The organism is Thermostichus sp. OS-CIW-26 (assembly GCF_054058395.1).
This window is the reverse complement of sequence record NZ_JBSSAG010000010.1, coordinates 1-55704: the sequence shown is the minus strand read 5'-3', so window position 1 is coordinate 55704 and position 55704 is coordinate 1. Positions and strand designations below refer to the sequence as shown.

The window sequence follows — 55704 nt, the reverse complement described above, 5'->3', positions numbered from 1 at the left end:
CGAGCGTCGAGCAGGTTAAAGGTGTGGGAGCACTTGAGCACATAGTCGTAGGCGGGCAGGAGCAGAGACACGGCCAACCGATCCGGCAACACCTGTTTCTGCAGTTTCTGTTGGGTGGTCTCGATCAAACGCTTGGCCTCGGCTTCGTAGAGCCGGAACAATTCCAGTAGCATCTCCGGATCGGAATACTCGAAGTTGTAATAAGATTGCTCGACCTCATTTTGGAAATAGATTTGTCCATAGGTAATCCGTCCCAGAGAAGGATGCTCATTCCAGCAGAGATCGAAAACCGAATCCACCCCCTGCAGATACATGGCCAGGCGCTCTAGCCCATAGGTAATTTCTACAGAAACCGGGCGACAATCTTGTCCGCCCACCTGCTGAAAGTAGGTGAACTGGGTTACTTCCATGCCGTCCAGCCACACTTCCCAGCCCACGCCCCAAGCCCCCAAGGTGGGAGATTCCCAGTCATCTTCCACAAAGCGAACATCGTGTTCTGCCGGGTTCACGCCCAAAGCTTGCAGGCTATTTAGGTAGACATCTTGAATGTCATCGGGGGAGGGCTTGATCAACACTTGGTATTGAAAATAGTGCTGCAGGCGATTGGGGTTTTGACCGTAGCGTCCATCGGTGGGGCGGCGACAGGGTTCGACATAGGCCACTCGCCAGGGATCCGGCCCCAAGGCGCGCAAAAACGTGTGGGGGCTCATGGTGCCGGCGCCTTTTTCCAGGTCGTAGGGTTGTAGGATCAAGCAGCCCTGCTCCCCCCAAAACTGTTGCAGGCGAAAGATCAAGTCTTGAAAGGTGTGGGCTGACATGGCAGGGGTTGGGCAGAGATGGATTAACCCCTATCCTACCAATCTCCCCCTCTCAGTCGAGCAGCTCTTCCCGATCAGCTGGATCCGAGTAGTCCCACTCGATGGGGGGCATTTGGTCGAAGGCTTGTTTGAGGGCGCTCTCCCACAGTTTGCGCATCTTGGCCAGGTAGGGATCCCCGGTGCGCAGGCGCAGACGGTGGGTGACCTTGAACTGATCCGCTTGCACCATCACCAAATCGATGGGGGGGCCGACGGAGATGTTGGATTTCATGGTGGAGTCGATGGAGAGGAGAGCGCATTTGGCCGCATCTGCTAGCGAGGTTTCGTAGGAGAGGGTGCGATCCAAGATTGGCTTGCCGTATTTGGTTTCCCCCACCTGCAAAAAAGGGGTTTCCGGGGTGGCCTGGATGCAGTTGCCCTGGCTGTAGATCAAAAAGAGGGCCGGCTCCTCGCCTCGGATCTGTCCCCCCAACAACAGGCTGCACTGGGCGTCGATACCGTCTTTTTCCAGCCAGGGTCGGTCTTGCTCCTGGATGTACCGAATTTTGGATCCCAGGTAGCGGGCCACGTCGTAGAGATGGGGGAAGGTGTGGAGATTGGAACTTTCCTGTTGGCGCAGATCCCGCTGCACTTCGGTCAAAACGCCCTGGGTGATGGACAGGTTGCCGGAGGTGCAGATCAAGATCACCCGCTCTTCGGGCACGGAAAAATCGAACAGCTTTTGGTAGGTGGAGACGTAGTCCACCCCGGCGTTGGTGCGGGAATCTGCCGCCATCACCAAGCCAAAGCGGGTGATGATGCCAAGGCAGTAGGTCATGAGGACGACGCGGCTCGGCTTTTTGATTGTAGAGGGTCAGGGGAAAGCAAATCCGATTTTGTGGCGGATTTCCTCCCGCAGGCGGGCGGTGATCGAGGCTTCGTCCAAATCGGCCAAAATCTGGGCTATGGCGGCTTTGGGGCCCTCTGGCCCCCAACTGGCTCCCTGGGCCAGGTAGCGGCGGGCGGACTCGCCGATGGCATAGCAGGAAAACCCGGCCAACACCGCCTGCGTCAGGGCCACGGAACCGTAGGCTCCCAGAGAGAATCCCCCCAGCAAGGTTTTCAGGGATCCCAGGCCCAACAGCGCCACCCACTCGCCGGCGCCCAGGCTGAGCATGCTGAGGATGATCTTCTGCAGCAGTTGTGTGGCTCCTGCAGTGCTCATGGGCCAGCCGTACAGGCGGGCCAGGCGCAGGATCAGGGTGACATCGATGGCCAGCCCTCCCAAGGTATCGAGCAGGGTGATGGGGTTGAGGGCAACCGCCAGCGCTTTGGTGCGGGCGGCTGAGGCGATGAGGTCTTGGGCTTGCTGGGCACGGGTTTGCAGCTTGCGCTCAATTACCTGCTGGTTAACCCGATCGGCAAACAGGAGGGCATTCAAGGCCAGCAGCGAACGCCCCTCCCGATGCAGGACTTCCAGGATTTTCAGGCGCAGCTCATCCACCTGCGGGGATCCCACTTCCATCTGGGCAGCAAAGCTCCCATCCGGCCTTTGCACCAGGCGGGGTACGCGAGGGGAGGCCGCCACCATGACGATCTCGTTGGGAGAAAGGAGCTGCCGCACCCGTTCGTTGCGGATCTTGTCGTAAATGGCCTGGCGATCTGCCTCTGGGTACTGGTCGATCTTGTTGAACACCAGCAGCATAGGCTTGCCCGCCTCCCGCAGGGTGGCCAGAGCCTCAAACTCCACCCGCGTCAGATCCCCGCAGACGACAAACAGGATCAAATCCGCCCGCTGCGCCACTTCTCGGGCCAGCCGCGCCCGCTCTTCGCCGTCTACTTCATCCAGGCCGGGAGTGTCGATCAGCTCCAGACGGGATCCCTGCCAATGGGCGACCTGTACCGACTGCACCGAGGAAGGGGGGAGGCGGGATCCCTGCAGGGATGTGCCAGAGAAGGAGGACTGGGGGCGGGTTTCCCAGCTGATGTTCCAAGTTGCCGCTTGCTGGGTACGGGTGATGCCATGGGTGGGCCCCGTCTCAAAGACTGGCTCGCCCAGCAGGGCATTGAGCAGGGAAGACTTGCCTCGCCCCACCAGACCAAAGGCGGCGATGTGGATGACCTCGGTTTCCAGCTTGTCCAAGAGCGCTTGCAAGCTCTCCAACTCCCCTTCTAAGCCCGCGACCTCTTGGGGGCGCAGATCCAGTTGGGCCACCCACTGGCGCAGGCTGCGCTTGGCTTGTTGGTAGTTGAGGTCATCTTGTAGGGTGTTGCGGCGAGCCATAGCCGTAGCGCTCAATAGCGGTAGGAAGCAGCCCTTAAAAGACTGATACATTTACGCTGAACACTGCTGAACATCACTGTTCAACTATGCAGCGATAGCATTCTGTTTGTTTCCATTCGCGTTAGCGGGACGGAGTCCAAACAGAATGGCGGTATCCCGCAAAGCTTTGAGTAGAATACCCAAAGCGCAGTTTCCGTGTCGTCTTACTACCAATTTTCTGCTTTGCTTTGGCTACCATGTTGGCAGACTCGAAAGTAAACAGAAAGATCAACTGGTAGTAATCCGTACTGAACATATTATACATTATTTTCAGTATAGTTGAGCTTATTATTGACTAGAGTCATGCTCCACTTTGCTCTCGGGATCGGCAGGCTTCCCCACCGGACAGAGAGCTTCTCATCGGACAATACAAGGGACAATACAAGACGATCATAAGAGGAAGGGAAGAGTTAAGCTCAAAGCAAGGCGGCCTCAGCCGCCGGGATCCGCAACTCAAAAATCCGATATCCAAAACTTGGCAAGAGGAGGTTTTCCATGCCCAGGGCTATCTGGAATGGGGTAGTGGTGGCGGAGACAGACCGCTACGAAACCGTAGAAGGCAACATCTATTTTCCGCCGGAATCTCTGCGCCGGGAATACTTCCAGCCCAGCTCTACCCACACCACCTGCCCCTGGAAGGGGGAGGCCAGCTACTACACCCTCGTGGTCAACGGCCAGGAGAACAAAGATGCCGCCTGGTACTACCCGGATCCCAAACCCGCTGCGGCCAACATCCGGGGCTATGTGGCCTTCTGGAAGGGTGTCAAGGTGGAGCCCTAGCCGGAGCCGAGTTTGTCAACCGGGTATGATGGGAAGAGTGGGTTGGAGAGGCGATGCCATGCTGACCAATGGCTGGATCCCATTCAGCCCGGCCCGGTGGGCGAGAAAGCTGGGCCTGGCCGGATTGAGCTTGGTGCTGTTGGGCTGCAGCCCCGCAGGTTTTCGCACCCCGCGTCCCAGCCTGACCAACAGTGGCCTCAACAGCATCTTCCCCGATGGGGAGCCTGCTTTCAACGGAGATGGCCGCTACCTGGTGTTTTCCTCGGCCCGCAGCGGCAGCCAGGATATTTTTCTCTACGACACGGTGGAACGTCGCTTGGTGGATCTGCCCGGCCTCAACTCCAGCGACGTGGCGGCTACCTCGCCCGACATCAGCGCTGATGGCCGCTACATCGTCTACGTGTCCAATGCTCTGGGCAAGTCTGAGATCTTCCTCTACGACCGGGAAACTCGCAGGATAGAAAACATCAGCAGCCGGGTGCCAGGAGATGTGCGCAACCCCACCATCAGCGGCGATGGCCGGTTTATCGCCTTCGAGAGCAACGGCCAAGGGCAGTGGCACATCGAGATTTTCGACCGGGGGCCGGCGGCCAGCACGCGTCCAACCTCACCTTCTTCCCCCAATGCTGACGACAATCCCTGAGGGGATCCTCAAGCTAGGATAGACCCCCCTGCTTTGCAAGAGTTGTTGCATGTCGATTCCCCTCGCCCAGCGACTTCAGCCCCTCGGCGGCAATGTGTTTGACCAAATGGATCGAGCCAAGCGAGAGGCTCGTCGCTCTGGCCTGGATGTGATCGATCTGTCTCTGGGATCCTCCGATCTGCCCCCACCTTCAGACTCCTTGGCGGCCATCCAATCGGCTCTGTCGGATCCCTCTACCTATGGCTACACGCTGTTTCACGACACGGCGGACTTTCGGTCTGCCTGCGCCAAGTGGTACATGGGGAAGTTCGGCCTGGAGATCGATCCGGAAACAGAGGTGCTGCCGTTGATCGGATCCCAGCAGGGAACGGCCCTCTTGCCCCTGGCCCTGCTCAACCCCGGCGATGTTGCTTTGGTTGCGGATCCGGCCTATCCCTCTCACGTGGGCGGGATCCATCTGGCGGGCGGGATCCCCTACTACCTGCCCCTGCGGGCGGAAAACCGCTTCTTACCCCGCTGGGATCGGATCCCGGAGGCAATCTGCCGGCAGGCGCGGCTGCTGGTGCTGAACTACCCCCACAACCCCACCACTGCCACCGTCACCCCGGAGTTTTGGCAAGAAACCCTGCAGTTTTGTCAGCAGTACGACATCGTTCTGGCCCACGATTTTCCCTATGTGGACTGGCGCTTCGACGGCCAGGTGGCCCCTTCCGCGCTGCAGGCGGATCCCGATAAAACCCGCACCATCGAGTTTTTTTCTCTCTCCAAGTCCTATCACATGGGGGGATTCCGGGTAGCCTACGCCATTGGCAGCCGAGAGCTGATCCGAGCCCTGCGATGGGTGAAATCCACCATCGACTTCCATCAGTACCAGGGCATTCTGCGGGGGGCAGCAGCGGCTTTGGCAGTTCCCGATAGTTTTTTGGAGCGCTGGCGGCAGGTGTACCGAGAGCGACGGGATATAGCTGTGGCGGCTCTACACCGCATCGGTTGGCCTGTGCCTTTGCCGGAGGCCACCATGTATCTGTGGGCGCCTTTGCCGGAGTTTTATCGCGGCTCTTCTGCCCAGTTTTGTTTGGACTTGGTGAGAGCCACAGGGGTTGCCCTGTCTCCGGGTTCTGGCTTTGGCCCCAGTGGGGAAGGCTATGTCCGCTTTGCTTTGGTGGTCGAGGGATCCCGTCTGGAGGAGGCAGTGGGACGGATCGAGGCGTTTTTGTCCCGGTGCATTTCCTAAATCCCAAACATCAATCCCAAACATCGAGCATCCAGCTCTCGGTTGGTTGTGCTCGCCCACCCTCGGGCAATCTAAGTCAGGATAAGAGTGTTACCCAAGTTGAGTGGGCATGGAGAAGGAAACGCTCGACAGTTTTTTGTCCATCCGCGGGGTGATGGGGGTGGCGCTCTTGAGTCGGACAGGTCGCCCTTTTTTCTACCGCTCTTTTCAGGATTTGGATAGCCGACAGCAGCAAGCCCTTACCGAAGGGCTGTTTCAAGTTTTGCAGACCATGCCCCCAGGACTTGACTATTTTGACTTTCAGTTTGCCGAGCAGCGGGTTTTCGTTTACCCCCTTGGGCCGGAATGGGCGCTGCTGGTGGCGGTGAATGACGAGCTGGTGATGCCTGTTTACACCTTGGCCGTGAACCGCCTGCGAGCCGAGCTGCAGCAGGATACGCCAAAGGGCTTGGCCACCTTTCGCCTATTGACCAGCCAGGCGGAGGCAGGCCGGAACGCTACCCAGCCCAGTTCCGCTCCTACGGCGGGCCCGCGCATGGAGATGGATGTCTTCGTGCAATCTCTGAACCGTCTCTGCCAGATTACAACCGGCTATTTGGGCAAGGCAGTGATCGTCAACTATTGGAAAGCAGCACGGCAGGAAGTGGTGGAACGCCAGGGATCCCAAGCAGAATGGCTGAACCAGTTCGAGATCGAGCGCAGTGGCCAGATCCACTACCGGGGATCCCTCGAGGAACTGGACGAATCTCAGCAGAAGGTGCTGCGGGATTGGGTGCTGGCTTTTTTCCGTCGCTGTGAGGAGGTGATCCACGATTTTCGCAACTTGATCAAATCGTCAGAACTGCGCCTATGAAAAGGGGCCAGTCTTTTTCCTGAGTAGGGCTATCGGCGCTTGGCCGAGGACAGTCCAGGCTAAGCTATGACCATGCTCAACCCGGATCACGCCAGGTGCAGACGGGATCCCTGCTTGGAGATGTTTCCTCTTGTCGCCGAAACCGGTGCAGCCGAAGATCTGCATTTGCTACCGCGATGCCGCCGGATCCCTCGTTAGTATGGGGTTACGGCGCGCTATGCGAAGGAGTTGCCATGCTGAGAATCGTCACCCAGCTAGCCGAGGCTGAAGCCGAGCTTAGACGGATCTCGGAGCGCACTCAGGCTGACCAGAACCTGCACCGTGAAGCAACCGTGCGGGAGATCCTGCAAGCGGTACGCCGTCAGGGGGATCGTGCCCTGCTGGCCTATACGGCTGAGTTTGACCAGGTGGAGCTGAGCGTTGCCGAACTGAAGGTGTCTGGGGCCGAGCTGGAGGCGGCTTACCAGGCGGTGTCTCCGCAATTGCTTTCAGCCTTACGGCTGGCCAAGCAGCGCATTGAAGCTTTTCACCGGCAGCGGGTGCCCAGCAGTTGGGTAAGCTTTCCCGGCCCTGAGATCGTCTTGGGCAAGCAATACCGCCCTGTGGATCGCGCCGGCCTCTACATTCCGGGAGGGCGAGCCGCCTATCCCAGCACGGTGTTGATGAACGCCATCCCGGCCCAGGTGGCAGGGGTGCCCGAGATTGTGATGGTGACGCCACCGGGATCCGACGGCTCGGGGGGCAAGGGGATTAGCCCGGCCATTTTGGTGGCTGCCCAAGAAGCCGGGATCCAGACCATCTATCGCGTTGGGGGGGCTCAGGCAATAGGAGCTTTGGCCTACGGCACCGAGACCATCCCCAAGGTGGACGTGATCACCGGCCCCGGCAACATCTACGTAACGTTGGCCAAAAAGCTGGTGTACGGCACAGTGGGGATTGACTCCCTGGCAGGGCCTTCGGAGGTGTTGATCATCGCCGATGAGAGCGCCAACCCTCTTTATGTGGCTGCCGATTTGCTGGCCCAAGCCGAGCATGATCCCCTGGCGGCGGCCATCCTTCTGACCACCGATCTCAAGCTGGCCCAGCAGGTGCAGCAGGCGGTGGCCACCCAGATGGAGGCCCATCCCAACCGTCTGATGGTGGAAAAGTCGGTGGTGAACTACGGTCTGATTGCGGTGGTGCCGGATCTGTCAACGGCGGTGGCCTTGTCCAACCTGTTTGCGCCAGAGCATTTGGAACTGCAGGTGGCAGATCCCTGGGCTTTGCTGGATCCCATTCGCCATGCGGGGGCCATTTTCTTGGGCCACCATACTCCGGAGGCGGTAGGAGATTACCTGGCTGGCCCCAACCATACCTTGCCCACCGCCGGTGCGGCCCGCTATGCCTCGGCTTTGGGGGTGGAAACTTTCCTAAAGCATTCCAGTCTGATTCAATACAGCTCAGCGGCTTTGCGGGAGGTGGCCAGCGCCATTCAGGCTCTCACACAAGCGGAAGGGTTGCCCGCCCACGGCCAGTCGGTACAGGTGCGGTTGGCGGAGGAGCGCTAATCAAGCCCTGGTCGCAGTTAGCTAGACCGCCGGGAAGTCCCACCCTCTGTTAGTGACTAGTGGCTAGTCACTATCCACTCACCACTATCCAGGGTGAGGGTCGGGATAAAAGGCGAGGACACGATGCTTTGTCCTTACTGGTGCTATGACCGGCGTAGCAGGATTTTATACGCTCATCATGAGAACTTTTATAAACTCATCATGAGAACTGCCTATCAATATCGCTTACGCCCTACCTCTAGCCAAGTTGCTCTAATGGAGCAATAGCTAGAGTTGTTGCGGAAGCACTATAACTATCGCTTGGCAGAGCGCTTTGCGTGGTGGGAACACAATCGCTGTGATATCAATGCTTGTCCCTTAATCTGTCACTTGCCTGAGCTGAAAGACAAGCCCGATTTCTACTCCCAGAAACGGGACTTGGTGAAGACGAAAGCCCTGTTTCCGCAGTACAGAGCCATCCATTCGCAAGTCCTCCAGAACTGCATAGAGCGAGTGCACAAAGCATTCGACCGCTGGCTGAAGGGGGACGGTAACGGCAAGCGGGCAGGGAAACCCAGATTCAAGGGAGTTGGGCGGTATCGCTCCTTCAGTTTCCCCCCGATGCAACAGGACTGCATTTGCGGGCAGTTTATCCATCTGCCCAAAATCGGTGCTGTTCGGATAATTCAGCACCGTCCTTTGCCTGAGGGCTTTGTGATTAAGACCGCTGCCATCAGCCGCAAGGCAGACGGGTGGGGTGGTATGTGACCTTGAGCCTGCAAGATTCATCTGTCCCCGTATTTACCCCTGACCCGCCAACACTGGAGAACACGATGGGGATCGACGTGGGGCTGGACTCCTTTTTGGTGACCGATGCGGGGGAGTCTGTTCCAGTTCCCCAGTACTATCGCAAGGCAGAGCTCAGGCTCAAGAGGTTGCAGCGAGCCTTGTCTCGCGAGAAGAAGGGGTCAAACCGCCTATGGCTAGTGACTAGTGGATAGTGACCAGTGGATAGTGAATAGTGACTATCCACTAACCACTATCTCAGCGCAAAGATTTTCATGACGAAACAGCGAACTGGCTGGTAAGCAAGGGCAAGCATATTGGGTACGAAGCCCTGAATATCAAAGGTGTTGCTAGAACCCGACTAGCAAAATCTACCTATGATGCTGGGTGGGGACAATTTCTGCGAATGCTGGCAGTCAAGGCTGAAAGAGCTGGGCTGAGGGCGATTGCAGTGAATCCCAACGGCAGCAGTCAAAACTGCTCTCGGTGCGGTCAAAGAGTACCGAAAGCGATTCAAGACAGGTGGCATTCTTGTTCCCATTGTGGGCTAGAACTAGGACGCGACCACCATGCGGCCATCAACATCAAGCACAGGGCGGTGGGGCATCTCGTTCTTTTCGCGTCAGCGGGACGTAGTCCTCAAGCGCAGGAAACGTCCTTTTCGCATTAGCGGCGCGGAGCGCTTTGCGTCAGCATGAGTGCGGGAGTATGTCACACTCCAAAATAAGCCCTATTTCTCAACCTGGACAAGCAACGGGATCCCTCGCCTGCCCTAGCGCCGCCTGGGGATTTCCCCCTTCCACTGGCAGGGATCCTCACCAACATCATTGTTGAATTGAATAATGTTGAATGGTCTGGGCGGGTGCAGGTTCATATCCGCGCTCCTGACGGATGGTCTTCAAAGAAAGGAGATCCAATGCTGTTGGCGGTTCGGTTCCCCAGTCCTTTGGCGGGACGGAGTCCTCAAGCAGGCTGGTCTGGGATGGTGAGGGATCGTTTCTGGGGGTTCATCTTAAGATCCTTCAAGCCCCCGGCAGTTTGTCTGGGTTTCCTCTGGGTGGGTCTGCTGGTTTGGACGGGATCCCCGGTTGCCCACGGCCAAAGCGCTGTCCCCGCTGCGGAGCACTTTCTGACGGTGGTACGCTTGCCAGGGCAGAACTGGGCCAATATCGAGCGGCAACTGTAGCAGAGCGGCCTCAGCTACCAGGTGATCGACGGGATCGAGCCAGCAGGTTTGCGGGGGCGCAGCACAGTCTTTTTGCCAAACGTGAATCGCCTAACCGTTGCTCAAGCCGGGATTTGCCCACCGGGGGGTTTGCTTTATTCTCGGTGCGGCAGCTTACCCCAGAGCTGGAAGCCATCCTCAGGTCCTCCGCCATTGCCTCGACTCGCATTCCCTATCGGGATCCCTTTGGGGCTGTTCGGGATCGCTTCCAGGCGCTGCGGCAGGAGTGGATGTTTTTGCTCGAGCAGAAACGGTTGGGGTTGTGGGAGCACAGCCAATGGATGGAGCAAATAGAGCGGGTGCAGGGATCCCTGGCGGCCTTGGCAGCGGATCCCACCCCGGAAGCCCTGGAACAAGCCCGTCAGCAACTGGGCAACTTGAAAACCAATCTTGCCACTTGGATGCGGCTGGAATCTCTGCGCAACCCCTATCGAGTTCAAGTTTGGGGCAACCGTCTCGCGGCTTTGGAGATGATGCTGCGCTACGGAGAGCAAACCCTGATGAGGGCATGAAGCTCCCCTCTTGCGGGATGGGGATCCCATCTATCCCCAGAACTTCCCCAGAACCGAAAAAAACTGTTATGGGGTATCTTTCGGCATTTCCTCTGCGGGGTCAGGCCCTGCATCCGGCTCCTTGGGGAGAGCAGAGTCCTCAGGGCTGGGCAAGGACTCTGTCCTGCTGGCGCGAACCGCTTCCGGGGAGGTTTCTGGCTCCTCGTCATCGCTACGCGACGCTTCTGGGAACCCGTCAGCAGTGTGTGGCGCTGAAGCGGGCTGAGCAGCAACAGGTTCAGGAGCAGAAGGAGGAGGTGCAGCTGGGATCCCGGCTTCTTCTGCAGGAACAACCGCAGGTGGCTGAGCAGCTTCTTTTTCCTTTTGCTGTTCGTAGCGGCGACGTTTGTTGCCCTCATCCACCAGCACGTACACCAAGCTGAGGAGAGAGAGCCCTGCTGTTCCAACCAAAACCCAGAGTAAGTTGTTGTCTATGGTCATGGGGTGAGCCCCGTCAAACGCTGCTGGCGATGGAGGGATATTGCTCCTTAAGGCTTGATCTTACCGTTGAAGCCGCTCTGCCAAATCCTTCTGCCAAATCTTAAAGATTGGAAAGGTTGGGTTCACAGTTTTGTTGTTTTGTGTGTCATGCGCTATCTCAAGTTCTACAAGCCCTATGGCGTGCTCACCCAATTCACCGACCGAGAGGGACGGCCCACCCTCCAGTCTTTTATCCCGGTGCCCAGGGTTTATCCGGTGGGGCGACTGGATCGCGACAGCGAAGGGCTGCTCCTGCTGACCGATGATGGTCGCCTCAATGCCCGCTTGATCGATCCCAAGTTCGGCCATGAGCGCATCTACTGGGTTCAGGTGGAAGGGATCCCCACCCCCCAAGCCCTGCAACAGCTGCAACAGGGGCTGATCATCCAAGGGCGAAAAACGCGCCCGGCCCAGGTTAAGGTCTTGGCTGAGGAACCCACCCTGCCGCCACGGGATCCCCCCATCCGCTTTCGCCGCTCCATCCCCACCACCTGGCTGGAACTGACGCTGCAGGAGGGTCGCAATCGTCAGGTGCGCCGCATGACTGCTGCTGTTGGGATCCCAACTTTGCGGTTGGTTCGGGTTGGACTGGGGCCCCTCTCTCTGGCGGGGCTTGCTCCTGGCCAGTGGCAAGATCTCAGTGAGGTAGAACTGGCCCAACTGCGGCAATATTGTTTTTCTCAAACCATTAGAGTCATTTCAAGTTAGATTAAGACGCTTCCTATTCGCTCGGCAGTGAGGAGCTGGGAAGCAAGACAACGGAACAGTTTTATTCCCTCTTAAATGACTATAAACTAGGACACTGCATCCACACCTAAGACGTTGAACGCACAGGGCCGGAAGGCTTTTCTCCGTAGCTTAGGCGTTTCACCCTAACCTGAAATGACCATAACTTAACTCACATTGATCATTACTGAGCATTTGATCACTACATTGTTAATGATTGCCCTATGATTGCCCTTGTTCCCAATTGTTCTTGAGCCCACTCAGTCGGGCATGAGGGCGTGGGCGCGCTTGCCACCATTGGGGTAGAGAAGGGCCCGCTTGGGGCCGTGGATGGGATCCTCGACGATAATCGTCTGGTCGCGGCTGGCCCCCAGAGAAACAATGGCAATCGGCACCTGCATCAACTGTGCCAAAAACTTCAGGTAATCATGGGCTTCGGGGGGCAAGTCTTGGATGGAGCGGCAATCTTTGGTGGAACATTTCCAGCCCGGCAGGGTTTCGTAGATGGGTTTGCACTGGGCGAAAACCCGGGCATCGCTGGGAAAGTGACGAATTTCCCGCCCCTGGTACTCGTAGGCCACGCACACCTTGATCTCATCCAAGCCATCCAGCACATCCAGTTTGGTGATGGCCAGGCAGTCTAGGCCATTGATTCGCACCGCGTAGCGCCCAATTACCCCGTCAAACCAGCCGCAGCGCCGTTGTCGCCCTGTGGTGGTGCCAAATTCAGCACCGGTTGCCCCCAGGTACGCCCCGATCTCATCTTTGAGCTCGGTGGGGAAAGGGCCTTCGCCAACGCGGGTGGTGTAGGCTTTGGCCACCCCGATCACCCGGTCAATGCTGGTGGGGCCGATCCCAGCGCCAATACAAGCGCCACCGGCAATGGGATGGGAGGAGGTGACGTAGGGGTAGGTGCCGTAGTCGAGATCCAACAGGGTGCCTTGAGCCCCTTCAAACAGGATGTTCTCCCGATCTTCGATGGCTTGGGTCAGAAGCAGAGCAGCGTCGGTAACATAGGGGCGCAGCCGCTCGGCATAGGCCAGGTATTGCTCGATAATTGGCTCGGGATCCAAGGGCGGCAAGTTATAGATCTTTTCCAGCAAGACATTTTTGTAGGGAATGGCCCAACTGAGGCGTTCCCGCAGCTGGTCAGGGTACATCAAGTCCACGACGCGAATGCCCATGCGCTCGGCCTTGTCGGCATAGGTGGGACCAATGCCCCGGCCGGTGGTGCCCAGCCGGTAAATGCCACGCCGCTCCTCTTCTGCGATGTCGATGACCCGGTGGTAGGGCAGGGTGACGTGGGCCGTTTCGGCAATGAACAGGTTGTCGGTGGAAATGCCCAATTGATGCAGTTGGTCGATCTCGGCCAGCAGAACCTCGGGATCGATCACCGTGCCGCTGGCGATGATGCAGCGTTTGTCGGGGTAGAGAATGCCAGAGGGGATCAAGTGTAGCTTGAAGGTTTGGCCCCCCACCACCAGGGTATGCCCTGCATTCACCCCACCTTGATAGCGGACGACCACATGGGCCTTTTCACTGAGGAGGTCGGTGATCTTCCCTTTTCCTTCATCGCCCCACTGGGCACCGACAACCACGACGTTTGCCAAGAGCTTCTCCTACAGTCCGTAGATGGCACAAAAAATCCCCTTTGCGGGGGTTGCTGCACTAATCTACCGCATCGCTCCGGGCGATGTTGAGAGATCAGGACAAAAAGATTAACAATCGATTAACTTTTCTCCGGCAGGGGACAACGTGGAGATGGGCGGGATCCCCGAACCCTCTGGCAAGCCAACAGAGATTCCCCAGTTGCCCTCGCCTTCAGCTCCCCGGCTTGAACAGGCCAATGGCCGTGACCTGGTTGGATCCCACCTCAAAGGCAAAGGCCAGGCCCAGGGCATCGTAGTTGACGTAGTAGCGGTCGTCGCGCAGATATTCTCGGCTTCCCTTGGGATAGGGTACCACCTCGTTGTAGCCGTTCTCGCCGGGCCCACCGTAAACGGCGATCACTTCCGAATAGGTGGAGCCGATGCGGATCCCTTCGCCGGTCATGGCTTCCGGGTGGGTGGTGTAGATGCGGTTGGCGAAAAAGCTATCCACAATGCCCGGATGACGGTAGGTGAAGAGGATGTAGTCTTGTAGGTAAAAGATCTTCAGGTCGCTGTTGGGCTGAAACACATTGGCTCCAGAGGCCGCTGGGATCTGATCGACATTGCCCAGCAGGTGGGTATCCACGTTGCGGGTATCCATGCCCAGCTCAAAGCGACCGACTCGACCCTCTTGCACCAGCACGGTAGGCCGTGGGGGCAGGGTGGGTCGCCGTGGGGGCAAGGCCAGCGCTTGCAGGCCGGCATTCAGCCAAGCATTGTCATCTCCTTCCACGGTCTGCAAGGGCACCAGACCCCGCTCCAAAGAGCGACCATCCCCTGTTTTCCAGGTGGCCACGGCCAGTTCCACCGCCGCGCCGGAGGGGAGAGCAAAGAAGCGGGTTTGTCGTTCGCTGCCCTGGGTGGGCTGCCCCAAAATGAGGGTGCTGCCGCTGGCTCCCAACTGGGCAGCCAAGAGGGTGGCCCCCTGGCGGGTGTTACCATCCACCAGAACGGCCAACGGGATCCCGGCGGCAATGGGCAGATTTTCGCTGTTCCAGAGGGTGGGCTGCCCAAATCGGTCTTCGGTAATCAGCAGCGGCTGGACGGAGCGGGGCAGAAATAGGCGCGCCACATCGGCCACCACTTGGGGGTCGTAGCCCACAGCTCCGCGCAGGTCGAGGACAATGCCCTGGCTGTAGTCTTGGGTGTAGAGGGTTTGGCGGATCTGCTGAGCCGTGGCTGGGGTGAGATCCGGCACTGCCAAATAAACCTGGCGCGGGCCAATCCCGCGGGCTTGTACGGGAGGACGGGGACGGTTGAGCAAGTCCTTGAAAGCTTGCGGATCCCAGAAGCGATCGGCGGGATCCCCATACTCCCGCAGGATCTCTTGAATGAACTCGTACTCCACCTCAATGGGGGGGCGGGGATCCCCGTAGCTTCGGGCCAACAGGCGGGTGTAGAGGTCGTTGTAACTAACCGCAGCAGCTTGGTTGCCCGCCCCCCAAGACTCGTTGATGAACAATCCCACCAGATGGCGGAGATCCAGCCCGACCGGCTCACGGGGAGGCGAAGGGGCTGCCGGGATCCCTGGATCGGGAAACGAACCTTGGGGATCCGAGGGCATGATGGGCACAGGAGGCAAGGCCGATTGGCCCACAGCGCTGCCGGGCGAGATCCCGGCGATCAGGGTGAGGATCCCCCAAGCCCCAAGTACGCGCGCAAATCCCTTCATGGCAGCCTGCCCTCTTGCAGATGTTGCGAATAGGATAAACCCTAAACGCTCCCCTTTGCCACTGCCAGCAGTGGTAGATATCTATTTTTTGCGACTTGGAACACTAGGGGCTGCGCCCCCTTGCTTTTGAAGGAAATGCCCTCAGCCAGAAAATCCCCAGCGCATTCACTTGCCTTTTTTGTCCTTTTTGCTCGGCTTGGGCTTTTCTGCTGCCGGGATCTCTGTAGCGGTCTCTGCCGCTTTCTCCTCAACTGGGAGCGTTGCCTCTGCCGCAGAGGCTGAGAGGGTTTCAGCAGGGGATGCTTCTACAGCCTTTTCTGTAGCTGGCTCGGCTTCCGCAGCTGCAGCTTCTCCATCCGTTTCCGCCCCCGTAGCCGTCTCTGATGAGGATTCAATTGCCTCAGGGATCCCAGATACCTCTGCTTCTGGCTCATCGGCCTCAAACTCGGCCTCTGGCACTTCAACCTTCTCCTCCGAGCCTGCCAAAGAAGTGGGCGCCTGGGTTGGATTCCCCTCGCTATCGACCCAGTTGACCGTGGTCTGAGACTTCAGCCAAGCCATCACCTTGTCGGTCAGCAAGCCTTCATAGACGGCTTGGCGTACTCGTTCCCGATCCAGCTTTTGGCCTTGCTGGGCATAGGCCGCCATCACCTCTTCCACCTCCACGTCCAACTCCGTGGAACCTACGGCAATTTGCTCTTGCCGAACGATGGCGCTCAGGGCCAAGGTGCGCCGCAGCCGGTCGATGGCTTCGGGTCGGTGGCGCTCTTTCAACTGGTTAAGGGTTTCGGGAGGCAACTCGGACAAGAACTTACGGAGCTCCCCCGGCTTGATGCCTTCCTGCCGCAGGGCCTGGAGACTCTGGGCCAGCAGTTGTGTCGTTTCTTGTTCGATGAGGGTTTCCGGCAAATCCACCTCAGTAGTCTCCAAGATGGCGTTGAGGATGGCGGTTTCGAGGTTCTCCTCGGATTGTCTCAGGGCATCCTGTTCGAGGCGCTTTTGCAGGTGTTCCCGCAACTCGGCTACTGTTTGAAAGCTGCTGATCTCTTGCACAAAGGCATCATCCAATTCGGGCAGCTCTTTGGCCTTGATCTCCCTCAGGCAGACAGTGAAGGTAACCGTTTTCCCGGCCAACTCTTTTCTGAAGTAGTCGTCGGGGAAGGTGGCTGCGATCTCCTTGGTTTCGTCGAGCTGCATGCCCACGATGCCCGCCACAAAACCGGGGATGAAGTTGTCTTCCTTGAGTTCCAGCTGGAAGTCCTGGGTGGTCATCTCGTCGAGGGGATTGCCTTCTGCATCGCGGGCCTCAAAATCGATCACCACCACATCCCCCAACTGAGCAGGCCGATCTTCTACCGGCAGGAGGGTGGCCCGCTGATCCCGCCACCGGTCGATGAGCTGGTCAATTTGTTCAGGCTTGACGTCAACGCGGGTTGCCGTGACGGTCAGCCCTTTGTATTGGCCAACGCGAGCTTCGGGGTACACCTCAACGTATCCCGAGAAGCTGAAGTCTGCTTCGGGGTTGAACTGAGCCAAGAGCTGCCCCACCTCGTCATCCAGCTCGAACCGGCTAATGGGGGTGAGCTGAGCTTCCTTGAAAGCCTGTTGAATGGCCTCGCTGATCAGGTCATCCACAGCACTGGCCATGATGCGCTCGCGGCCCACCTGCCGCACAACGAGGTTGCGGGGGGCCTTGCCCTTGCGGAATCCCGGAATTTGGATATTCTGCTCCAGTTGACGCAAGGTTTTTTCGTAGGAGCGCTTCACCCGGTCGGCTTCTACCACGATTTTGAGACCGACCCGGCTGCCAGGGCGTTTTTCTTGGATAACCTGCATAGGAAGTATGAGCTAAGGAGAGGGGCAAGTAGAAGTTCAATTCTACCTCAACGGACTGTGGGTCAACCTGGAGATTCTAGGCAGGGGATCCCTCGGTGGCCACTTCTTTCACATCCTGGATGTCCTCTTGGGGTTCGGCACGCTTGCTGGGAGGCAGTTGCTTCACTTTGGCTTCCAGCTCCACCACCATTTCCTTGAGTTCGGTGATGGTGACCTCCTTCTCCTGCAGTTGCCGATTTTTTTCCCGGGCTTCGATGCTGAACTGTACGCGCATCCAGAGGCTATACAGCCAGGCGAGGGCGGCCCCAATCCCAGCAGCAGCCAGAAGTTCCATCACCAGAGGGCTTTCGATGCTGACGCCAGGGGCAAAAGTAACCGTGACCGGGGTGGCGTTTTGCATGGCAAAGAGGGCAATGGCCAGGAGGGCTGAAAACAAGATCAGGTAGTTGAACAGTCGCATCGTTTTTCTCCTCGAAGGGATCCACTACGGCTTGCCAGCACCAGGATACTCATAAACGGGGATCGGTTTCTTAGAAAAACCAGCCATAGCTGTGTAAGCCTTTGCCCAGAAAGTTGACCCCCAGGTAACATACCCAAACCACTCCAAAACCCAAGCTGGCCAAGAGGGCGGGGCGTCTGCCTTGCCAGCCTTTGGTGATGCGGGCATGCAAATAGGCAGCGAAGACCAACCAGGTAATTAAAGCCCAGGTTTCTTTCGGATCCCAGCTCCAGTAGGTACCCCAGGCTTCGTTGGCCCAAACGGCGCCGGCAATAATGCCGATGGTGAGCAGGGGGAACCCCAGCCCGATCAGCCGGTAGCTGGTGTTGTCCAAGATTTCTGCCAGGCTCAGCCGTTGCCAGGGGATCCCTTCTGGGGCCGGTTGGGGAGGGAGCTCAGCCGACGAGGGGGCAGGGCGGGGGGAGCGGAGGCCGGCATAGGCCAGTTCTGAAGCCGGGGAAGGCAGGGTGGCTTCCGCCCATTCGGGATGGGTTTGGGGTTGGGGAGGGCGAAATTGCAGGCCGAGGGAGTTGCCCTTGAGATGGACATCCTGACCGCGAGTGACGATGAGAAAGCTGATGGAGAGAAGGGATCCCACCAGCAGCGCCGCGTAGGCCAGCAACATCACAGTCACGTGCATCATCAGCCAGTTGGATTGCAAAGCCGGCACGAGGGGCTGGGCCACCTGCATATCTTCCGGCAGCACCAAGGCAGCAAAGGCTACGATCCCGGTTACAACTGGGGCAGTCATGACCCCCACCCAGCGGCTGCGGCTCCAGTGGAGGGCCAGCAGGTGCAAAGCGGTGATCCCCCAGGCCAGGAAAAACAAAGACTCGTACAGATTACTCAAGGGGAAGTAGCCTGCATCGATCCAGCGGGCCGTCAACAGGGCGGCCATCGTCAAGTTTGCCCCGATCATCCCCGCTAGGCCCAATTCGGCCAAAAGCTGCACCTGGGGAAAAGCTGCCCCACCCCAGTAGAACAGCATGGCCCCCAGAGAAATGGCAAACGCCACGTTGTTGAGCAGAGCTTGCCACTGGGCCAGATCCATGCCCGCAAGAGCTGTTATCGCCAACAGAGCCATACACGACCTCAAAAGTGTCTCCGACCCGGCTTGAGCCAGGCCAGTTGATCCCATTCTAGGGCGGGGGAAGGGATCTTCCCCAAAGGACACATGCTGGTAATGTGGGGATGGCTTGTCTGCGGCTCGGCAGGATACAAAGAGCATTGGGATGTAAGGCTCATGCAAGAACACGCGGGAAATGCCAGGTTGAGAAGGTGGGGGTTGTTGAGATGGTGGATCTGTCTGTTGGCCGCCCTCGTTTTGGCCTCTTGTGGGGGATCCCCGCCTAAACCCCCGCAGGAACAGCTTCCCCAGCTAGAGCGCGTGCCGGTTCCCCCGGAGATTGCCAAGCTGGATGCCCATTTGCAGTACTATCGCCCGCAAGTTCAGATCCTCAGCCCCAAGCCAGGTGAGGTGTTGTCAGAGCGGCAGGTAACCGTTCGCTTCGCGGTGCAAGGGTATCCGCTTTTCCAAGATCCGCAATTGGGTCTTGGCCCTCATCTGCACGTGGTGCTGGACAACCGTCCCTACATCGCCCATTACGATGCCGATGCTCCCCTCGTTTTCAAGGATTTGGAGCCGGGATCCCATACTCTGCGGGTGTTTGCCGGCAAACCCTGGCACGAGAGCTTCAAAAACTCTGAAGCCTATGCCCAGGTTAGCTTCCACGTGCTAGCTCCCACCCCCGAGTACGTGCCACAGCCGCAACTGCCCCTGCTCACCTACAACTGCCCCACAGGCAGCTACGGGGCCGAGCCAATCTTGGTGGATTTCTGGCTGGCCAATGCCCCAGTGCGGGAGAGCCTGTTGAGTGACTTGCCACGGGACTGGCGGATCCGCTACACCCTCAACGGCCAATCTGGCCTGCTGGATCGCTGGGAGTCTTTTTATCTGAAGGGCTTCAGGCCCGGTCGCAATGTGATGGTGCTGGAACTGGTGGACAGCAAAGGGGATCCCATCCGCAATGTGTTCAACAGCGCCGCCCGCGAGATCACCTACACCCCTGGCGGCCAAGATACCCTCTCCAAGCTGGTTCGGGGGGAGCTAAAAGCCGAAGAGGCCCTCGCCATTGTGCAGCCGCAGCCCACACCCACGCCGACTCCGGAACCCACGCCCACTCCTACTCCGACGCCAACACCAACTCCGACACCCACGCCCACTCCTACTCCGACGCCAACACCAACTCCGACACCCACGCCCACTCCTACTCCGACGCCAACGCCAACTCCGACACCCACGCCCACTCCTACTCCGACGCCAACACCCAGCCCGACGCCCACACCCACACCCACTCCGACGCCAACGCCAGAGGCGACGCCCACGCTTGCACCTCGTCGCCAGCCGCGCTTTCAACTGGGCCGCCCCCGTCCGACACCAGAGGGGATCCCGGCTGTTCCAACGCCACCGCCCGTGGTGGCCACTCCTGAACCTGAGCTTACGCCTGAGCCCAGCCCAGAGCCCTCTCCGCAAGCTGTGCCCACTTCAACTCCCCAGCCTGTGGCTACGCCTTTGCCGCGCGTGACCCCTATCCCTTTCCAGGAGCGGCGAGTGCGCCAGCAGGGGTTGCGGCTTTTCCCGCCGGGACTCCACAGTCCGGCCTTGCCAGGTGAGCAATAGCGGGACGGAGTCCTTGAGTTGATAGAAAGTTGATAGAATGCCCTTCGCGCAGCGGGCCGTAGGTCTCACTGTTCTCCCAATGCCCCTCTGCCTGGGCGCACGGTTGCCGCTTGTTGGATTCTCGCTCGCGATAGCGGTGCGGGGCCTTTATACCGGTCAAGTCCTTCAGGGCAAGAACCGCTTTCTGCTCTCTTGGTCGCGTAGCTAGGCTGGTGTGGCTGAGCCAAGTCAGGAGCATTGCTCCCTTAACCATCTCGCACCGATTGCGGCGGCGGGATGGGATCCTGGGTGGAGCTCTGGATCCCATTCTCTCCACTTTCCAACCTGAGCAAGGGCCGCAATCGGGATCCCTGCCAGGGATCCAGGACATCCCGAATTAGCACCTCCTGAATCCACACCTGCAGGATTGCCGCCAAAGGCACGGCCAGGAACAGGCCCAGCACCCCAAAGAAAAAGGCTGAAGTAACTTGAGCTACTAGGGTTAGGGCGGGCAGGAGCGACACCTGTCGGGACATAACGATGGGGGTGAAGACGCTGCTTTCCAACTGCTGGATCAGGATATACAGCCCCAGCACTGCCAAGGACTTCCAAGGGGCATCCGTGAGGGCTACCAGCATGGGGGCTACCACGCTTAAGGTGGGGCCGATATTGGGGATGAAGTTGAACAATCCCGCCAGCACCGCATTGGCCAAGATCAGGGGCACCCCCAAAATCCACAGCCCGATCCCACTCAGCAGCATCACCAAGGTGCTGGTAAACAGGATCCCCATCAGCCACCCTCGCAGCGCCAGCTCACAGCGCTTGAGGATGTAGCGAATGCGGGGACGGTAAAAGGCCGGGAAAACCGAGACAAAAGCGCGACTGTAGGCTTGGGGATCCGCCAACAACAAAATGGTGAGGATGATTACAAACAATAGGTTGAGCAGGGTGCCAAAAAAGGCAGTGAAGGACTCGGAGAAAAAGTCGCGCACCTGTCGCACCAACTCGGTGGCCTGGGGCACCAAGCTATTGGCCAATTCCCGCAGCGTCGGCAGCTCAATATCCGTCGGCAAAGAGAGGATCAAGCTCTCGAACAGTCGCTGCGCTTGCACGATCCCGGCGGGCACCCCATCGGTAAACAGCCGCCGCAACTGCTCTGCCAGGGGGGGCACCACGATTAGCCCCACCAAGATCGCGGCCACCAAAACCGTCAAACTGGTGATGACAATTGAGGGGCCACGCCGAAAGCCGTAGCGCTGTGGGATCTGGGCCAAGGTATCCAATGCTACTGCCAACACAATGGCCGCGAACACCAACAGCAGGATCTGCCGGATCTGCCAAAGCAGAACTAGCAGGCCCAACAGCGCCCCTAGCCCCAGCCACTGGGCGAAGGTCACCCGCCAGCTCACCTCCTCTCTCGCCCGGTTGTCGCCTATTCTAGATGGGATCCCGACAAGTCCCATCGCTATTCGAGAACCCTGGATGCGCGATCCTGTCCCTTCAGAAGTGACTTTGGCCGCCCGCAGCAGTGGGATGGAGTTTTTGCTCACGGATGAAGCTCCCCTGCTCTCGGTGGGGGGAGTGTCCCGTTATTTGAAATCGCTGCTGGCCGGGGATCCCTACTTGGTCAGGCTGTGGGTGAGCGGGGAAGTATCCAGTTGCCAGCGCAACCGCAATGGCCACCTGTTCTTGACCCTGACCGATCCGGAAACCGGTGACGTTCTCAAGGGGGTGGTCTGGCAGGGCCAAACTTCCAGGCTCAGCTTCTGGCCGGAAGTGGGGCAGCAGGTGCTCGCCCTTGGGCAAATCGGCATCTACAGTGGCGGCAGCCATTATCGCCTCGTCATCTGGCAATTGCTGCCTGCCGGGGAAGGGCTGTTGGCGTTGCGATTTCAACAGCTCAAGGCCCGCCTCAGTGCTGAGGGCTTGTTCGATAACCAACGACCTCTGCCTGTTCACCCCCAGTGCATTGCCGTCGTCAGTTCCCCCCACGCTGCCGGCTGGGGAGATATTCGGCGCACCCTCAACCAGCGCTACCCCGGGCTACGGGTGCTGTTCTCCCCAGCTCAAGTGCAAGGGGAGGCGGCCCCGGAATCAATTGTGCGGGCCATTCGCCGGGTGGAACAGGATGGGCGGGCGGAAGTGCTTCTTTTGGCGCGGGGCGGTGGAGCCAGCGAAGATTTGGCCTGTTTTAACGATGAGCGGGTGGTGCGAGCCATTGCCGAATGTCGGATCCCGGTGGTCACCGGGATTGGCCACCAGCGGGATGAAACCCTGGCTGACTACGCTGCCGACTACGCCGCCCATACCCCAACGGCAGCTGCCGAGCGGATCGTGCCGGATCTGGGGGAATTGCAGCGTCAGGGATCCCAGTTGCGCCAGAAGTTGATCGAACGCACTCGCCAAGCTTTGGAAAAAGCCCAGCAGCGTTTGCAGCAGGCCCAACACCACCTGGCTTACGTGCATCCAGAGCGGCTGTTGCAACAGGCTCAGGATCGCTTGACCCAACACCAACATCGCCTGCTCCAAGCCGTGCGCCATCGCCTCCGGCAACACCAACAGCACCAACAGGCCCTGCAAGATCGCCTCCAAGCGCTCGATCCCGAAGCCATTCTGAAACGGGGCTATGCCTTGGTGCGAGATGAAGAGGGATCCCTGATCCGCACCCATCGCCTGCCTCCCCAAACCCGCCTGATGATACAACTGGCCTCGGGAAGCCTATGGGTACGAGTAGAGGAGAGCCATGAGCCGCCGCAAACGTGAGGAGCCGTGGCGCTATGAAGCAGCCATTGCCGAGGTGGAAACTTTGATTGCCCAGATTGAATCGGGGGAACTGGATCTGGCGGAAGTGGTGGAGCGCTTTCAACAGGCCGCCCAAACCCTGAAAACCTGCGCGGACTTTTTAGAGCAAAAGCGGCAGCAGGTGGAGATCATCATCGAGGAATTGGGCCAAGAGGAAGAAGACCTGCCCGAATCATAGGGATCCCACCTGATCATTCCCCCTGCACTGCTGTCGCCATTCTGCTTCACTATGGATGGTCGTTGGATGGTTGTCTTTATCCTTGCGCCCCCATGCCCGCAAAGATCCTCGATGGCAAAGCCTTAGCCGCCCGCTTGCAAGCGGAGATGGCCGCCCAAGTGCAAGCTTGGATACCCCAGGTGGGGCGGCCACCGGGATTGGCAGTGCTGCGGGTTGGAGAGGATCCCGCCAGTGCGGCTTACGTGCGTGGCAAAGAGCGGGCCTGTGAGCGGTTGGGCATTGCTTCTTTTGGCCGACATTTTTCCGCCCAAGACTCCCCTGCCCATTTGCTCGACACCATCGACCAACTCAATCAGGACGAGCGGGTGGATGGCATCCTCGTCCAACTGCCCCTGCCCCCCGGCTGGGATCCCATCCCCCCCCTTCTGGCCATCAATCCCGACAAAGATGTGGATGGACTCCATCCCCTCAACCTGGGCCGGCTGTTGCGCGGCGAGCCCGGCCTACGCAGTTGTACCCCTTTGGGCGTGATGCGCCTGTTGCAGGCAGAAGGGATCCCGATTGCAGGCCGAAAGGCAGTGGTGGTCGGTCGCAGCATCTTGGTGGGCAAGCCCTTGAGCTTGATGTTGTTGGCCGCCGATGCGACGGTCACCCTAGCCCACTCCCGCACCCCCGACTTGGCAGAAGTGACCCGCGCCGCCGACATTGTGGTGATGGCCGTGGGCCGCCCCCGCCTATTGAGGGCAGACATGGTGAAACCCGGCGCGGTGGTCATCGACGTTGGCATCAACCGCATCGAGACCCCCACCGGAGCCGAGCAATTGGTGGGAGATGTGGACTATGAAGCGGTCAAAGAGCTGGCCGCTGCCATCACGCCCGTACCGGGAGGCGTAGGGCCGATGACGGTAACGATGCTGCTGGCCAACACCCTACAGAGCTATAAACTGCGCAGCCACTTGTGTAGTCATTATTAAACAGGAATGAAACATTTCTGTTGCATTGTTCCCTAACTTCCCTCTCTCTCTGGGAGAAGAGCTGGGGTTGGTCGCGGCAGCGGCACAGAGCGCTTGGGGAGTGTCTCAATCTAGCTTGAAATGACTATGGTTTGGAGACTGTTCTCAAAATGTTCTGTTGCTTGGATCCTCCCCCTTTGGCCCAGAAGAGTGAGGAATGGAGAAGTTGCCCCAGAGGAGTTTGAGGTGACCGCTGCAAATGTCCAAGCTGCGCGCGGAGCATGACTCTAGTCAATAATAAGCTCAACTATACTGAAAATAATGTATAATATGTTCAGTACGGATTACTACCAGTTGATCTTTCTGTTTACTTTCGAGTCTGCCAACATGGTAGCCAAAGCAAAGCAGAAAATTGGTAGTAAGACGACACGGAAACTGCGCTTTGGGTATTCTACTCAAAGCTTTGCGGGATACCGCCATTCTGTTCGGACTCCGTCCCGCTGACGCGAATGGAAACAAACAGAATGCTATCGCTGCATAGTTGAACAGTGATGTTCAGCAGTGTTCAGCGTAAATGTATCAGCACCCTAAGGCTGCAAGATCATCGACCAGGAGCCGCTCTCCCCATCCCAAAACGGGGCCAGAGACTCTCCCACCACATTGGGCCCCCAATAGCGGCGGGTTCCATCCAGGGCGAAAGCCACCACAATGTCTCCGGGGCCGATTTGCAGCGGTTCCTCTCCCAAGCTCAGCAGCAATCCCTCGCTCCCCCCCTCTCCAGGGGCAAAGTCCCAGTGGGCCGTTTCCGGATTGATCATCCGTTCGCCGCTGCGCATCAAGATCACCAGCCGAACCGGATGGGGCGTGCGATTGCCGACCCGAAAGGGTCCCGTACGGGCGGAGGTGGGGGCAGCCTGGGGGGATAAGACAGGCTCTGAGGGCAGAACAGGGATAACATTCCCCTCAACAGAATCTTCCAAGGCTTCCAGCATCGGTTTCTCCAGAGTTTGTGCTCTCAATCCCTGCACAAGAACCCCTACCCCAACCAAAGCGACAGACAACACTAGGGATCCCTTGCCCCTCAAAGCTCTGTTCAGCAATGGGCCGCCGGCGAAAAAAGAGGCAACAGCCTGAGCGAATGAGCAGATCAAGACGCACATCGAGACCACTGCAAGCCAAAGTGATACGTGTCGAGTTAGACAAAAGGCATCAACTGCTGCCCTACCCCTGATAGACCAGCCATACGCGTACAGAGTTCCATCAGAGGATAACGCCCCCACCGTGCAGAACACGATCGTTCAGCTACGTTAACACGTCCATTCCTCTATTCTTTGGACTTTCGGGGAACGTCAAGGAAAGAAGGGATCCCCCACTCCAGACCAAGCTAAGCAAGTTTGGATCGCCTTCAGGGATTCACGGCCTGACGCTGCCACCCTTTGGAAGTGCGCTCGTACACCGTCCGCAATTGGGGATAGATCTGATCTCCCTTAAGCTGCAAGTGATCCACCTCCGTTGGCTCCAGCAGTAATGCCACAAAAGTCTGCGGGGGCAGCGGATCTTTCTCTTTCGGCAACTCTTGAATAAAAGCCTCTGGCGGGGCGAGCGGCCCTTTGGGTTCCGGCCAAAACCAGAGGAGCCGTCCTTTTTCCGATATCTGTTGCCACAACTGCTGCCGCTGGCGCTGGGCCTGGGGATCCGGATGATCGGCGGCGATGGCCTCAAGGGTGCCAGCGATGCGGAATTGCTCGCGGGTTTTGCAGAAATACCAGCAGATCTGGGCTTGGGGGCAGTGGGCAATTTGTCGGATCTTCTCGCTGCGACTATCCACCGCCAATTGAATGCGATCGGTATCGCCCAAAAACCCCCGGAAAACGACCGTGCGGTTGCGCGGATGCCCCTGGGGATCCACCGTGGCCAATTGCAAATACCGCACACCGGGATCGCTACGGTTCCGGTGCAGTGCCGCCTGAATCAGCGCCCGCCAAGAGGGATCTGCAGTAGAATTGCCCTTCGGGTCTTTCATCCGTTTTTCGCAAGGTGCAAGCAAGCCAGGATTGGGGCTCTCTCTCCCTTAGCTAGGGGGTGGAGAAGCCTCAGATTGGGAGTCTGATACATTTACGCTGAACACTGCTGAGCATTACTGCTCAACGGTGAAGCGATAGCATTCTGTCCGTTTCCGAACAGAAAGGCGGTATCCCGCAAAGCTCTGAGCATAACACCCAGAGCGCCTTGCCAATCCCGTGGTAGCCTATGGTTGCACTTTGGGCATCTAAACACCTTTGCGCCACCCAACTTGGTGTGGATGTGCCCGCACTTGGTACAGGTTTTGCTGGTGTACGCTTCCGATACTTCCACGACGACCACGTTTTTCTTCTTGGCTTGAAACTTCAGGAACTGCTTGAACCGATAGTGCGCCCAGGTGAGCATCGCCCTTGCCGTCTTGCTACCAAACTTCCTCCCTGCCTTGGCAACCATCTTGGCTGACTCGAAAGTGGGGAGGAATATCAATCGGTAGTTATCCGTTAGGAACGCCGCTACCTTGCGATGGCACTCGTCCACCAAGTTCCTGATTCTCTCCCGCAGACGAAACGCCGCTTGCCGCATTCGCCTACGCTTGGGTCTCGGTGCTTTACTCAGCCTAGACTGCAGATCGTCTAGGTGGTAGCACAGCCGAACGATCCTGCCAAAGTCCCCCTTGGCAATATTTACAAAACCTGCCCCATCAAACCCTGTAAGGAAGCTTCTTACCCCAGGGTCAAGCGCAACAACCCCCTTTGCTAACGAACACTGCTCGTTCACGGGCTCAGGAAAGATAGCATACCATCTGTCTTTCGCCCGCATTAGCTCAGTTCCACGTGCCCATTCTCTGGGCATCTCCTCGGATGCACGGAACGCCAAACCTCGGGTGAGTTTCGGATACCACGTCCCATTGCGAAAGTTGCCGGCGTTGAATTGCAGCGTATGCGACCTGTCCCGCACACTGCGAAACCTCGCGTCTTTGCTTCGGCGAAACGCCAACCACGCCTCGACGACCGCGTTCTGCTTGATGTGGCAGGGGGCGTCCTTCACCCACCCAGGCAGGTCGGAGCGCAGGATGATGTCCCGCAGCTTTCTGGCCGTTCTTGGAGCACCATGCTGACGCTGATAGGCAATCGCTTGGTTGTAGCAGTACCGGCATGCCGCTTGCCAATGCTTCCAAGCCTTAGCCAGCGCTGGTTCCGGATAAATCCTTATCTTTCTCGATTGCAGCCCGATATTTCCTGAGTCCGTAGAGCCGACTGCTGAAGCAGTGCAGGATGGTGAGGATATCCTCAACCAGTTCCTGTTGGGGAGAAAGGTGATCGTCATCGAGAACCAAGATTTCGCATCCGTATTGACGGCAGTACCACTCAACGAACTCAAATCCAAACCGGCAGAGTCGATCCCGGTGAGCGACCACAATTGTTCCGACATCTCCCGCACGAACTCGTTCCAATAAGGCAAGGAACTTCGGTCTTTTGAAGTCGAGACCGCCGCCAATCTCTCCGACCACTTCGGCTCCAGGATAGAGGTTAACCAGTCTTGCAATCTGTCTCTCCAAGTCTGGCTTCTGCCCTCGGCTGCTGACTCGGGCGTACAAAACGACTCGTTTGACTTTCTTTGGCGTTCTGATGTAGCTGTCGAGGTCATACCTTCTCGCCCTACCGGATGGCGTACGTATTGCTTTGATCCAGCCCTTCTGTTCCCATCGCCTCAAAGTGTGGAGACACACCCCGAAATAATCCGCCGCTTCTCTCGGTTTTACATACCTAGCCATACCAAGCAGACATACTGAACATACTGTACATTATTTTCAGTATAGTCCAGCGTATCATTGACTAGAGTCATGCTCCACACCGCCGACGCGACCAGAGCTGGGATCCGGCTCAGTTGGGCTGATGGGATGAAAGTGATGCTCTACCCAGCCCTCCGGCGGCCCCTCAAACCGCTCCGGCACCGGCTGCTTCACCTGTAATCCCCGCAGCATCGCGTTGAGATAAGCACTATCCCAGGTAAAGAGGCGGCTTTCGCGGATTTTGTGCCACACCGAACGCGACATCAGCAACGTCCGCTCTACATCCTGGGCTCCCAGCTTCAGCAAGAACTCCTCCCGTTCCGGCTGGTAATCGGTGGAGGCCAAGGCCAGAGATTGCGGCGGATGAGCCTGAGTAAGCTGGGCCATCTTGGCCATGAGTTCGGGGTAAAGCCAAGTGTAGGCAGGGTGAACCGTAAGCTTGGCCACATGAGGTTGCTGCCCGGTGCGATCCAACTTCAAGTTGAAGTAGCCGATGGCGGTTTTGCGTTCGGGCTCGTAAACACACACTTCCACCCGCTCCGTCTGGCTAATGGCGCATTTGGCCTGCTCCAAAAGCCAATCCAGTGGGCTAGTGCGAAAATCGTTCACCTCGCGGTCGTACACCTGGCGCACAGTGGCCGGCATGGATCCCGTATCCAGTTGGTAGATGGCATAGGCATCCCGGTTGGTCACCGGCACCAGGTTGGGCAATTTGGGCTCGTGCTGGCTGAGAGCTGCCAGAATATCGGCTGGAATCGACCAGTAGGTGATCTGAGCCAAGGGTTGGAAGCCGTTGCGCCGGTAGAGCGCCATTGCCCCCTTGTTGTGGATGTTCACCTCCAGGATCCAGGTGCGAGCTTCCCGAAAGTGCTCCATGCAGTGCTTGAGCAGCCGGGATCCCACCCCCTGTCGCTGGGCAGAGGGCGCCACTGCGATATGATCGACCCGCCAGGTGCTGCGGGAATGGTTGAAGGGAGAAACCTGAATCACCCCCTGAATCTTGCCCTTCAGCTCCGCCACATGCACTGTAAACATGTGCTGGAAGCGATTGGGAAACAGGGTCAGGGTTTTCAGGGGCCCATACCACTGGCGCAACCGCCGCACTTGGCGACGAATATCCACCGAGCGGCTGCTGTACTCTTCATCAAAGGCTTGCGCCAAAATCTCTTCCACAGCCTCCAGATCCCCCAGTTGGGCGGGGCGAATGATCAGGTCAGGGGCACCAATGGGGGCTTCGGCATCCGGGTCGGGTCTTGCTGTGGTGTTGTCCATGCCAATCGCAGGCGGGAGAATATTCAAAGCATAGCTCAGGCTCTCTTGCTTTTTCTAACCGGGAGGATCGTTCTGCAACAAAGCTTGAAAGCCTACAGATCGGCTTTCCCGTTATCGAGAAAGGCTTGGCCGCCAAGAAGGGCGTGAACTCAGCCTCCCGGTAGCTGCCCAACAGTGACGAACGGGAGAGCTGGCCCCCTACCCTGCTGGGGTCAATGCCGGGTCGCTCACGCCCCAGTGTCCAGCAAGGTCAAGTTGCTGAAGGTGAAGCGCTTCTCCACAGGGCCGGTTTCCGTCTCCGTCTGGATACGCCGCTCCGAGAGGATGTAATACTTGCCCACTTTTGTGTACAGATCCTCGAATTGGCTGCGCCCGCCTTTTTGCTCGCCCGTTTGGGGATCGTGATAGACGGAATCGTAGCGGTGGGAAAGATAGCCTTCGCCGGTATCGTGGCTGCTGAAGGTGTGGATGGTAACCACCACTCCGTGGATATGCCGGTGCACCATAGTAACCTGGTTATCGCGCACGTGGTAGCGATCCCCTTCGGCTTTGCCCCCCACCAGGATCTCCACTGTGCCATCGGGCAGGGTTTGGCCGTAACGGAAGGTGTTGTTCCCATGGGTCTCGTCGAAGCTGCGGCGCACCCGGTGAATGGCAATCTCCCAAAGTTGGTTGTGAATGGCTTTTCGAGCTTCCTCATCTTCTACGCCCGTAACGGTGGCCTTTAGGTCTGCCCCCACTCGCACCTGCCCAACGAATGTGCGCTCCCCATCCCAATAGGTGACCTCGGCGCTGTAGCCCGGGAAAGCGGGATCCCAGGTGTAGCGGTTTTCATAGGCGGCCCGAAACAACTCTTGGGCAGAGACTTGAGTGGCGATCATCGGCTGTCTCCTTCCTGTTTTCCTTGCAAGCACTTCCCCTGAGCATCCATCATACCGCCCCCTGCTGTTGGGCTGCCCCCCAGTTGCCTTCGCTGAGAGCCTGCATCTGGTGAACTGGCCTAGCCGCTCCCCTGTCCGCTGCTGCAGGATAGAAGCACAGCCATGGGAACTTCTTCCTCACACCCAATTTGGCTTGCGAGTTTAGCCGCTGCTGTGATCCCCAGAGTATTCTCTGAGAAGGGTTCGCCTATTTTTTGTGGGTGAGGAGGGAGATTGAAAGGTTTTGACAATCGCGTCAGCGGGGCGGATCCCCTAGAGGCTGGCCTGACGCCGCCCCAGACCGGCATGGCAACCGCGCCAGAGATGATGGGGCCAGTGCTGAAAATCATTGGCAAGCAGACCCTGAGTGGTCACATCCCTATTGGCGGGGCAAAAAACTCTGCCTTGGCGCTGATGGCCGGGGCCATCTTGGCTCCTGAGGCCTGTCGAATTCACAACGTGCCGCGTCTGCTGGACATTGAACGCATGGGGCAGATCCTGGCCACGCTGGGAGTTAAGGTTTCCCATGTTGGCAATACCCTGGACCTGGATGCCAGCTCCCTCAAAACCTCTCAAGCCCCTTATGAATTGGTCAGCCAGTTGCGGGCCAGCTTTTTCATCATAGGGCCTCTGTTGGCGCGGCTGGGGGTGGCCAGAGTTCCCCTGCCCGGTGGCTGTGCGATCGGGTCTCGTCCCGTGGATCTGCATGTGCGGGGTCTGCAAGCCTTGGGGGCAACGGTCCAAATCGAGCATGGGGTGGTTCATGCCTATGCCCGTAAATTGTTGGGAACCCGAATTTACCTGGACTATCCCAGCGTCGGTGCCACCGAGACCTTGATGATGGCCGCTACGCTGGCGGATGGAGAAACGGTGATCGAGAACGCCGCCCAAGAGCCGGAGGTGGCGGATCTGGCCCGCTTTTGTCAAGCCATGGGGGCCCGCATTCGCGGTGTCGGCACCAATACGGTTGTGGTGGTAGGGGTGCCCCGCTTGCATGGAACAGAGTACACGGTCATTCCCGACCGCATCGAGGCCAGCACCTATCTCATTGCCGGGGCCATTACCCGCTCTCACCTCACGGTTGGCCCTGTCATTCCCGATCATCTGCGGGCGGTGATCGCCAAGTTGCAAGCGATGGGGCTGCGGGTGGAAGAGGAAGGCCCAAACCGGTTGCGCATTGCCCCAGCTCAACTGAGCTCAGGCTGGCTCTGTCAGGCAACCGATATTCAAACGCTGCCCTATCCCGGTTTCCCCACCGATGTGCAGGCGCCGATCATGGCCTTGGCCGCCTTGAGCGAGGGCAGTTGCACCATTGAGGAGACAGTGTTTGAAAACCGCATGCACCACATTCCCGAGCTGAATCGCATGGGAGCCGATATTCGCCTGAAGAACCGAGTGGCCCTGATCCGAGGGGTGCCGTCCCTTTCCGGCGCTCCGGTGGTGGCCGCCGACCTGCGGGCGGGTGCAGCCCTGGTGTTGGCCGGTCTGGCGGCTGAAGGCTGCTCCACGATCCACGGATTGCACTACATCGACCGGGGCTACGAAGCCATTGATGAAAAGCTGCGCAGTGTCGGGGCCAAGGTGTACCGCAGCGAAAGCCCGACAGCGCAATTGGGGAAATGAGCTGTTTCACTGCTGTCTGAAATTTGAAGAGGAAAGAACTGCTCCTCTCCCTGCTTATCGTCTGGCCCCAATGCTCGGTGACCGCTTGCCAGGTGAGCTTTCCAGCCGTTTCGCAAGTATCGAGTTGTCTGGTGACTCAACGCAGTCAGGTTGAGTATCGTAGTTCAGAGGTGGTGGGGAGGTAAAGCATGGGGATCCTGACAAGCAGCCAACGACGCTGGATAAGATGGGCTGCCGGTGTGCTGGCAGCAGGAGCAGCTCTGGGTGGGGCCGTCTGGGGCTTCTACACCTCATCCTGGGCAGAAACCGCGGAGGTGGCCTCTGCACCAGAAGACAGGGATCCGACGCAACTGCCCCAAACTTCCACAACGGCCTTTCTGCGGGCCTACGCAGCGCTGCAAGCCGGCCAAGCGCAATCTGCCTTGAAGGATTTGCAAGGGCTGGAAGAGAGCCTGCCGGTTTTGAGGGAAGAGATTTGGAAGCTCAGGGCCCAAGCCTATGAACAGTTGCAGGATAAGGAAACAGCCCAAGGGATCTGGTGGCCCCAGATTTTGCAGGAATATCCCCACAGTCCTGTGGCCGCCTACGCCCTCTGGGGGATGGGCCAGGTGGATCGGCTGCGGCAGCAATTTCCCACCCACCCGCTGACTGGACGTGCCCTCAAGCATTTGCTGGAGCTGGATCCCGACCGCTATGACCTGCTGCGGGATTTGGCCCAACATCACCCGCAAACCCCTGGGCTAACGCCGTTGCTGGATCGCTGGCGGCAGGCTCAAGAGGGATCCCTCACGGCTTCCGACTGGCAGATCCTCGCCGATGCCTACTGGGAGCAACGGGAGTACGGCAAAGCTGCCCGGGCCTATGGGCGTGCCCCCGCCACCTCTCAGAACCTCTACCGCTGGGGCCGCAGCCACCAGATCTCGCGGGAGTTTCCCCAGGCCAAAGCGGCTTACCAAGCGCTGCTGGCACAGTTTCCCGATGGGCCAGAGGCTTCTCTCACCCGCCGCCGTTTGGCGGAACTGAGCGACCTGCCGACGGCGATCGACTTGCTTCGACAGGTGGGAGCCGGCTCAGATAAAGAAGCTCCAGAGGCGTTGCTTAGCCTCAGCCAGCTTTACGATCGCAACGCCAGCCCCCAATCGGCCCAGGCTACTCGGCAAGCCCTTTGGGATCGCTTTCCAGCCAGCGAAGCTGCAGCCAATGCCGCCTGGACAGTGGCCTGGAGCCAAGCACAAGCAGGCAATCTCAGCCAAGCCATCGCCCTGGCCCAACAGATCGGATCTGCTCAGCGGGATACAGAAATGGGGGCACAACTGCTCTACTGGGCGGGCAAATGGCGGGAACAGCAGGGGGATGTGGCTGCAGCTCGGCAGACCTATCGGCAGGTACTGCGGCAGTTTCCCCACACCTACTACGGCTGGCGGTCGGCAGTGCAACTGGGCTGGCCGGTGGGGGATTTCTACAGCGGGCGCAAAAGGGTTGAGGTGGATTTTCAGCCGGTGCGCCAACCGTTGCCAGGGGTCTCTGCAGTTACGCAAACCCTGCATTTGATGGGAGCCAGCCAACTGGCCTGGGAACGCTGGCAGGGCGAAACTCCCGTGCAGCGGGATCCCCGCCAGATGAGCGTTGCCGAGCGCTTTGTCACGGGCATTTTGCGCAACAGCGCCGGAGATCACCTGCGGGGCATTAACCAGGTGGCTGCTTTGCGCTTCAGCGAAGAGCCGGATCCCCTGCTGGAGACGTTGAGGCAGCGCCAAGATTTCTGGCAGGCCATCTATCCGCTGCACTACTATGCCGGCCCAGACAATTCCTGGAGCGGGGATCCCTACGCCCAACCCGGCTTGGCCCACTGGTCACGGCAATTTAACCTCAATCCCTTGATGGTGGCGGCTTTGATCCGGCAGGAATCCCGCTTTGAGCCAGAGATCGTCTCGGCCTCGGGGGCTTTGGGCTTGATGCAGGTGATGCCCGCTACTGGCCGCTGGATTGCCCAGCAGATCGGCCTGGCCCAGTACAGCCTCACCAACCCCGCCGACAATCTCTACCTGGGATCCTGGTACTTCGACTACACCCACCGCACTTACCAAGACAACACCTTGCTGGCCCTGGCCAGCTACAACGGTGGCCCCGGCAACGTGGCCAGATGGCTGAACCGCTTTGGCTTCGGGGATCCGGACGTGTTTGTGGAGCAGATCCCCTTCCCCGAAACCCGGGGCTATGTGAAGTCCGTGTTTGGCAACTACTGGAACTACTGGCAGCTCTACACCCAGGAGGGGCGCACCTTGGTCAGCCAGCGCTTGCATAACCCCTCGTCTTCTTCGTGATCTCTGGTTTTGTCGCGGAAGTGCTGCCGTAGAGGGAGTGGGCTTTTTTCCCACAGTATTCTGGGAGAGTTACAGTTATTCCAAGATTTGGCAGTCAAGATTTGACAGTGCCGTTCGCGCTGACAGGACGGAGTTCTATGGTCTCTGGGTCTGAACAACAGGAGAGCGTTCGCGTTAGCGGTGCGGAGCACTATCGCGTTAGCGGTGCGGAGCACTATCAGGGGGCGGCAGAAAAGCAGACTGCCCGACAGGAATTGGCCGTGGATTTTATTCGCCATGGCATAGCCGAGGAACCCCGGCCAGAAGTCGAGGATGCCTTTCGGGCCCTTACAGACGAAGGTCGCAGGCGCTGCCGCAAGATTGCCCGCCAGCTCAAGAACATGGGCTGGAGGTGGGATCTCCTGCTCACCAGTCCCCTGGTGAGGGCTCGGCAGACGGCTGAGATCTTTTTGGACGAGAACCTGGCCGAAGCTGTGGAGGTGTTTGAACCGCTGGCTCCGGGCGGCAGTTTTGCTGACCTGGTGCGCTGGCAAGCAGAGCGGGAACCTCTGGCGTCTTTGGCTCTGGTCGGTCACCAGCCGGATCTGAGCCTGTGGGTGCAAACGGCCATTGGGCTGAACCCGGCCCATGCCGACGCGATCACCCTCAAAAAAGCGGGCCTGGCCCAAGTGCGCTTTGCGGAAGGCCGGATTGACTACCGCCAGGGATCCCTGACTTTGTTGCTCTCCCCCAAGGTGGTGCTGCGCTGAGAAGAAGCTGGCTCATCATGATAAACGCCCAACGAGTCGGCCAGAGGTTGTGCCCCCAGCTTCAGCGCCGAGAGGAGGTCAGCCGCTCGCCCAGCAATTGCACACAATAGGCCGCCAGCCCCAACCCCACCATGGCAAACATGAAGGCAATCAGGGAAACGGAACCGACCAGCAGGTAGCGCACCAGAATGCTGATTCCGCGGGCCAACGATCCAATCTCCACCTCAATTGGCGGCAACTTGGCCAACATCGAGAGCAGCAGTTGAAAGAACCCGTAGCCCAAACTGACGGCGATGGCGGCCCCCAAGAGGGCACTGAAAGGGTTGGGGGATCCCTGGGGCGAGGCGGAAGACATGGGGCAGCACCGGAAAACTCACCTTTATTCTAGGCTGCAGGTACAATGTGGAAGTTTCTTTTCTTTCCGGCAAGCCTAGGGGTTATGGAGAGCGGATCGGGAGTGGGATCCCACTACGAAGTTTTGGGCGTTTCCGTGGGGGCGACGGCGGAGGAGATCAAGTCCGCCTACCGTCGTTTGGTCAAGTACCACCATCCCGACAGCCTGCTGGCCAAAAAAGATCGGGCCACCGCTGAGCGCATCCGCCAGATCAACGCTGCCTACGCGGTGCTCAAAGATCCGCAATCTCGCCGCGACTACGACCGGCAATTGCACTCCAGCCGCACCTCACCCTGCCCTCAGCCGACGGGATCCCCCCGTGAAACCGTCAGCCACGAAGCCATCGCCCGCGCAGCCTGGATCCAACAGGTCTACACCCCCCTAAACCGAGTTTTGGGGCCCCTGCTGTCTTCCCTAGAGCCTCAGTTGCATGCTTTGGCGGCGGATCCCTTTGATCCCAACCTGTTGCAGTCTTTTGCTGACTATCTGGAAGAGTGTGCGCAGAAACTGGCCCAAGCCCAGCAGATCTTTGGCCGCCTCCCCAATCCCAGCAGCCTGGGGGGAGTGGCTTCTCGCCTCTACTACGCCCTCAACCACCTAGAGGACGCTCTAGAGGAGCTGCAGTATTTCCCCCTGAACTTCGACGACCGCCATCTGCACACCGGACAAGAGCTGTTTCGCCGGGCAGGGGGGCTGCGCCTGGAAGCTATGGAAGCTTACGCCAAGAGTTCACCCTAAGCCAGAGCGGGATCCCCCTCTGGGCAGAGCGGGGCGGGGATCATAGGGGATGGGGATGTACTGCACGGAAGGGCGGCCCATGGTGGCCTGTGGGTACAAGTCCATCAGGGCATAGATTTGGGGTGGCAACTCGGTAGAAATGGGCAGGCCCAACCTTTGGGCTTCTTCGGCAGTGATCGGGTAGTCGTGGGTAACTTGTCCACTGGTTAGGTACTGGATGAGGGGCTCGATGCGTTCGGGGGCAATTTTGCGCTTGGGCACATCGTCCTTCAGGAGATCCCGCACGAAGTTCTGTACCTGTTGCATCGCTTTGCGGGCCAGATCCGCCAGGATCAGGGTTTGGTCGTCGATTTCGGCAATGGGTTTATCCGCCACCACCTGCAGAATACTGGCGGCAGCATACCCCCCCAACTGCGGATCCACCGGCCCCAGGACTGCATTGGCATCCATGACGATTTCATCGGCGGCCAGGGCCAGCATCGTCCCCCCCGACATGGCGTAGTGAGGCACGAAGACCGTCACTTTGGCCGGATGGCGGATCAGGGCGCGGGCAATTTGCTCCGTAGCCAGCACCAGGCCACCGGGGGTATGCAAAATCAAATCAATCGGGGTATTGGGTGGGGTAAGGCGAATTGCCCTCAACACCTGTTCGGAGTCCTCGATGCTGATGTAGCGGGAGACCGGGATCCCCAAAAAACTGATCGACTCCTGGCGGTGAATGAGCAGAATCACCCGGCTGCCCCGCTTTTGCTCCAACTCCCGAATGGCCATCAAGCGCCGGAACTCTTGGGCACGACGGTTCAGCAGAGGTTGCAAAGAGCTGAAGATCAGGAAAATCCAGAACAGGCTGCCCCAGTCCACTTTCGCACCTCAAGTGGGATCCCTTTGACTCCAGCATAGGGGATCCAAAATCTTCGGCGATCCCTGAGCCTCATGAGTTGGGTTCAGACGCCGCGAAAAAGCGATCCAAAGCCTGCAGCAAATCCGGTACGGAAGCTTGGTCAATCCAGGATCGAATATAAGCCTGCTGCTCCGCCAAGTTTTCAATGCGGCCCAACTTTTGCATGGCCAAGTAGCGGGTTTCTGCCTCGGCGCGATTGGTTTGCAAGTCCAGCCGCTGCTCCGGGGTCAGCGGATACTCCGTTTGGGCCAGCAGGTAATCCGCCACCATCATGAACAGCAGAGGCCCCGCCAATTCCACCTGAGGCTCGGCTTCTGGCTCAGAATCAGCAACAGCGAGATCTTGGAGATCTTGAAGGAGATCCTGCCCCAGTTGCAGCAGCTCCTCTGCCGAAGCCGCCCGCAGCACCGTCTCGGCAGTGGCCCGGAGCGGCTCTGGGGAAACCCTGTGGTGAGTGGCCAATTCCGCCAGGGCCTGTTCCCATTGATCCCGTTGGGCTTGCACCACAGCCCGCTCTTCTGGAGAAAAGTCCAACCGCTCCAGCACCACCTGCAGAGCTACAGCCCCCACCAACAGGGGGGGGAAGCGCAGCACTGTAGAGGCGGATCCCGCCTGCTCCAAAAAGGCTTCCAAATCCGGGCCAGATCCCCTGTCCAGCAAGTCCTGCAAGTAGGCCAACACCTCTTGAGGCGAGGTCAACCTGAGGATCCCTCGCACCTGTGCCCGCAAGTCTGCCGGGATCCCAAGGAGCTGCACCTGGACTTCGGCCCGCGCCTGCGCTTCTGCAATCAACTCCGGCAAATCTGCCGTTGCCCGACCGGCCTGCAACAAAACCTGGCTAGAGTCCTGCAACAGGCTGGCCGCTTCCACAAACAGCAGCACCTGCGGGACTTGCAGCGTTGGCCAAACCATGCTAGCCAAGCTGTGGATCCGCAGGGGATCCCTCCGATTCTGGATTGGCTGGCGCAGCGGGGTGAGCTGAAGTGGGCTTGTGCCAGTGCAGACCGATCAGAGCATCGTACAAAAAGCCCCAAAACTCTCCCTTCTCCCAGATCCCCAGCGTTTGCTGGCAGTTGCGCGCGTCCAGCTCAGGTTTGGCTGCCCAGTAGGCTGCTTGGTATTTGTACCAGGGAACAGAAGGCCAGAGATGGTGGATCAGGTGATAGTTTTGCCCCAACAGCAGAATGTTGGTCAGCCATCCGGGATAGACGCGGGCATTGTACCACCGCTCTTGGGATTGAAAAGGGCGATGGGGCAGGTAGTCAAAAAACAAGCCCAGCAAGAACCCCATGATAAAGGCAGGGGGTAGCCAATAGTTCATGATGTAGTCGGTGTAGCCGAAGTAACCGGCCAGACCAAAGGTCAGGATAACCACCAGCCGACTCAAGCCCCACTCCAGCAGATCCCAGCGACCTTTCCGCCAGAGCTGCCGCTTAAAGAAAAACACCTCATGGTAGAAAAACCGCGGCGCGATCAGCCACAGCGGCCCTCCCGTTGAGACATAGTGATCTGGATCGTCTTCAGGATGGTTGACGTGGGCGTGGTGCTGCATGTGTACCCGCTTAAAGACGGGATAGACAAAACCCTGCAACAGGGCAGAGCCGTGTCCGAGTGCCTCGTTCAGAAAGCGGTTGCGGTGGGCCGAGCCATGGGAAGCATCGTGAATCACCGTGCCCAGAACATAGAGGGCCACAAAATTGAGCCAGAACACCATCCATTTGGGCCAGTGCCAAAAGGCGTACCCGCCAAAGCAAGAGGCCGAAAGCACCACCGCAGCCAAAAACATCAGCAAGGTGGGATTCCAAAATTCCGAGGGTGGCCCCAACAGCTCACGAGGCAATGCGAAAGGTTTTTGGGCCGATTCAGCAGTAGCAGCAACAGTCATCGGCAGCCATCCTTAGGTGCGCACAGTGCAGACAGAGAGGATGGGTCGAGGCAGCGCGTCCCAGTCATCACACCGAAAAGAGATCGAAGAGATAAGTTTGTTAACTTTCGTTAGTATACGGCAGAGACCTGCCCAGCTTCTCAGCCCAAGCCTTATTTTCCTCACAACCCCAGCCATGGGGGCACCTTCCTCTCCTGGCCAAGGATTCCTGAGGGATCCCGGCAACGGCAAACCGCCCCTGAAGCCGGAGAAAAGCCGTAGTGTGAGGTTCTGTTGCAGCCTCTGTTGCAATTCATGTGCAGATTGCGAGGGGATCCCAGCAGGAGGGGTAATCTAAGGGTCGGTTAACCTGAGCTGAGGATGGAAACCATGATGCCTGTTGTTGCGCTGTTGGCTCTGACCGCTCAAACCAGCCCCTGGTCCCCCCTGAACGCCGTGATCATTCTGCTCTGCACAGGGCTGGCTTACTTGAGCTTCAAATCCTCCTCTGGAGTGGCCTCAGAGACTGGGCCGGTACTGGGAATGACCTGGCCAGAAGTCATCGGGGTTGCCAGCTTTGGCCATTTGTTGGGAGTGGGGGTCGTTTTGGGCCTCTCTAACATTGGCGTTCTCTAGGTCGCCACTTCCTTTACATTTCTTGAACTTAGTCCGGATCCCTGCTGGATGATGTTAAGCTCTATTTTGATTCTGAAAGAAGCAGTTTCTTCAGCCGCATTTTCCCCTGAGGTTTGTTGCTATGTCAGCGATGGTGCTCCTGGCCAGTTTGCCGGAAGGCTATGAATTGTTTGACCCGCTGATCGACATTTTGCCGATCATCCCTGTTCTGTTTTTCCTGCTGGCTTTTGTCTGGCAAGCGGCAGTGGGCTTTAAGTAAAGCCATTGCTTTTACTGAGGTCGCAAAGGTCTCAAAGGCCTGGGTGGTCTGGAGAAAACTCAAGCAAACCTAAAGGGCTTCCCCCAGCTTATCTCCCAAGTTGGGGGCTCTTTGCTTTGCCCATTTATGGTCATTTCGATTCAAACTAGGACACTGCACCCACGCCTAAAACGTTAAATGCACCGTGCCAGAAGGCCTTTCAAGGACTCCGTCCCGCTAGCGCGAACAGTAGCTCAGGTGTCTTGCCCTGAACTGGAACGACTGTAAACGACTATAAAAACAACAAGCCGTCTCGCCACTGTCCACATGACTCCCAAAGGTGGGCCAGGGATCCGGCGCTAGGGCTCACGGTCGAGGACACCGGTAATCCAGAGAACCCCTGCCAAGCAGACGAAGTGGGCAAACGTCACGTTGATGTTGGCGGCCAGCAGCAGCACTCCTGTCACCTGGTTGGCCTGGGTGCGGGAAAACATGCGCGCCAACAGCTCGCCCACTTGGGCTTCCATACCAATCAAAGCAAGGAAGGCCCCAATGAGGCTGACATAGGTGACCAACTGCAACTGCTTGGGCAAATCCAATTGGCTTAGGGCATCAGCAGAAGCTGAGCGGCGCTCCGCGTGGAGCAAGTAGCGCCAGTTGAAAAATAGACCGGCTGCCAGGGTGAGCAATGTAAACAAGGTGAACCAGAAGGCGATGACAGCCCCCAGCGAGTCATCTCGATAGACGGTATTTTGGCCGATTAAAAAGCCAAACCACAGCAGCAGCGCCGTCGCCCCCAAGATTGCCTGGAACCAAAACCCAAAGCGACGAGTCATGCGCAAACGAGACTTCATCCGCTCGATAGCCGCCCGTACTGACGGCGACATGGGCTCGTTCATCTTTTTCCCCCGCTCGCCTGGATGAACACCAACGTTCGCTTCCAGCCTATCTTCATTCTCCGGCCCCAGTCACCAAATTTTCGGGCTGGAGGCCCGAACCATAGCCGCAGGCTTGGTGTCGGGAGGAAAGCCCTCCTCCATATAGGTTTGCTGGCCAAGTCTGGATAAACTACAATAAGCCCATGAGCCAGACTATCTCTGTACGTTGCAAGCTGATAGTCCCACAAGAGTTGCGTCAAGAGATTGACCGCACTTTGCAGGGCTTTGCGAATGCTTGCAACCAGATTCTCGACGCCGCCAAACAAAAGAACTGCTGGAACACCGCTAAGCTGCACCACTTGGTCTATCGGCCGGTAAGGGCAGCAACGGGGCTGAAAGCCAACCACGTCTGTCAGGCGCTCCATCGGGTGATTAGCAATGCCAAGGCGGTGAAGCAAGTCCACAAGTTCCGCCCCACCAGTCTGACTTTGGACGCTCGTACTTTTGAGTACCGAGAGTCCGACCAAGCCGTGGGCGTGACCCTGATGAGCGGACGGGTTTGGCTCAAGCTCAAGATTGGCGGTTATCAAATCGCTTTGCTGCGGGGGCAAACGCCCACCAGCGCTACTCTGTCCAAGACCAAGCAAGGGGACTACTACATCAACATTGCTGTTGAGCTGGATACTCCCCCGACTGGCAAGACTCCCAAGGTAATCGGAGTTGACTTGGGCAGGCGGGATATCGCCACCGCTAGCAACGGACGCTCTTGGGGTGGAGAACACATCCAGGCCGTCCGTGACCGGTTCAGCCGTGTACGCGCCAAGGTTCAATCCAAACGCACTCGCAGCTCTAGGAGGCTGCTGAGAAGGCTCTCTGGGAGAGAACGACGCTACCAGACATGGCTGAACCATAACATCAGCAAAACCTTGGTCAGGGATGCCCAGGCTATTGGTGCGGCACTAGCTTTTGAAGACTTGACAGGCATTCGAGAGCGCCTGAATCAGAAGCCTCGGAGCAAGACTGAGCGGCGCAGGACTAACAACTGGGCGTTCTACCAGCTCAGGATGTTTGTAGCCTACAAGGCTGCCATTGCTGGAGTGCCTGTGGTGCTGGTGCCGCCTGCCTACACCAGCCAGACCTGCCATAAATGCCTGCACATCCACCCTGAGCGGGGTAAGTCCTACCGCAATGGCAAGTCGTTCAAGTGTGGACACTGCGGGTGGGAAGGGGATGCTGACCATAACGCTGCTCAAGTAATCTCTCTCCTTGGGGCGACTGTAAACTCGCCTGAAATTCCGAAACTTAGCTGTCCTCTGGGGCCGCTAGGGATTGGGATAAAGCCCGCACCCTGCGCATAGCGCGGGTGTCGGGTAGTTTACTTTTATCGGACTGGCGGTTGGGGATCCTCGCTTTGCAGGCGGAGAATTTCGGCCTCAATGCGCTGTTGCAAAGCTTTGCCCTCTTCGGAGCGGATCAAGAGTGTAATGCGGTTGTAGTCGGGCACAGTCATACCGTGGCGAGTGATGATCTCGGTCGCGGTGCGGATGAATTCTCGCCGGATTTGATCTTTGCTGGCTGGGTCGTTTGTGGCTTGGGAGCGCTTTTGGGCCTCTTGCCGGTGGGGCTCCATCTCCAAGACGATACGGGCGTACATTGTTACCTGCTCATCGCTCAACACCACAGAGGTGGTGGGGGTTTGAGCCACGGCAAGAGAAACAGTCAGCACAGGGATCCAAGTGCAAACCCAGATCAAACCCACCAGCCCTTTTTGGACCACGCTTTGGATTGGAAATGCCGTCCACCGTCTCCGACTTGCTTTGCCTGACACTGCTGATGTCTCCCCACCCGCCAACTGTTGCTCAGGTTGCCTAGGGTTTTTGTGAGCTTTCGGCCCCACGCCGGTTCAACACTCTGATGAACCCCGCGGGCTTCGATCCTATCTGCTTCTCTCTGTGAAAGCCCAGGGCGTCGTCCACGCTGACAACTGAGCTTGCTTTTCCATTTGACCGAAAACTGGTCTTTAGGTTCCAGTTCCAGTCCCTTTCCAGCCTATCTGACACCCAGAAGGGAGTGGCCTCTGGGATAATGGGGATGAATCGCTGGTTATTGCCCCTATGAACTTGGAACGTCGCCCGGTTTTCCCGTTTACGGCCATCGTCGGCCAAGAGGAGATGAAATTGGCCTTGCTCCTCAACGTGATCGACCCGCGCATTGGCGGAGTGCTGATCATGGGGGATCGCGGCACGGGCAAATCCACCACCATCCGCGCTTTGGCCGACCTGCTGCCCCAGATCGAGGTGGTGAAAGGGGATCCCTTCAACAGCCACCCGCGGCAGCGGGACTTGATGAGCGATCAAGTGTGGGAGCGCCTGCAGGCGGGAGAAACGCTGGAAAGCACTTGGATCCAGGTGCCGATGGTGGATCTGCCCTTGGGGGCAACAGAAGACCGAGTGTGTGGCACTCTCGACATTGAGCGGGCCTTAGCTCAGGGGGTGAAGGCTTTTGAGCCGGGGCTGTTGGCCAAGGCCAATCGAGGCATCCTTTACGTGGATGAAGTCAATTTGCTGGATGACCACTTGGTGGATGTGTTGCTGGATGCGGCGGCCTCAGGCTGGAACACCGTGGAACGGGAGGGCATTTCCATTCGTCATCCGGCTCGGTTTGTGCTGGTGGGATCCGGCAACCCGGAAGAGGGGGAATTGCGGCCTCAACTGCTGGATCGCTTTGGCATGTTTGTCCAGATCGAAACGGTGCGAGATGCTGCCCTGCGGGTGCGGATCGTGGAGGAGCGCAGCCAGTTCGACGCCGATCCCCAGGCTTTTTTGGCCAAGTATGCCGATTCCCAGCAGCGCCTGCGGGAGCGCATCGAAAAAGCCCAATATCTTTTGCCCAACGTGGCAGTGGATCCCGACTTGCGCTTGAAGATCTCCGGAGTATGTGCGGCTTTGGAGGTGGATGGACTGCGCGGAGACATTGTAACCAACCGGGCTGCCAAAGCCCTGGCAGCTCTAGAGGGGCGCAGTGAGGTCACCGTCGCCGATATCCGTCGGGTGATCAGCCTGTGTTTGCGTCACCGCCTGCGCAAGGATCCCTTGGAAACCATCGACTCCGGCTACAAGGTGGAAAAAGCCTTCAGCGAAGTGTTCCAGGTGAGCCTAGAGAGCGCCGCCTAGCCCTCACCCCCCAGCCCCTCTCCCAGGGGGAGAGGGGAGTAGAGTGGCTGCTAGCTTGTCGGCAATGGCGGCAATCCAGGTTTGCTCCTGCCGGCTGAAGCTGCGTGGGGTATCGCTCCCCAAAATCAAGCACCCTTTCTGGCCGATGGGCTGGCACAGCACGGCTTGGGATCCGGGGGGCAACAGGCCATCGAACTCGGCGCGGGCCGGGAACAGCTTGAGATCCACCAAATACACGGGCCGCCCCGTCTGCAAGACCCGCTGTAAAACGCTCTTGGGCTGAATGGAGGGCATCTGGCCGGGGGTGGCTAGGATCCCCCGTTGTAGGAGGGTTCGCCCACCCACCCAGATCACCACGGTGCGGGCGGCGGTGGTGCTGAGCAGGGTATGGGAGGCCCAAGCCAGCTCCAGTTTCTCGCTTTCGGAAAGATCGGGATGCCAATCACAGCCGGGGATCCCCTGCAGGGGGGCCGTTTGGGGTGGAAGAGGCTGGATCTGCTGCCACAGCAGGCCGGTCAGGACCAAAACGGCGCTGAGGAGGATCCCCAAGGCATCTGAACGGGACTGGCTGGTGAGCAATTCCGGCGTAAAGGCCAGTCGATTGATGACCAAGAGGGCGCTGCCCAAAAGGCCGGTCACCAGAGGCAGCCGCCTCACCCAGCGATTGGGATCCCTGGGGGCTGGAGTGGGTTCAACCGTCAAGGCAGGCTAGGCATAACCTAGAGGAAGTAACGGGAGAGAAGGGAGAAGCTGATACATTTACGCTGAACACTGCTGAACATCACTGTTCAACTATGCAGCGATAGCATTCTGTTTGTTTCCAAACAGAATGGCGGTATCCCGCAAAGCTTTGAGTAGAATACCCAAAGCGCAGTTTCCGTGTCGTCTTACTACCAATTTTCTGCTTTGCTTTGGCTACCATGTTGGCAGACTCGAAAGTAAACAGAAAGATCAACTGGTAGTAATCCGTACTGAACATATTATACATTATTTTCAGTATAGTTGAGCTTATTATTGACTAGAGTCATGCTCTTTCCTCTCTGCTCCCTTGAAGATTAAATAAAGAACTGAAGTTCAGTATAAAGCCAACTCAGAGACGGCTCCAAATGCCAAGGCGCTCCTGCTGGGCTTTTTCTTGTAGGCCACCGTAGTAGCTGTCGTACTTGATGTTGTGGCTGTAGGGGACGATACGGGCCAGGCCATTGCGCACCAACATGGCGTTCATCTGATGGCCTTCTAACCAGACATAGGCCTCCACCAAGCCCGTAGCATCTACGTTGCGCAGCAGCTTATCCCCTTCCAGCTTGACGGTGCGGTAGAGGATGCGCTCCCGCATCAGTTCAATGGCTTGCTGGTAATAGGGGTTTTCTTCCGGGCTGAGACCCTCGATCCCGGCCAACCGGATTAGGCGCATCTTCTGTTCCCCTTCGATTTGCACCACTAGGGTGTCGCCGTTGACCACCCGCACCACAACCGCATCTGGGTAGCGATCGAAGCGGTGGTTGTCGAAGTAGAACGGGGTATCGGGAACGACCCGGGGCTCTCCAAACCCGTGGCTGGGAAGGACGGGTATGGCCAGAAGCAATCCCAATGCAGCAGAGCCGAGAGCAATACGCTGGAACATGACCTTAATTCCCCACTTTGGACGCAGCCCCCTCTTCTTTTCCCGCCGGGGAGTTTCCGGTGGCAACGCTCAAAGTGTAATGGTAGCGGCAACTCTCCAGAAAACAATCCCACCGCAGATTTGAATTGGCCAGCAGTAGATCCGCCGTTGGTTGGGTTGCCCAAGGCTCCCAGGCGACTGAGCCATTCCTGCTCGCTTTTCTTCAGTTCCCCGGCTCTCCCCGCAGTTGCTGGGCAAATTTGTCGGCGAACTTGTCGCTGTCGAAGCGAGCCTGCGCGTTTTGAATGGCTTGGTGAATGCGCCGCTCGGTCGCGTCCGTGGTGCGGAGCACTTTGCACCCATCTCGGGTGTGGGTATTTGGGGTATAGCCGGGCTGAGGGTAAAAGCTTGGAAGCCCTTCTCTACTCTAAGCCTTGAATCACGTTTTTCTTTCTGCTTCTCCCAAGGTGGCTCCGGCGGTCGTTGCCAAGGTATTAAAAGTTCCACGGCTCCTGCTCTCTTTGGGAGACATTCTGAACTCAAAAAGAGGCTCTGGGGTGGTTATTTGTAGAACCCAAGCTACTACGCGGGTACAGCGGGGCAAGTTTCCGGAGAGGTTATCAAGCGCTACACAGAGGCTCAGAAGACAGAGCAAGGGGGCGATTGAGTCCCTTTGGTCACACTCAAGGCTCATATCCATGCTGGCTTACAAGCTGAGGCAGTTTTGAGGGACGCTCTGTAGTTGCTGTCAACCTGCCGTGAACCTAGGACCGCTGAGATAAACGATGATAAAAACAGCAGCTGCTGTTAACCCTCCGGAGTTCGAAGCCTAGGGATCCCCTCCATGACTTCCCAGATTCAGCCCTGCACACGCGAACAGATCTTGAATGGAATGGGCATCACCACCCTGTTTTCGGCTCTCATTGTGGGTCTCTGGATCTGGCTGGGATCCTCCTTTCCCGTGCCGTTTCGCTGGGATCCCCTAGCCTTGGCGTGGGGGGCAGGGCTGGGACTGGGGGTGGCTCTGCTCAGCGGCGGGGTTTACCGGCTCTGGCCAGCCTATCGTCGGGCAGCCACTGCCTACTTACACTGGGTGGCGGATCCCTTGCAGTGGGGAGATATCCTTTGGGTGGGCCTGCTGCCGGGCTGGAGCGAGGAATGGCTGTTTCGCGGTGTGCTGCTGTCAGCTCTGGTGGCCAGCCCCTTAGGGTGGACAGGCGGGATCCTGCTGAGCGGCCTCTTGTTTGGCGCCTTGCATTGGCTGGGATGGCAGGGCTGGCCCTATGCCGTCTGGGCCAGCGGGGTTGGTATCCTCATGGGGATTGGCTTGTGGCTGTCGGGAAACCTGTTGGTCACCATTGTCGCCCACACCCTTGTCAACTGGATTGGGGTTTGTGCTTGGAAATGCTTTTTCTCTCAAGCGGAGCCCTGAAGGATGCAGTTTTCCTGCTCCCCTCTTCCCTTATGGGAAAGGGGTTGCCTGTAAGCAGCGCAGAACCTTGGGCAAGTGCCGCAAATTGAGCTTAACTTACTTGTCGATGCCTTCCTGTCAATGCCCCACCGAGATCTCCTACAACTAGTTTGGGGATCCTTCCCATGGCTGCGCGTGGGGCGATCCTTGCTGCTGGTCGGGCTGGTGGTGTACGGCTACCTGCTCTGGCTGGGCTGGTTTCAATCGGAGCGAATGATCTTTTTGCCTCGTCCCGCCAGCTATCGAGATGGGGACGCCATTCTCAAGCTCACGACCTCTGATGGGCTGCAGATTTCAGCGGTATATCTGCCCAATCCGGCTGCTGCTTATACCCTCCTCTATAGCCATGGCAACGCTGAAGACTTGGGGGATATCCTGCCCCGCTTGGTGCACCTGCAGCAGGCTGGGTTTGCCGTCTTGGCCTACGACTACCGCGGTTACGGCACCAGCGAAGGGATCCCTTCCGAGGCCGGCGCTTACAAAGACATCGAGGCCGCTTACGCTCACCTGGTTGCCCAAGGGATCCCGCCGGAGCGGATCTTGGTCTATGGAAGATCAGTAGGGGGCGGGCCCTCGGTTTACCTGGCAGCGCAAAAACCAGTGGGCGGCCTGATCCTGGAATCTACTTTCGTGACTGCCTTCCGCGTCTTGACGCGCATCCCGCTGCTACCTTTCGATCGCTTCGACAACCTCAGCCGCATGGCCAAGATCAATTGCCCGCTGCTAATTTTGCACGGCACCCATGATCGTTTGATCCCCTTTTGGCACGCTGAAACCCTTTATCAAGCAGCGAGGGATCCCAAACGCTTGGTGCCCATCGAGGGAGCCGATCACAACAACTTGCTGCAGGTGGCCAGAGAGCGCTATGTCACCATCCTGCACCAATTCGTAGCCGAGCTGGTGGATCCCAAGCTGCAGGCAGGCTGAGCAGCAACTGCCAATGTTCCCTTCCTTGCGTAACTGGGAGGTCGCGAGCGGGAATAGGAATGGTGGCGTTAACTGGCCTTTAAGCTTTTTGAGCCAGCAATTCTTGCAACAGATTCTGCGCCGTCTCCATAAAGCGCATCACATCGGGCTGATGGCTCCAGATGGGGTCATTTTCAGGAAAAACCTCCAGCGAGAACATACCCTGCACTGTCTGGAGGTAGGGCAGCAGGACGGCATAGCTGGCCTGGCTGAGACCAGACCTCAGAACCTTATCCAAGAGCTTGAGCATCTGCCGTACCAGCTCCCAGCTCACTTTCAAAGGGGGGTAGAGCATCACACAGAGGGGAAACAGCTCCTGCTGGATAGCCGCCATGCTGCCTTCTAGGGCACAGAGGCCCAAGTACACCTGAAACATCTCCACATCGCGGATGCTGGAAATCCGCACGTTCAGATCTGTCAAGGGACCGCTTTCGCAGTGATAGTCCGGAAAACGTTGGGCTACCTCGGCACAAATGGACTCTGCCACGCTGGTAACCAGGGGCAAGAGCTCTTGAATAGCAGCCAAAGGCGCAGAAAAGTGATCGCCTGCCTGGGCGGCAGCGGCCTCGTACATCCTCTGCAAAGGCATGTACAGGTGGTCATCCATGACCTTCAAGTAGGGGTGGAAGAGACCCCGCTCCTGGGGCAGCAGAGCCTGCAGGACCATTTGCCCCGTGTAGTGAAATTGCATGCTTAAAAAGCCAAGTACCCGCGGATCCGGCTTGCTGTAGCGAGCCCGCAGCTGGCCACAAGATGGCGCGATCTTTACCGAAAAGCGGGCTGGTGAGAGGCCCTCCCCACAACTTGCTGCTGCCTTTTCAAATAACTCCTGGGAATCCTCGGCAATTTGCCAGGGATCAATCAAGTCCGGATCCAGCCGCTGCCTCGGTATTTCAGCAGCCAAGAGCCGCTCCGTCTTCGCCCAGGCCTGGGAGCTGGCAAAGCGCAAAGATCCCTTCACCTTGTCAGCTAGAGGGGCGCCTGGCAGCTCGCCCAAGGCAGCCTGTGCCCGTAGCTCGTCTACATATTTTTGCGCCCACAGGGTGGCCAAGCTGCAAGGTGTAACGGTTTCTGCGTCTTGCCTCAATTCTTCCATGGCCTACCTTACGTCAGAGGATCTAGTGCTACCTAGCATACTTCTAGGGGGCTACCGCTGCAGCAAAGAACTTAAGGAACGTTAAGATCCGCGCAGCAATTGTTTACGTTCTGCCTGGGCGCAAGGCGTCAGGGAAGAGGAGGAGCACTCCCTCCCGCCAGCAAGAATCTTAAAATCACCTGCAATCCGCTCGGAAAAGTGGAGTTATGTGGCAAGATCGGGAGGGATCGGATCGAAGGATTCGGATCCCTGTCTCACCGGATTGAACCCTTTTACGGAGGATCAAGAGCGTATGTCTCTCCGACTTGGCGATACTGCTCCCAATTTCACGCAAAAGTCTACCCACGGCGAAATCGATTTCTACTCTTGGGCCGGGGATAGCTGGGTGGTGTTGTTCTCTCACCCCGCCGACTACACGCCGGTCTGCACCACGGAGCTAGGCACTGTTGCGAAGCTGATGCCCGAATTTGAAAAGCGGGGTGTGAAGGTGATCGCCCTCAGTGTGGACGATGTGGACTCCCACGTCGGCTGGGTAAAAGACATCGAGGAAACCCAGAACACCACCCTGAACTATCCCATCTTGGCGGATGCAGACCGCAAGGTTTCTCAGCTCTACGACATGTTGGATCAAACCAACATCAACCAAGAAGGGCTGCCCCTGACGGTGCGCTCGGTGTTCATCATCGATCCCAACAAGAAGATACGCCTCATTCTTACCTACCCGGCCAGCACAGGCCGCAACTTCGACGAGCTCCTGCGGGTGATCGATGCCCTGCAGTTGACGGATAAGTATAACGTTGTCACTCCCGCCGACTGGAAAGACGGTGACGATGTTATCATCCCGCCTTCGTTGAAAGATCCGGAATTGCTGAAAGAAAAGTTCCCGAAAGGCTATCAGGAAATTAAGCCTTATTTGCGGGTCACCCCTCAGCCTAATAAGTAGTAAAAGCCCGAACACCAACTTTGACGGGCGCTTGAGAAGGGATCCCTTCGTCGGGTAAAGCTGGGATCCTTTTGGTCTGGATCCCCTTATCGGGGATCCTTTTTACTGTTCGGGGAAGGAGGCTGCCTCTGCTGCTTTTTTGGCCAGCTCATCTACCGTGAAGTAGCGATGAAACTTATCGGTCACCCGCAACCAGGGGGAACGGCAGCCTTCTTTGCGATAGCGGGTCACAAAGCCTTTTTCCACCAACTCTGCCACGTGCTGATAAGCACCTTGACCGCGCAACTCCACCAAATCGGCTTGCGAGAGCGGGCCACGCAAAATGATTGTAGCCAGGGTACGGGTAGCACCCACCCCAATTTCAGGGGGTAAAAGCTGGTTGGCCAGCTCCAAAAACGGCTCCCGCAACTGCAGGGCAAACCCTTCCCCCACCTGTAGGACTTCCAGGGCAGAATCGCGATGGGCATAGTCTTCCATTAATTCCAGCAGCGCATCGTAGGCTTCGTCGCGACTGCAATGGGCCAACTGGGCCAGGGCGGATAGCTCCAGGGGCTGCCCTTTTAAGTAGAGGATCGCTTCGATCTGATTTTTCAGGGCCAAGACACGCTCCCTCTGACCTTGCCTTTCCGCCAACAAGGGATGCGAAATCGACTTAAGAGAACGCGGGGCCATTGCAACAAGGGATCCGCTCAACTTGCTCCGTAGCATAGCAGCAGTTCTAGGCTGAGGGATCCCTTGGCCAAGCGGGCCGGATCCATCCTCGCCTTCGAGCTAGAACCCTACCCCTGATGCCACCACCATCACCACCACCGCTGCAAAGATAATCAAAGCGTAAAACTGGGCCTTGCCGCTCTCCAGGTATTTCATCGCCTCGCCGCTCACCATGGTCACCAAGCCCGTCAGGTTGACCACACCATCCACGATGCGGCTGTCCACCTCCAGCGCCTCCCGTGCCACAAAGCGGGTGCCCTGCACAAAGACTCGCTCATAGAGGTCGTCAATGTACCACTTGTTGAGGGAGAAGTAGTAGAGCGGCTGCAGGCTTTGGGGGAAGGTGCCCGGGTCGATGCGCTTTTGCCAGTAGATCAAGCTGGCCAAAGTGATGCCGATCAGCCCGATGCCCACGGAACTACCCGCCATGATTAGAAACTCTGCCCAATCGAAATGGCCCGCCAGCACCTCCTGCCACTCTGCTGCCACCAGCGGCAAAATCGAGCCTGCCTCTGCCACAGACTCAGTCGGTGGGTGGATGAAAGCTTCAAAGAAGTTGGCAAAAGGGGTACCCACCAGGCCAATCAGCACAGAAGGGACGGCCAGAGCCAACAGCGGGAAGGTCATCGACCAAGGGGACTCATGGGGCTCTGAGGCATGGGCATCTCCGTCGTGCAGGTTTTCGTGGGCTTCAGGATGGCTGCTGGGCTGGGGTTTTTCTTGAATGTTCATGGCTCCAGGGCCAAAGGCCGGTTGTTTCCCCGCAAAAACGTAGGCAAAAGTTGGCACAGGACGGCCGTGGCTGATGGCCACCTCCTGCCGCAGTCTCAGGTTGGTGCCGCGAAACTCCCCTTCGAAGGTGAGGAAGTAGATGCGGAACATGTAGAAGGCGGTGATCCCGGCGGTGAGGAAGCCCACCCCCCACAGAGCTGGGTTCCGTTCGAAAACAGCGCCCAAGATCTCGTCTTTAGACCAAAAGCCGGCGAAGGGCGGGATCCCACAAATGGCCAACGTGCCGATCAAAAACGTGATGGCCGTAACCGGCATGTATTTGCGCAACCCCCCCATCAGGCGCATGTCTTGGGCCAAAACCGGGTCATGGCCGACCACCGCTTCCATGCCGTGGATAACTGAGCCAGAGCACAAAAAGAGCATCGCCTTAAAGTAGGCGTGGGTCATCAGGTGAAACAGGCCCGCCCCATAGGCGCCGCACCCCATGGCCATGACCATGTAGCCCAGCTGGGAAATGGTGGAGTAGGCCAAGCCTTTTTTGATGTCGTTTTGGGTGATGGCAATGGTGGCCCCCAAGAAGGCTGTGCCCGCCCCCGTCCAGGCAATGATGTCCATAGCCACCGGGATCCCTTCCAGCACCGGGAACATGCGGGCCAAGAGGAATACCCCAGCCGCCACCATCGTCGCCGCGTGGATGAGAGCCGAGATAGGCGTGGGACCTTCCATAGCATCCGGCAACCACACATGCAGCGGGAACTGGGCCGACTTGGCCACCGGCCCCAAGAACACCAACACCGCAAACAGGGCAATCAAGCTGCTGCTCACTGCCCCGCTAGCCAGCATCTCCTGCAAGTTGCGCCCGATCTCGTTGAACGCGAAGGTGCCGGAAATCCAGTAAAAACCTAAGATGCCCAACAGCAGGCCGAAATCTCCCACCCGGTTGACCACAAACGCCTTTTGCGCTGCTTCTGCCGCTGCCTGCCGGTCGTGCCAAAAGCCGATGAGCAGGTAGGAGCACATCCCCACCAGCTCCCAGAAGATATAGATCTGCACCAGGTTGGGGCTGACCACCAAGCCCAGCATCGAGGAGCTAAATAAGCTCAGGTAGGCGTAGAAACGCACATAGCCGGGATCGTGGGCCATGTAGCCATCGGAGTAGATTTGCACCAAAAAGGCCACCGTGGTCACCACCACCAGCATCATGGCGCTCAGGTGATCCACGACAAAGCCCATGTCCACCGAGAAGGATCCCGCCTGGGCCCAGGTGAGGGTTCTGAGGACGGTTTCGTGCCCTTGCACCTGGCTGACCAAAAGGGCAAAGGCATGAACCATCGCCGTCCCGGTCGCGAACACGCTCAAAAAGGCAGCCAAAGAGCGGTTGGCCCTTGTCCAGGCGTTGAACATCAGGATACCTAAGCCGAGGAGAAAGGCTGCCACCAAAGGATAGACGGGGATCAACCAGGCGTATGTGTAGATGAATTCCATGGGAAATGCTTCCGAATGCGTCCTCTCACAGCAACGAACCTGCTCTGCTAGCCCTGCAATTGGCCGGTGGGAGTGTCTGGTGGGCTGGCATTTGCTCAACTGCTTCTGCCATTGTAAACTTTTGCGACAGAGTGCGGATCCGGATCCCGAGCATCAAGTCCATCACAGCAGAGGCTTTTCCCAGAGATCAATCGGGATCCCCGCAGCTAAATCTGTAAATATCCTAAAGAATCGGCTCTGAGCCCAAGCTGACGGTCGCAAGCCAAAAGATGACAGGGATCCCTTGCGAGCGCTACAACAAAGGCTAGATCTACTGGCGGTCTGGAGAAGCTGCCCATGAGCTTGAACCTGGTGACCTTGGTGGGGCGAGCCGGCATGGATCCGGAGGTGCGCTACTTTGAGTCAGGCAAGGTGGTCTGTACTTTTAGCTTGGCGGTCAACCGATTCCGCAAAGGGGAAGACAAGCCCGATTGGTTCAGCCTAGAGTTGTGGGGCCGCACTGCCGAGGTGGCCGGAGAGTATGTGCGCAAAGGCAGCCTCATCGGGGTAACAGGCAGCCTCAAGTTCGATCGCTGGAAAGACAAATCCACCGGAGAAGAGCGCCAGAGGCCCATCATCGCTGTAGATCGCCTAGAACTGCTGGGATCCCGTCAAGACCGCGACTCCAACCTGCCCCCCGAAGAGCCGTTTTGACTTGTCTGGCCGGAGCCGGGCAACCTCAAGGTTTGGCTCTGCCCAAGCATCGCCTGCATTCCTGCACCACCTCTGTCAAATCCTGACTGCACCAGGGATAGTCCAACGGGGGTCGCCGGATCACCCACAGAGGGATCCCCAGGGTTTTGGCCACTGCCTGTTTGATCCCCAGCCCACCTGCTTCCCCAGAGGCTTTGCTGATCACCACCTGAGGGCTGAGCTGTTGCCAAAGCTGTAGTTCCTGCTCCAAGCTGAGGGGTAAGCGCATCCCAATCACCCGCTCGGCAGGGATCCCGGCTTGCACCGCTTGGGGAACCGATTCCGGCAGCACCCGTGCCCACAGTTGGCAGCGATCTTGCCAAGGCACAAACAGGGGTAGGGCCTTCACTCCCACCGTCAGCAGCACCCGCCGCCCCGCCAGCACCGCCTCTGTGAGCACCCCCTGCCAGTCCGGCACCACCTGGACCCAGGGATCCAGCTCCAGAGGAGGGCGTTCGTAGCGCAGGTAGGGGATCCTCAGTTGGGCCGTCACCTGGATGGCCAGTTGCGAGATTTGCTGGGCAAAAGGATGAGAGGCATCCACCACTACGCGGATCCGGCACTCTTGCAGGAATTGTTCCAGAGATGGCGGCGAAAATCGGGTGACCACCACCTGACCAGGCAAATCCTGATACAGCCTTCTGGCCCCTTCGGTGGTGACGGTTGCCACCCAAGGGATCCCCTGCCGGCTGAGGGCGTCGGCCAAGCTGCGGCTCTCGCTAGTGCCCCCGATCAAAGCCACTTCAACTGGACTACCAACTGAGCTCATGGTGTGTTGCCAAACTTTGACGCCCGTAGATACGATCAAGATCACCGGCTGGAGGCAATTGCTCATGATCGAGATGCATGTGGCTGGGATTGCGGTCGATGCCGTCAACCAAAACCCCATTGTCATCCTGCGCGATGGCAGTGAGCGTCGTGCCCTGCCCATTTGGGTGGGAAAAGCAGAGGCCAACGCCATTTTGCAGGCGCTGGACGACCAAAAGCCACTGCGCCCCATGACCCATGATCTCATCCTCAACTCCTGGAAGACGTGGGGGATCAAGCTGGAGCGAGTCATCATTCACGCGTTGCTGGATAACACCTTCTACGCGGTGCTCGTCACCGTGAATGGTGACAAAAAACAAGAGATCGACTGCCGCCCCAGCGACGCCATTGCCCTCGCTCTGCGGGCCCATGTTCCCATCTGGACGGTGGAAGAGGTCATTGCGGAAGCCTCGATCCCCATGAACCAGGATGCTGACGAGGCGGAGCGGGAGGCCTTTCGCAAGTTTGTAGAAAATGTAACCCCCAGAGACTTTATCCGCAGCTACCCCATGACCGACCATCCCACCGAAGCCGACAGTTAAGCAATTCAGGCGGAGCCCGGCAGACAGGCCATGCCCCAGGTTGCCAGGTTAACGGTCTATCCCATCAAGTCCCTGGATGGGATCCCTCTGTCTGAGGTGAGGCTGACGGCAGGGGGGACTTTGGAGGGGGATCGGCGCTACGCCCTGGTGGATGCGGAGGGAAAGCGGGTGAACGGCAAGCGCCATGCTGCGGTCCACCGCCTGCGGGCCCGGTTTGATCCCCAGTTGGGCCAGGTGCAGTTGTGGGGGGATGGCAAGACGGCCCAGTTTGACCTGCAGCAGCAGCGGGATGCTTTACAAACTTGGCTCAGCCACTGGTTGGGCTTTCCGGTGCAACTGCTGGAGGATCCTGTCAGGGGATTTCCAGACGATCCCTATGCCGACGGCCCCACCCTGATCAGCACAGCCACTCTGGAGACGGTGGCCGGTTGGTTCCCCAACTTGACCCTGGAAGCGGTTCGGCAGCGCTTTCGCATGAATATCGAGCTGTCGGATTGCTCTGCCTTTTGGGAGGATCGGCTCTTTGCCCAGGCAGATCAAGGGGTGCGCTTTCGCATTGGGGAAGTGGAGCTGCTGGGCCTCAACCCCTGCGCCCGCTGTGTGGTGCCCACCCGGGATCCCCTGAGCGGAGAGGCCTATCCCGGTTTTCAAAAGCACTTCGTGGCGCAACGGCAGAAAACCTTGCCACCCTGGGCCGAAGCCAGCCGCTTTGACCATTTCTATCGCCTTGGAATCAATACGTGGATCCCGAGAACGGAGGCGGGCAAGCACCTGAGGGTTGGGGATCCCGTCGAAATCCTCGGGGTTGAACCCCTCAGCCTTTACCGTAAACTACCCGACCCCGACCGCTAAGCGGTACGGGGCGGGCTTTCAGTAGCCCTGAGCCTGCTCTGCTCTACCAGAGAACAAAACAAGCCCGG

General features: G+C 58.3%; 55 protein-coding genes and 3 pseudogenes (1 of these 58 only partly in view). 29 read left to right on the top strand and 29 right to left on the bottom strand.

Features of this window, described 5'->3' with window-relative positions:
* The 3 genes in view from glyQ to ACVW0C_RS06325 are tightly spaced (at most 52 nt apart) and all read right to left on the bottom strand, a layout consistent with a single transcriptional unit that may run on beyond the window.
* Positions 1–818: the 5' portion of a glycine--tRNA ligase subunit alpha gene (gene glyQ / locus ACVW0C_RS06335; RefSeq protein WP_457384667.1), read on the bottom strand. 97 nt of this gene lie to the left of the window's left edge; only the first 818 of its 915 coding nucleotides appear in the window; its start codon is at positions 816–818; its stop codon lies off the left edge, out of view.
* Positions 819–870: 52 nt separating this feature from the next.
* On the bottom strand, positions 871–1635 hold the full coding sequence (locus ACVW0C_RS06330) for a proteasome-type protease (RefSeq protein ID WP_011431739.1): 765 nt from the start codon (positions 1633–1635) through the stop codon (positions 871–873).
* A 36-nt stretch (positions 1636–1671) separates the two neighbouring features.
* A complete protein-coding gene (locus tag ACVW0C_RS06325; protein ID WP_414328677.1) occupies positions 1672–3081 on the bottom strand; it encodes a DUF697 domain-containing protein in 1410 nt (469 codons plus the stop codon).
* Positions 3082–3615: 534 nt separating this feature from the next.
* Here ACVW0C_RS06325 and ACVW0C_RS06320 point away from each other — a divergent pair.
* The 8 genes and pseudogenes from ACVW0C_RS06320 to ACVW0C_RS06285 all read left to right on the top strand — a co-directional run bounded on the left by ACVW0C_RS06320 (position 3616) and on the right by ACVW0C_RS06285 (position 10679).
* Entirely contained in the window at positions 3616–3900 is a 285-nt protein-coding gene (locus ACVW0C_RS06320; RefSeq protein ID WP_414328853.1) for a DUF427 domain-containing protein, read from the top strand.
* Positions 3901–3958: 58 nt separating this feature from the next.
* The gene (locus ACVW0C_RS06315) at positions 3959–4543 is read left to right on the top strand and encodes a TolB family protein (RefSeq protein ID WP_457384666.1); all 585 of its coding nucleotides are present in this window, start codon (positions 3959–3961) and stop codon (positions 4541–4543) included.
* A 49-nt stretch (positions 4544–4592) separates the two neighbouring features.
* Entirely contained in the window at positions 4593–5777 is a 1185-nt protein-coding gene (locus ACVW0C_RS06310) for an LL-diaminopimelate aminotransferase (RefSeq protein ID WP_457384665.1), read from the top strand.
* 109 nt (positions 5778–5886) lie between these two features.
* Positions 5887–6630, top strand: a complete 744-nt coding sequence (locus ACVW0C_RS06305; protein ID WP_457384664.1) for a hypothetical protein — start codon at positions 5887–5889, stop codon at positions 6628–6630.
* 233 nt (positions 6631–6863) lie between these two features.
* The gene (gene hisD, locus ACVW0C_RS06300) at positions 6864–8177 is read left to right on the top strand and encodes a histidinol dehydrogenase (protein ID WP_457384663.1); all 1314 of its coding nucleotides are present in this window, start codon (positions 6864–6866) and stop codon (positions 8175–8177) included.
* 201 nt (positions 8178–8378) lie between these two features.
* A pseudogene (locus ACVW0C_RS06295) lies at positions 8379–9612 on the top strand (RNA-guided endonuclease InsQ/TnpB family protein).
* A gap of 387 nt (positions 9613–9999) precedes the next feature.
* Complete coding sequence (locus ACVW0C_RS06290) at positions 10000–10128, top strand: hypothetical protein (protein ID WP_457384662.1); 129 nt, start codon at positions 10000–10002, stop codon at positions 10126–10128.
* A 143-nt stretch (positions 10129–10271) separates the two neighbouring features.
* Positions 10272–10679 (top strand): hypothetical protein, encoded by a 408-nt coding sequence (locus ACVW0C_RS06285; protein WP_457384661.1) that lies wholly within the window; start codon positions 10272–10274, stop codon positions 10677–10679.
* Between the two features lie 66 nt (positions 10680–10745).
* Here ACVW0C_RS06285 and ACVW0C_RS06280 read toward each other — a convergent pair whose 3' ends face one another.
* The gene (locus ACVW0C_RS06280; RefSeq protein ID WP_414422448.1) at positions 10746–11159 is read right to left on the bottom strand and encodes a hypothetical protein; all 414 of its coding nucleotides are present in this window, start codon (positions 11157–11159) and stop codon (positions 10746–10748) included.
* 147 nt (positions 11160–11306) lie between these two features.
* Here ACVW0C_RS06280 and ACVW0C_RS06275 point away from each other — a divergent pair, with 147 nt between their 5' ends.
* Complete coding sequence (locus ACVW0C_RS06275) at positions 11307–11906, top strand: pseudouridine synthase (RefSeq protein WP_414422447.1); 600 nt, start codon at positions 11307–11309, stop codon at positions 11904–11906.
* Positions 11907–12184: 278 nt separating this feature from the next.
* Here ACVW0C_RS06275 and ACVW0C_RS06270 read toward each other — a convergent pair whose 3' ends face one another.
* The 5 genes from ACVW0C_RS06270 to ccsB form a co-directional block, all read right to left on the bottom strand.
* Entirely contained in the window at positions 12185–13534 is a 1350-nt protein-coding gene (locus ACVW0C_RS06270) for an adenylosuccinate synthase (protein ID WP_011431751.1), read from the bottom strand.
* A gap of 211 nt (positions 13535–13745) precedes the next feature.
* Complete coding sequence (locus tag ACVW0C_RS06265) at positions 13746–15245, bottom strand: S41 family peptidase (protein ID WP_457384660.1); 1500 nt, start codon at positions 15243–15245, stop codon at positions 13746–13748.
* A gap of 165 nt (positions 15246–15410) precedes the next feature.
* Positions 15411–17081, bottom strand: a complete 1671-nt coding sequence (gene tig / locus ACVW0C_RS06260) for a trigger factor (protein WP_457384659.1) — start codon at positions 17079–17081, stop codon at positions 15411–15413.
* Between the two features lie 76 nt (positions 17082–17157).
* Positions 17158–17541, bottom strand: coding sequence for a lipopolysaccharide assembly protein LapA domain-containing protein (locus ACVW0C_RS06255; protein WP_414384315.1), 384 nt, complete (start codon positions 17539–17541; stop codon positions 17158–17160).
* Positions 17542–17611: 70 nt separating this feature from the next.
* Positions 17612–18664, bottom strand: coding sequence for a c-type cytochrome biogenesis protein CcsB (ccsB, locus tag ACVW0C_RS06250; protein ID WP_457384658.1), 1053 nt, complete (start codon positions 18662–18664; stop codon positions 17612–17614).
* 225 nt (positions 18665–18889) lie between these two features.
* Here ccsB and ACVW0C_RS06245 point away from each other — a divergent pair, with 225 nt between their 5' ends.
* Positions 18890–20260 (top strand): hypothetical protein, encoded by a 1371-nt coding sequence (locus ACVW0C_RS06245; RefSeq protein ID WP_457384657.1) that lies wholly within the window; start codon positions 18890–18892, stop codon positions 20258–20260.
* Between the two features lie 245 nt (positions 20261–20505).
* Here ACVW0C_RS06245 and ACVW0C_RS06240 read toward each other — a convergent pair whose 3' ends face one another.
* The gene (locus tag ACVW0C_RS06240; protein ID WP_414357479.1) at positions 20506–21648 is read right to left on the bottom strand and encodes an AI-2E family transporter; all 1143 of its coding nucleotides are present in this window, start codon (positions 21646–21648) and stop codon (positions 20506–20508) included.
* Between the two features lie 124 nt (positions 21649–21772).
* Between ACVW0C_RS06240 and xseA the strand changes: the two genes are divergently transcribed.
* The 4 genes and pseudogenes from xseA to ACVW0C_RS06220 form a co-directional block, all read left to right on the top strand.
* Positions 21773–23002 carry an exodeoxyribonuclease VII large subunit gene (gene xseA, locus ACVW0C_RS06235; protein WP_457384679.1) on the top strand — a complete coding sequence of 410 codons (1230 nt, stop codon included), beginning with the start codon at positions 21773–21775 and terminating at the stop codon, positions 23000–23002.
* On the top strand, positions 22983–23219 hold the full coding sequence (gene xseB, locus ACVW0C_RS06230; RefSeq protein WP_457384656.1) for an exodeoxyribonuclease VII small subunit: 237 nt from the start codon (positions 22983–22985) through the stop codon (positions 23217–23219). Before xseA ends, xseB begins: the two co-directional genes overlap by 20 nt.
* Positions 23220–23311: 92 nt before the next feature.
* Positions 23312–24193, top strand: a complete 882-nt coding sequence (gene folD / locus ACVW0C_RS06225; protein WP_011431762.1) for a bifunctional methylenetetrahydrofolate dehydrogenase/methenyltetrahydrofolate cyclohydrolase FolD — start codon at positions 23312–23314, stop codon at positions 24191–24193.
* Between the two features lie 312 nt (positions 24194–24505).
* Positions 24506–24713, top strand: a pseudogene (locus tag ACVW0C_RS06220) (hypothetical protein); the annotation flags it as partial.
* Between the two features lie 46 nt (positions 24714–24759).
* Here the strand turns inward: ACVW0C_RS06220 and ACVW0C_RS06215 are convergent.
* The 6 genes from ACVW0C_RS06215 to ACVW0C_RS06190 form a co-directional block, all read right to left on the bottom strand.
* Positions 24760–25164 (bottom strand): hypothetical protein, encoded by a 405-nt coding sequence (locus ACVW0C_RS06215; protein ID WP_414423876.1) that lies wholly within the window; start codon positions 25162–25164, stop codon positions 24760–24762.
* Between the two features lie 413 nt (positions 25165–25577).
* Entirely contained in the window at positions 25578–26195 is a 618-nt protein-coding gene (locus ACVW0C_RS06210; RefSeq protein ID WP_457384655.1) for an Npun_F5749 family FMN-dependent PPOX-type flavoprotein, read from the bottom strand.
* 92 nt (positions 26196–26287) lie between these two features.
* Entirely contained in the window at positions 26288–27487 is a 1200-nt protein-coding gene (locus ACVW0C_RS06205) for an RNA-guided endonuclease InsQ/TnpB family protein (protein WP_457384654.1), read from the bottom strand.
* Complete coding sequence (locus ACVW0C_RS06200) at positions 27375–27968, bottom strand: IS607 family transposase (protein WP_457384653.1); 594 nt, start codon at positions 27966–27968, stop codon at positions 27375–27377. Before ACVW0C_RS06200 ends, ACVW0C_RS06205 begins: the two co-directional genes overlap by 113 nt.
* A gap of 54 nt (positions 27969–28022) precedes the next feature.
* The gene (locus tag ACVW0C_RS06195; protein WP_457384652.1) at positions 28023–29258 is read right to left on the bottom strand and encodes a GNAT family N-acetyltransferase; all 1236 of its coding nucleotides are present in this window, start codon (positions 29256–29258) and stop codon (positions 28023–28025) included.
* A gap of 227 nt (positions 29259–29485) precedes the next feature.
* Positions 29486–30139 carry a DUF3386 domain-containing protein gene (locus tag ACVW0C_RS06190; protein ID WP_011431766.1) on the bottom strand — a complete coding sequence of 218 codons (654 nt, stop codon included), beginning with the start codon at positions 30137–30139 and terminating at the stop codon, positions 29486–29488.
* A 345-nt stretch (positions 30140–30484) separates the two neighbouring features.
* On the opposite strand from ACVW0C_RS06190, the gene murA reads away from it, so the two are divergent.
* From murA to sixA, 3 genes are all read left to right on the top strand, one after another.
* Positions 30485–31801, top strand: a complete 1317-nt coding sequence (gene murA / locus ACVW0C_RS06185; protein WP_414342656.1) for a UDP-N-acetylglucosamine 1-carboxyvinyltransferase — start codon at positions 30485–30487, stop codon at positions 31799–31801.
* Between the two features lie 188 nt (positions 31802–31989).
* The gene (locus ACVW0C_RS06180) at positions 31990–34125 is read left to right on the top strand and encodes a lytic transglycosylase domain-containing protein (RefSeq protein WP_457384651.1); all 2136 of its coding nucleotides are present in this window, start codon (positions 31990–31992) and stop codon (positions 34123–34125) included.
* Between the two features lie 137 nt (positions 34126–34262).
* Positions 34263–34874 carry a phosphohistidine phosphatase SixA gene (gene sixA, locus ACVW0C_RS06175; RefSeq protein WP_457384650.1) on the top strand — a complete coding sequence of 204 codons (612 nt, stop codon included), beginning with the start codon at positions 34263–34265 and terminating at the stop codon, positions 34872–34874.
* Between the two features lie 61 nt (positions 34875–34935).
* Here sixA and ACVW0C_RS06170 read toward each other — a convergent pair whose 3' ends face one another.
* Entirely contained in the window at positions 34936–35229 is a 294-nt protein-coding gene (locus ACVW0C_RS06170) for a DUF3082 domain-containing protein (RefSeq protein ID WP_414375373.1), read from the bottom strand.
* 84 nt (positions 35230–35313) lie between these two features.
* Here ACVW0C_RS06170 and ACVW0C_RS06165 point away from each other — a divergent pair, with 84 nt between their 5' ends.
* On the top strand, positions 35314–36006 hold the full coding sequence (locus ACVW0C_RS06165) for a J domain-containing protein (protein WP_457384649.1): 693 nt from the start codon (positions 35314–35316) through the stop codon (positions 36004–36006).
* Here ACVW0C_RS06165 and ACVW0C_RS06160 read toward each other — a convergent pair.
* From ACVW0C_RS06160 to ACVW0C_RS06150, 3 genes are all read right to left on the bottom strand, one after another.
* Positions 35998–36867: an SDH family Clp fold serine proteinase gene (locus tag ACVW0C_RS06160; protein WP_457384648.1), complete on the bottom strand. Its 870-nt coding sequence runs from the start codon at positions 36865–36867 to the stop codon at positions 35998–36000. The two genes, ACVW0C_RS06165 and ACVW0C_RS06160, sit on opposite strands and share 9 nt — an antisense overlap.
* Positions 36868–36937: 70 nt before the next feature.
* Positions 36938–37819 carry a hypothetical protein gene (locus ACVW0C_RS06155; protein WP_457384678.1) on the bottom strand — a complete coding sequence of 294 codons (882 nt, stop codon included), beginning with the start codon at positions 37817–37819 and terminating at the stop codon, positions 36938–36940.
* 1 nt (position 37820) lies between these two features.
* Positions 37821–38792, bottom strand: coding sequence for a fatty acid desaturase (locus ACVW0C_RS06150; protein WP_457384647.1), 972 nt, complete (start codon positions 38790–38792; stop codon positions 37821–37823).
* Positions 38793–39161: 369 nt separating this feature from the next.
* Here ACVW0C_RS06150 and psaK point away from each other — a divergent pair, with 369 nt between their 5' ends.
* Positions 39162–39407 carry a photosystem I reaction center subunit PsaK gene (gene psaK, locus ACVW0C_RS06145; RefSeq protein WP_011431775.1) on the top strand — a complete coding sequence of 82 codons (246 nt, stop codon included), beginning with the start codon at positions 39162–39164 and terminating at the stop codon, positions 39405–39407.
* 121 nt (positions 39408–39528) lie between these two features.
* Positions 39529–39666, top strand: a complete 138-nt coding sequence (locus tag ACVW0C_RS06140) for a photosystem II reaction center protein K (RefSeq protein WP_414332566.1) — start codon at positions 39529–39531, stop codon at positions 39664–39666.
* A 338-nt stretch (positions 39667–40004) separates the two neighbouring features.
* On the opposite strand, the gene ACVW0C_RS06135 is transcribed toward ACVW0C_RS06140, so the two are convergent.
* Positions 40005–40544, bottom strand: a complete 540-nt coding sequence (locus tag ACVW0C_RS06135) for a DUF3611 family protein (RefSeq protein WP_414332564.1) — start codon at positions 40542–40544, stop codon at positions 40005–40007.
* Positions 40545–40726: 182 nt separating this feature from the next.
* On the opposite strand from ACVW0C_RS06135, the gene ACVW0C_RS06130 reads away from it, so the two are divergent.
* Entirely contained in the window at positions 40727–41881 is a 1155-nt protein-coding gene (locus ACVW0C_RS06130; protein WP_457384646.1) for an RNA-guided endonuclease InsQ/TnpB family protein, read from the top strand.
* Positions 41882–41904: 23 nt separating this feature from the next.
* On the opposite strand, the gene ACVW0C_RS06125 is transcribed toward ACVW0C_RS06130, so the two are convergent.
* A complete protein-coding gene (locus ACVW0C_RS06125) occupies positions 41905–42249 on the bottom strand; it encodes a DUF4168 domain-containing protein (RefSeq protein WP_414331953.1) in 345 nt (114 codons plus the stop codon).
* 388 nt (positions 42250–42637) lie between these two features.
* On the opposite strand from ACVW0C_RS06125, the gene bchI reads away from it, so the two are divergent.
* Entirely contained in the window at positions 42638–43696 is a 1059-nt protein-coding gene (bchI, locus tag ACVW0C_RS06120; RefSeq protein WP_457384645.1) for a magnesium chelatase ATPase subunit I, read from the top strand.
* A 3-nt stretch (positions 43697–43699) separates the two neighbouring features.
* On the opposite strand, the gene ACVW0C_RS06115 is transcribed toward bchI, so the two are convergent.
* The 3 genes from ACVW0C_RS06115 to ACVW0C_RS06105 form a co-directional block, all read right to left on the bottom strand.
* Positions 43700–44398 (bottom strand): cofactor assembly of complex C subunit B, encoded by a 699-nt coding sequence (locus tag ACVW0C_RS06115; RefSeq protein WP_457384644.1) that lies wholly within the window; start codon positions 44396–44398, stop codon positions 43700–43702.
* Positions 44399–44786: 388 nt separating this feature from the next.
* A complete protein-coding gene (locus tag ACVW0C_RS06110) occupies positions 44787–45320 on the bottom strand; it encodes a thermonuclease family protein (RefSeq protein WP_457384643.1) in 534 nt (177 codons plus the stop codon).
* A gap of 202 nt (positions 45321–45522) precedes the next feature.
* The gene (locus tag ACVW0C_RS06105) at positions 45523–45651 is read right to left on the bottom strand and encodes a hypothetical protein (RefSeq protein WP_414328685.1); all 129 of its coding nucleotides are present in this window, start codon (positions 45649–45651) and stop codon (positions 45523–45525) included.
* Positions 45652–45739: 88 nt separating this feature from the next.
* Between ACVW0C_RS06105 and ACVW0C_RS06100 the strand changes: the two are divergent.
* The 3 genes and pseudogenes from ACVW0C_RS06100 to ACVW0C_RS06090 all read left to right on the top strand — a co-directional run.
* Positions 45740–45966 (top strand): annotated as a pseudogene (locus ACVW0C_RS06100) (transposase); the annotation flags it as partial.
* Between the two features lie 177 nt (positions 45967–46143).
* Positions 46144–46731 carry a CPBP family intramembrane glutamic endopeptidase gene (locus ACVW0C_RS06095; protein WP_414328684.1) on the top strand — a complete coding sequence of 196 codons (588 nt, stop codon included), beginning with the start codon at positions 46144–46146 and terminating at the stop codon, positions 46729–46731.
* A 120-nt stretch (positions 46732–46851) separates the two neighbouring features.
* Positions 46852–47697 carry an alpha/beta hydrolase gene (locus tag ACVW0C_RS06090; RefSeq protein WP_457384642.1) on the top strand — a complete coding sequence of 282 codons (846 nt, stop codon included), beginning with the start codon at positions 46852–46854 and terminating at the stop codon, positions 47695–47697.
* Positions 47698–47776: 79 nt separating this feature from the next.
* On the opposite strand, the gene ACVW0C_RS06085 is transcribed toward ACVW0C_RS06090, so the two are convergent.
* The gene (locus ACVW0C_RS06085) at positions 47777–48832 is read right to left on the bottom strand and encodes a hypothetical protein (RefSeq protein WP_457384641.1); all 1056 of its coding nucleotides are present in this window, start codon (positions 48830–48832) and stop codon (positions 47777–47779) included.
* A 292-nt stretch (positions 48833–49124) separates the two neighbouring features.
* Here ACVW0C_RS06085 and ACVW0C_RS06080 point away from each other — a divergent pair, with 292 nt between their 5' ends.
* Positions 49125–49775, top strand: coding sequence for a peroxiredoxin (locus ACVW0C_RS06080; RefSeq protein ID WP_414522330.1), 651 nt, complete (start codon positions 49125–49127; stop codon positions 49773–49775).
* A gap of 102 nt (positions 49776–49877) precedes the next feature.
* On the opposite strand, the gene scpB is transcribed toward ACVW0C_RS06080, so the two are convergent.
* Entirely contained in the window at positions 49878–50375 is a 498-nt protein-coding gene (gene scpB, locus ACVW0C_RS06075) for an SMC-Scp complex subunit ScpB (protein WP_414374371.1), read from the bottom strand.
* A gap of 171 nt (positions 50376–50546) precedes the next feature.
* Positions 50547–52703 (bottom strand): NAD(P)H-quinone oxidoreductase subunit 5, encoded by a 2157-nt coding sequence (locus ACVW0C_RS06070; protein WP_457384640.1) that lies wholly within the window; start codon positions 52701–52703, stop codon positions 50547–50549.
* Positions 52704–53039: 336 nt separating this feature from the next.
* Here ACVW0C_RS06070 and ACVW0C_RS06065 point away from each other — a divergent pair, with 336 nt between their 5' ends.
* Positions 53040–53396: a single-stranded DNA-binding protein gene (locus ACVW0C_RS06065; RefSeq protein ID WP_414350270.1), complete on the top strand. Its 357-nt coding sequence runs from the start codon at positions 53040–53042 to the stop codon at positions 53394–53396.
* Positions 53397–53421: 25 nt separating this feature from the next.
* Here the strand turns inward: ACVW0C_RS06065 and ACVW0C_RS06060 are convergent, their stop codons facing one another.
* Positions 53422–54270, bottom strand: coding sequence for a cobalt-precorrin-6A reductase (locus tag ACVW0C_RS06060; protein WP_457384639.1), 849 nt, complete (start codon positions 54268–54270; stop codon positions 53422–53424).
* Here ACVW0C_RS06060 and ACVW0C_RS06055 point away from each other — a divergent pair.
* Together ACVW0C_RS06055 and ACVW0C_RS06050 are read left to right on the top strand one after the other, a co-directional pair.
* The gene (locus tag ACVW0C_RS06055) at positions 54269–54784 is read left to right on the top strand and encodes a bifunctional nuclease family protein (protein ID WP_011431791.1); all 516 of its coding nucleotides are present in this window, start codon (positions 54269–54271) and stop codon (positions 54782–54784) included. The genes ACVW0C_RS06060 and ACVW0C_RS06055 overlap by 2 nt on opposite strands.
* A 30-nt stretch (positions 54785–54814) precedes the next feature.
* Positions 54815–55636 (top strand): MOSC domain-containing protein, encoded by an 822-nt coding sequence (locus ACVW0C_RS06050; RefSeq protein ID WP_457384638.1) that lies wholly within the window; start codon positions 54815–54817, stop codon positions 55634–55636.
* Positions 55637–55704 lie beyond the last annotated feature (68 nt).

Coding starts and splice junctions, on each gene's coding strand:
- ACVW0C_RS06165 (WP_457384649.1), top strand. CDS start 35,314: ATGGAGAGCGGATCGGGAGTGGGATCCCACTACGAAGTTTTGGGCGTT.
- hisD (WP_457384663.1), top strand. CDS start 6,864: ATGCTGAGAATCGTCACCCAGCTAGCCGAGGCTGAAGCCGAGCTTAGA.
- ACVW0C_RS06095 (WP_414328684.1), top strand. CDS start 46,144: ATGACTTCCCAGATTCAGCCCTGCACACGCGAACAGATCTTGAATGGA.
- ACVW0C_RS06310 (WP_457384665.1), top strand. CDS start 4,593: ATGTCGATTCCCCTCGCCCAGCGACTTCAGCCCCTCGGCGGCAATGTG.
- psaK (WP_011431775.1), top strand. CDS start 39,162: ATGATGCCTGTTGTTGCGCTGTTGGCTCTGACCGCTCAAACCAGCCCC.
- folD (WP_011431762.1), top strand. CDS start 23,312: ATGCCCGCAAAGATCCTCGATGGCAAAGCCTTAGCCGCCCGCTTGCAA.
- ACVW0C_RS06170 (WP_414375373.1), bottom strand. CDS start 35,229: ATGTCTTCCGCCTCGCCCCAGGGATCCCCCAACCCTTTCAGTGCCCTC.
- ACVW0C_RS06065 (WP_414350270.1), top strand. CDS start 53,040: ATGAGCTTGAACCTGGTGACCTTGGTGGGGCGAGCCGGCATGGATCCG.
- ACVW0C_RS06080 (WP_414522330.1), top strand. CDS start 49,125: ATGTCTCTCCGACTTGGCGATACTGCTCCCAATTTCACGCAAAAGTCT.
- ACVW0C_RS06325 (WP_414328677.1), bottom strand. CDS start 3,081: ATGGCTCGCCGCAACACCCTACAAGATGACCTCAACTACCAACAAGCC.
- ACVW0C_RS06150 (WP_457384647.1), bottom strand. CDS start 38,792: ATGACTGTTGCTGCTACTGCTGAATCGGCCCAAAAACCTTTCGCATTG.
- xseA (WP_457384679.1), top strand. CDS start 21,773: ATGGAGTTTTTGCTCACGGATGAAGCTCCCCTGCTCTCGGTGGGGGGA.
- ACVW0C_RS06050 (WP_457384638.1), top strand. CDS start 54,815: ATGCCCCAGGTTGCCAGGTTAACGGTCTATCCCATCAAGTCCCTGGAT.
- ACVW0C_RS06305 (WP_457384664.1), top strand. CDS start 5,887: ATGGAGAAGGAAACGCTCGACAGTTTTTTGTCCATCCGCGGGGTGATG.
- ACVW0C_RS06060 (WP_457384639.1), bottom strand. CDS start 54,270: ATGAGCAATTGCCTCCAGCCGGTGATCTTGATCGTATCTACGGGCGTC.
- ccsB (WP_457384658.1), bottom strand. CDS start 18,664: ATGGCTCTGTTGGCGATAACAGCTCTTGCGGGCATGGATCTGGCCCAG.
- ACVW0C_RS06210 (WP_457384655.1), bottom strand. CDS start 26,195: ATGAAAGACCCGAAGGGCAATTCTACTGCAGATCCCTCTTGGCGGGCG.
- ACVW0C_RS06180 (WP_457384651.1), top strand. CDS start 31,990: ATGGGGATCCTGACAAGCAGCCAACGACGCTGGATAAGATGGGCTGCC.
- ACVW0C_RS06280 (WP_414422448.1), bottom strand. CDS start 11,159: ATGACCATAGACAACAACTTACTCTGGGTTTTGGTTGGAACAGCAGGG.
- murA (WP_414342656.1), top strand. CDS start 30,485: ATGGCAACCGCGCCAGAGATGATGGGGCCAGTGCTGAAAATCATTGGC.
- xseB (WP_457384656.1), top strand. CDS start 22,983: ATGAGCCGCCGCAAACGTGAGGAGCCGTGGCGCTATGAAGCAGCCATT.
- ACVW0C_RS06155 (WP_457384678.1), bottom strand. CDS start 37,819: ATGGTTTGGCCAACGCTGCAAGTCCCGCAGGTGCTGCTGTTTGTGGAA.
- ACVW0C_RS06085 (WP_457384641.1), bottom strand. CDS start 48,832: ATGGAAGAATTGAGGCAAGACGCAGAAACCGTTACACCTTGCAGCTTG.
- ACVW0C_RS06215 (WP_414423876.1), bottom strand. CDS start 25,164: ATGCTGGAAGCCTTGGAAGATTCTGTTGAGGGGAATGTTATCCCTGTT.
- ACVW0C_RS06110 (WP_457384643.1), bottom strand. CDS start 45,320: ATGTTCCAGCGTATTGCTCTCGGCTCTGCTGCATTGGGATTGCTTCTG.
- ACVW0C_RS06265 (WP_457384660.1), bottom strand. CDS start 15,245: ATGAAGGGATTTGCGCGCGTACTTGGGGCTTGGGGGATCCTCACCCTG.
- ACVW0C_RS06090 (WP_457384642.1), top strand. CDS start 46,852: ATGCCCCACCGAGATCTCCTACAACTAGTTTGGGGATCCTTCCCATGG.
- sixA (WP_457384650.1), top strand. CDS start 34,263: ATGGTCTCTGGGTCTGAACAACAGGAGAGCGTTCGCGTTAGCGGTGCG.
- tig (WP_457384659.1), bottom strand. CDS start 17,081: ATGCAGGTTATCCAAGAAAAACGCCCTGGCAGCCGGGTCGGTCTCAAA.
- ACVW0C_RS06140 (WP_414332566.1), top strand. CDS start 39,529: ATGTCAGCGATGGTGCTCCTGGCCAGTTTGCCGGAAGGCTATGAATTG.
- ACVW0C_RS06135 (WP_414332564.1), bottom strand. CDS start 40,544: ATGAACGAGCCCATGTCGCCGTCAGTACGGGCGGCTATCGAGCGGATG.
- ACVW0C_RS06195 (WP_457384652.1), bottom strand. CDS start 29,258: ATGGACAACACCACAGCAAGACCCGACCCGGATGCCGAAGCCCCCATT.
- ACVW0C_RS06330 (WP_011431739.1), bottom strand. CDS start 1,635: ATGACCTACTGCCTTGGCATCATCACCCGCTTTGGCTTGGTGATGGCG.
- ACVW0C_RS06190 (WP_011431766.1), bottom strand. CDS start 30,139: ATGATCGCCACTCAAGTCTCTGCCCAAGAGTTGTTTCGGGCCGCCTAT.
- ACVW0C_RS06200 (WP_457384653.1), bottom strand. CDS start 27,968: ATGGCTAGGTATGTAAAACCGAGAGAAGCGGCGGATTATTTCGGGGTG.
- ACVW0C_RS06055 (WP_011431791.1), top strand. CDS start 54,269: ATGATCGAGATGCATGTGGCTGGGATTGCGGTCGATGCCGTCAACCAA.
- ACVW0C_RS06070 (WP_457384640.1), bottom strand. CDS start 52,703: ATGGAATTCATCTACACATACGCCTGGTTGATCCCCGTCTATCCTTTG.
- ACVW0C_RS06130 (WP_457384646.1), top strand. CDS start 40,727: ATGAGCCAGACTATCTCTGTACGTTGCAAGCTGATAGTCCCACAAGAG.
- bchI (WP_457384645.1), top strand. CDS start 42,638: ATGAACTTGGAACGTCGCCCGGTTTTCCCGTTTACGGCCATCGTCGGC.
- ACVW0C_RS06320 (WP_414328853.1), top strand. CDS start 3,616: ATGCCCAGGGCTATCTGGAATGGGGTAGTGGTGGCGGAGACAGACCGC.
- ACVW0C_RS06315 (WP_457384666.1), top strand. CDS start 3,959: ATGCTGACCAATGGCTGGATCCCATTCAGCCCGGCCCGGTGGGCGAGA.
- ACVW0C_RS06275 (WP_414422447.1), top strand. CDS start 11,307: ATGCGCTATCTCAAGTTCTACAAGCCCTATGGCGTGCTCACCCAATTC.
- ACVW0C_RS06255 (WP_414384315.1), bottom strand. CDS start 17,541: ATGCGACTGTTCAACTACCTGATCTTGTTTTCAGCCCTCCTGGCCATT.